Source organism: uncultured Fibrella sp. (assembly GCF_964250085.1).
Lineage (GTDB): Bacteria > Bacteroidota > Bacteroidia > Cytophagales > Spirosomataceae > Fibrella.
In genome coordinates this window covers 172,606-230,276 of the sequence record NZ_CAXUEC010000007.1, presented here as the reverse complement: position 1 = coordinate 230,276, position 57,671 = coordinate 172,606, and the positions used below count along the sequence as shown (strand labels likewise).

45 protein-coding genes (1 of these 45 running past the window's edge) are annotated in these 57,671 nt (G+C 52.4%); 27 read left to right on the top strand and 18 right to left on the bottom strand.

The features are described 5' to 3' along the window. Positions 1–73: 73 nt before the first annotated feature. The 6 genes from nfi (at position 74) to ACFE8Q_RS20990 (ending at position 4,314) form a co-directional block, all read left to right on the top strand. Entirely contained in the window at positions 74–751 is a 678-nt protein-coding gene (nfi, locus tag ACFE8Q_RS21015) for a deoxyribonuclease V (protein ID WP_375447404.1), read from the top strand. A 72-nt stretch (positions 752–823) separates the two neighbouring features. Continuing rightward, positions 824–1,273, top strand: coding sequence for a GatB/YqeY domain-containing protein (locus ACFE8Q_RS21010; protein ID WP_375447403.1), 450 nt, complete (start codon positions 824–826; stop codon positions 1,271–1,273). A 97-nt stretch (positions 1,274–1,370) separates the two neighbouring features. Next, positions 1,371–1,910 carry a CvpA family protein gene (locus tag ACFE8Q_RS21005; RefSeq protein WP_375447402.1) on the top strand — a complete coding sequence of 180 codons (540 nt, stop codon included), beginning with the start codon at positions 1,371–1,373 and terminating at the stop codon, positions 1,908–1,910. A 150-nt stretch (positions 1,911–2,060) separates the two neighbouring features. Next, complete coding sequence (locus ACFE8Q_RS21000) at positions 2,061–2,201, top strand: hypothetical protein (RefSeq protein ID WP_375447401.1); 141 nt, start codon at positions 2,061–2,063, stop codon at positions 2,199–2,201. Continuing rightward, a complete protein-coding gene (gene rlmN / locus ACFE8Q_RS20995) occupies positions 2,201–3,262 on the top strand; it encodes a 23S rRNA (adenine(2503)-C(2))-methyltransferase RlmN (protein ID WP_375447400.1) in 1,062 nt (353 codons plus the stop codon). Before ACFE8Q_RS21000 ends, rlmN begins: the two co-directional genes overlap by 1 nt. Before the next feature lie 143 nt (positions 3,263–3,405). Continuing rightward, entirely contained in the window at positions 3,406–4,314 is a 909-nt protein-coding gene (locus ACFE8Q_RS20990; RefSeq protein ID WP_375447399.1) for a manganese catalase family protein, read from the top strand. Positions 4,315–4,409: 95 nt separating this feature from the next. Here the strand turns inward: ACFE8Q_RS20990 and ACFE8Q_RS20985 are convergent, their stop codons facing one another. The 3 genes from ACFE8Q_RS20985 to ACFE8Q_RS20975 all read right to left on the bottom strand — a co-directional run bounded on the left by ACFE8Q_RS20985 (position 4,410) and on the right by ACFE8Q_RS20975 (position 6,137). After that, positions 4,410–4,652, bottom strand: a complete 243-nt coding sequence (locus ACFE8Q_RS20985; protein WP_375447398.1) for a hypothetical protein — start codon at positions 4,650–4,652, stop codon at positions 4,410–4,412. 84 nt (positions 4,653–4,736) lie between these two features. Beyond that, positions 4,737–5,249 carry a GNAT family N-acetyltransferase gene (locus ACFE8Q_RS20980; protein ID WP_375447397.1) on the bottom strand — a complete coding sequence of 171 codons (513 nt, stop codon included), beginning with the start codon at positions 5,247–5,249 and terminating at the stop codon, positions 4,737–4,739. Between the two features lie 111 nt (positions 5,250–5,360). After that, positions 5,361–6,137 carry a hypothetical protein gene (locus ACFE8Q_RS20975; protein ID WP_375447396.1) on the bottom strand — a complete coding sequence of 259 codons (777 nt, stop codon included), beginning with the start codon at positions 6,135–6,137 and terminating at the stop codon, positions 5,361–5,363. 163 nt (positions 6,138–6,300) lie between these two features. On the opposite strand from ACFE8Q_RS20975, the gene ACFE8Q_RS20970 reads away from it, so the two are divergent. Next, on the top strand, positions 6,301–7,062 hold the full coding sequence (locus tag ACFE8Q_RS20970) for an SDR family NAD(P)-dependent oxidoreductase (RefSeq protein WP_375447395.1): 762 nt from the start codon (positions 6,301–6,303) through the stop codon (positions 7,060–7,062). Between the two features lie 115 nt (positions 7,063–7,177). On the opposite strand, the gene ACFE8Q_RS20965 is transcribed toward ACFE8Q_RS20970, so the two are convergent. The 7 genes from ACFE8Q_RS20965 to ACFE8Q_RS20935 all read right to left on the bottom strand — a co-directional run bounded on the left by ACFE8Q_RS20965 (position 7,178) and on the right by ACFE8Q_RS20935 (position 15,677). Continuing rightward, positions 7,178–8,749 carry a DEAD/DEAH box helicase gene (locus tag ACFE8Q_RS20965; protein ID WP_375447394.1) on the bottom strand — a complete coding sequence of 524 codons (1,572 nt, stop codon included), beginning with the start codon at positions 8,747–8,749 and terminating at the stop codon, positions 7,178–7,180. A gap of 453 nt (positions 8,750–9,202) precedes the next feature. Further along, complete coding sequence (locus tag ACFE8Q_RS20960; protein WP_375447393.1) at positions 9,203–9,496, bottom strand: Bor family protein; 294 nt, start codon at positions 9,494–9,496, stop codon at positions 9,203–9,205. Positions 9,497–9,651: 155 nt separating this feature from the next. Beyond that, complete coding sequence (locus ACFE8Q_RS20955) at positions 9,652–13,170, bottom strand: SNF2-related protein (protein WP_375447392.1); 3,519 nt, start codon at positions 13,168–13,170, stop codon at positions 9,652–9,654. A 17-nt stretch (positions 13,171–13,187) separates the two neighbouring features. After that, on the bottom strand, positions 13,188–13,592 hold the full coding sequence (locus tag ACFE8Q_RS20950) for a putative toxin-antitoxin system toxin component, PIN family (RefSeq protein WP_375447391.1): 405 nt from the start codon (positions 13,590–13,592) through the stop codon (positions 13,188–13,190). A 2-nt stretch (positions 13,593–13,594) separates the two neighbouring features. After that, positions 13,595–13,816, bottom strand: coding sequence for a hypothetical protein (locus ACFE8Q_RS20945; RefSeq protein WP_375447390.1), 222 nt, complete (start codon positions 13,814–13,816; stop codon positions 13,595–13,597). 436 nt (positions 13,817–14,252) lie between these two features. Continuing rightward, positions 14,253–14,693, bottom strand: a complete 441-nt coding sequence (locus ACFE8Q_RS20940) for a GNAT family N-acetyltransferase (protein WP_375447389.1) — start codon at positions 14,691–14,693, stop codon at positions 14,253–14,255. A gap of 21 nt (positions 14,694–14,714) precedes the next feature. Next, positions 14,715–15,677 (bottom strand): hypothetical protein, encoded by a 963-nt coding sequence (locus ACFE8Q_RS20935; protein ID WP_375447388.1) that lies wholly within the window; start codon positions 15,675–15,677, stop codon positions 14,715–14,717. A gap of 521 nt (positions 15,678–16,198) precedes the next feature. Here ACFE8Q_RS20935 and ACFE8Q_RS20930 point away from each other — a divergent pair. Beyond that, positions 16,199–17,500 carry an anthranilate phosphoribosyltransferase gene (locus ACFE8Q_RS20930; protein ID WP_375447387.1) on the top strand — a complete coding sequence of 434 codons (1,302 nt, stop codon included), beginning with the start codon at positions 16,199–16,201 and terminating at the stop codon, positions 17,498–17,500. 59 nt (positions 17,501–17,559) lie between these two features. Here ACFE8Q_RS20930 and ACFE8Q_RS20925 read toward each other — a convergent pair whose 3' ends face one another. Continuing rightward, positions 17,560–19,617 (bottom strand): LysM peptidoglycan-binding domain-containing protein, encoded by a 2,058-nt coding sequence (locus ACFE8Q_RS20925; RefSeq protein ID WP_375447386.1) that lies wholly within the window; start codon positions 19,615–19,617, stop codon positions 17,560–17,562. Between the two features lie 401 nt (positions 19,618–20,018). Between ACFE8Q_RS20925 and ACFE8Q_RS20920 the strand changes: the two genes are divergently transcribed. Both ACFE8Q_RS20920 and ACFE8Q_RS20915 read left to right on the top strand, forming a co-directional pair. After that, positions 20,019–21,014, top strand: a complete 996-nt coding sequence (locus ACFE8Q_RS20920; protein WP_375447385.1) for a phosphotransferase — start codon at positions 20,019–20,021, stop codon at positions 21,012–21,014. A gap of 5 nt (positions 21,015–21,019) precedes the next feature. Beyond that, entirely contained in the window at positions 21,020–22,066 is a 1,047-nt protein-coding gene (locus tag ACFE8Q_RS20915) for a nucleoside hydrolase (RefSeq protein WP_375447384.1), read from the top strand. Positions 22,067–22,143: 77 nt separating this feature from the next. Here the strand turns inward: ACFE8Q_RS20915 and ACFE8Q_RS20910 are convergent, their stop codons facing one another. Both ACFE8Q_RS20910 and ACFE8Q_RS20905 read right to left on the bottom strand, forming a co-directional pair. Next, a complete protein-coding gene (locus tag ACFE8Q_RS20910; RefSeq protein WP_375447383.1) occupies positions 22,144–23,814 on the bottom strand; it encodes a hypothetical protein in 1,671 nt (556 codons plus the stop codon). Next, the gene (locus ACFE8Q_RS20905) at positions 23,811–24,587 is read right to left on the bottom strand and encodes an ABC transporter ATP-binding protein (protein WP_375447382.1); all 777 of its coding nucleotides are present in this window, start codon (positions 24,585–24,587) and stop codon (positions 23,811–23,813) included. Before ACFE8Q_RS20905 ends, ACFE8Q_RS20910 begins: the two co-directional genes overlap by 4 nt. Positions 24,588–24,677: 90 nt before the next feature. On the opposite strand from ACFE8Q_RS20905, the gene gldD reads away from it, so the two are divergent. Further along, positions 24,678–25,388, top strand: coding sequence for a gliding motility lipoprotein GldD (gene gldD, locus ACFE8Q_RS20900; protein ID WP_375447381.1), 711 nt, complete (start codon positions 24,678–24,680; stop codon positions 25,386–25,388). Positions 25,389–25,493: 105 nt separating this feature from the next. Here the strand turns inward: gldD and ACFE8Q_RS20895 are convergent, their stop codons facing one another. Then, positions 25,494–26,285, bottom strand: a complete 792-nt coding sequence (locus ACFE8Q_RS20895) for a DUF547 domain-containing protein (protein WP_375447380.1) — start codon at positions 26,283–26,285, stop codon at positions 25,494–25,496. A gap of 96 nt (positions 26,286–26,381) precedes the next feature. Between ACFE8Q_RS20895 and ACFE8Q_RS20890 the strand changes: the two genes are divergently transcribed. Together ACFE8Q_RS20890 and ACFE8Q_RS20885 are read left to right on the top strand one after the other, a co-directional pair. Beyond that, positions 26,382–27,170 (top strand): SDR family oxidoreductase, encoded by a 789-nt coding sequence (locus tag ACFE8Q_RS20890; protein ID WP_375447379.1) that lies wholly within the window; start codon positions 26,382–26,384, stop codon positions 27,168–27,170. A 107-nt stretch (positions 27,171–27,277) separates the two neighbouring features. After that, the gene (locus ACFE8Q_RS20885) at positions 27,278–30,256 is read left to right on the top strand and encodes a TonB-dependent receptor domain-containing protein (protein ID WP_375447378.1); all 2,979 of its coding nucleotides are present in this window, start codon (positions 27,278–27,280) and stop codon (positions 30,254–30,256) included. 87 nt (positions 30,257–30,343) lie between these two features. Here the strand turns inward: ACFE8Q_RS20885 and ACFE8Q_RS20880 are convergent, their stop codons facing one another. The 3 genes from ACFE8Q_RS20880 to prfA all read right to left on the bottom strand — a co-directional run bounded on the left by ACFE8Q_RS20880 (position 30,344) and on the right by prfA (position 35,047). Next, positions 30,344–32,590, bottom strand: a complete 2,247-nt coding sequence (locus ACFE8Q_RS20880; protein WP_375447377.1) for a hypothetical protein — start codon at positions 32,588–32,590, stop codon at positions 30,344–30,346. Next, complete coding sequence (locus ACFE8Q_RS20875; protein WP_375447376.1) at positions 32,580–33,767, bottom strand: AAA family ATPase; 1,188 nt, start codon at positions 33,765–33,767, stop codon at positions 32,580–32,582. Before ACFE8Q_RS20875 ends, ACFE8Q_RS20880 begins: the two co-directional genes overlap by 11 nt. A 206-nt stretch (positions 33,768–33,973) precedes the next feature. Further along, complete coding sequence (gene prfA / locus ACFE8Q_RS20870; RefSeq protein WP_375447375.1) at positions 33,974–35,047, bottom strand: peptide chain release factor 1; 1,074 nt, start codon at positions 35,045–35,047, stop codon at positions 33,974–33,976. Positions 35,048–35,148: 101 nt separating this feature from the next. Between prfA and ACFE8Q_RS20865 the strand changes: the two genes are divergently transcribed. Then, positions 35,149–35,559, top strand: coding sequence for a Dabb family protein (locus ACFE8Q_RS20865; RefSeq protein WP_375447374.1), 411 nt, complete (start codon positions 35,149–35,151; stop codon positions 35,557–35,559). Between the two features lie 69 nt (positions 35,560–35,628). Here the strand turns inward: ACFE8Q_RS20865 and ACFE8Q_RS20860 are convergent, their stop codons facing one another. Next, the gene (locus ACFE8Q_RS20860; protein ID WP_375447373.1) at positions 35,629–35,874 is read right to left on the bottom strand and encodes a hypothetical protein; all 246 of its coding nucleotides are present in this window, start codon (positions 35,872–35,874) and stop codon (positions 35,629–35,631) included. A gap of 266 nt (positions 35,875–36,140) precedes the next feature. Between ACFE8Q_RS20860 and ACFE8Q_RS20855 the strand changes: the two genes are divergently transcribed. From ACFE8Q_RS20855 to ACFE8Q_RS20795, 13 genes are all read left to right on the top strand, one after another. Continuing rightward, positions 36,141–38,441: an ATP-dependent helicase gene (locus tag ACFE8Q_RS20855; RefSeq protein WP_375447372.1), complete on the top strand. Its 2,301-nt coding sequence runs from the start codon at positions 36,141–36,143 to the stop codon at positions 38,439–38,441. A 384-nt stretch (positions 38,442–38,825) separates the two neighbouring features. Continuing rightward, positions 38,826–40,151, top strand: a complete 1,326-nt coding sequence (locus ACFE8Q_RS20850; RefSeq protein WP_375447371.1) for a sugar porter family MFS transporter — start codon at positions 38,826–38,828, stop codon at positions 40,149–40,151. Positions 40,152–40,159: 8 nt separating this feature from the next. Further along, the gene (locus tag ACFE8Q_RS20845) at positions 40,160–41,059 is read left to right on the top strand and encodes a carbohydrate kinase family protein (protein WP_375447525.1); all 900 of its coding nucleotides are present in this window, start codon (positions 40,160–40,162) and stop codon (positions 41,057–41,059) included. Between the two features lie 52 nt (positions 41,060–41,111). Continuing rightward, complete coding sequence (locus tag ACFE8Q_RS20840) at positions 41,112–44,264, top strand: SusC/RagA family TonB-linked outer membrane protein (RefSeq protein ID WP_375447370.1); 3,153 nt, start codon at positions 41,112–41,114, stop codon at positions 44,262–44,264. A gap of 13 nt (positions 44,265–44,277) precedes the next feature. Further along, positions 44,278–45,990 carry a RagB/SusD family nutrient uptake outer membrane protein gene (locus ACFE8Q_RS20835; RefSeq protein WP_375447369.1) on the top strand — a complete coding sequence of 571 codons (1,713 nt, stop codon included), beginning with the start codon at positions 44,278–44,280 and terminating at the stop codon, positions 45,988–45,990. A gap of 58 nt (positions 45,991–46,048) precedes the next feature. After that, positions 46,049–47,560, top strand: a complete 1,512-nt coding sequence (locus tag ACFE8Q_RS20830; RefSeq protein ID WP_375447368.1) for a glycoside hydrolase family 32 protein — start codon at positions 46,049–46,051, stop codon at positions 47,558–47,560. 169 nt (positions 47,561–47,729) lie between these two features. Then, positions 47,730–48,497 (top strand): cupin domain-containing protein, encoded by a 768-nt coding sequence (locus tag ACFE8Q_RS20825; RefSeq protein WP_375447367.1) that lies wholly within the window; start codon positions 47,730–47,732, stop codon positions 48,495–48,497. A gap of 15 nt (positions 48,498–48,512) precedes the next feature. Continuing rightward, the gene (locus ACFE8Q_RS20820; protein WP_375447366.1) at positions 48,513–49,130 is read left to right on the top strand and encodes an RNA polymerase sigma factor; all 618 of its coding nucleotides are present in this window, start codon (positions 48,513–48,515) and stop codon (positions 49,128–49,130) included. Between the two features lie 64 nt (positions 49,131–49,194). Continuing rightward, positions 49,195–50,280 carry a FecR domain-containing protein gene (locus ACFE8Q_RS20815; RefSeq protein WP_375447365.1) on the top strand — a complete coding sequence of 362 codons (1,086 nt, stop codon included), beginning with the start codon at positions 49,195–49,197 and terminating at the stop codon, positions 50,278–50,280. 113 nt (positions 50,281–50,393) lie between these two features. Further along, positions 50,394–53,789 (top strand): SusC/RagA family TonB-linked outer membrane protein, encoded by a 3,396-nt coding sequence (locus ACFE8Q_RS20810; RefSeq protein WP_375447364.1) that lies wholly within the window; start codon positions 50,394–50,396, stop codon positions 53,787–53,789. A 20-nt stretch (positions 53,790–53,809) separates the two neighbouring features. Further along, the gene (locus tag ACFE8Q_RS20805) at positions 53,810–55,429 is read left to right on the top strand and encodes a RagB/SusD family nutrient uptake outer membrane protein (protein ID WP_375447363.1); all 1,620 of its coding nucleotides are present in this window, start codon (positions 53,810–53,812) and stop codon (positions 55,427–55,429) included. A gap of 96 nt (positions 55,430–55,525) precedes the next feature. After that, complete coding sequence (locus ACFE8Q_RS20800) at positions 55,526–57,301, top strand: hypothetical protein (RefSeq protein ID WP_375447362.1); 1,776 nt, start codon at positions 55,526–55,528, stop codon at positions 57,299–57,301. 13 nt (positions 57,302–57,314) lie between these two features. Continuing rightward, positions 57,315–57,671 carry the beginning of a serine hydrolase gene (locus ACFE8Q_RS20795; RefSeq protein WP_375447361.1) on the top strand. Its footprint extends 930 nt past the window's final position, so 357 of the gene's 1,287 nt are visible here — the first part of the coding sequence; it begins with the start codon at positions 57,315–57,317; its stop codon lies off the right edge, out of view.

Below are 57,671 nucleotides of genomic sequence, written 5' to 3'. Positions count from 1 at the left end.
CCAGCTTCGGGAGTAAAAGTATAGTTGTTTTCTCACCTCCGAAGCTGGAGCTTCGGACGACATACTCAACACTATGAATCCTTTACACGAATGGCCGGATAGCGCGGAGGCGGCGATTGCTATTCAGCAGCAGTTGCGCGGTCAGGTACGTATCCAGCCGCTTAGTGGCCCTGCCGAAACGATTGCGGGTTGCGATATTTCGTTCAACAAGTTTGAAGAGACCGTATACGCCGGTATTGTTGTGCTGCGGCTTGATACCCTCGAAACCATTGCCGAGGCCACGGCGATCACCACTACTTCTTTTCCCTACGTACCTGGCCTGCTGTCGTTTCGCGAGATACCCGCCCTGCTCGAAGCCTGGAACAACCTGACAATCATGCCCGACGTGGTCGTATTCGATGGCCACGGCATTGCGCATCCGCGCCGGCTGGGTATTGCAGCCCACGCGGGTTTATGGCTGAACCGGCCAACGCTGGGCTGTGGCAAATCAGTGCTGGTTGGGCGCTACGAAGAACCGGCACCGGCACGCGGGTCCTGGTCGCCGATGCTGCACCGGGGCGAGGTAATTGGTGCGGCGTTACGCACGAAAAACAAGGTCAATCCCGTCTACGTATCGCCTGGTAACCTCATCGATCTGGAAACGTCGGTCGATCTGATGCTTCGTTGCGATGGCGGCTACCGTATTCCCGAACCAACGCGCCGGGCGCACAATCTGGTGAACACCGTGCGGCGGGCCTACTTAAACCTATGAAGTCTGAGACCCTATAGGTTTGTACCTTTGTGTATTCGTAAAATCATTCATTCGCTAATTCGCAATAGATATATGTCGCTCAAACAACAAATCGACGCTGACGTTAAAGAGGCCATGAAGGCCAGAGATCAGGATCGCCTCCGGGCCTTACGGGCTGTAAAGTCGATGATCTTGCTGGAAGAAACAAAAGAAGGCGCGACCGGTGGTGATCTGAAGCCCGAAGACGAGATCAAGCTGTTGTCGAAAGCAGTAAAGCAACGTAAAGATTCGGCAGATATCTATCGGCAGCAGGGCCGCGCTGATCTGCTGGCTACCGAAGAGGCCGAAATCGCCGTTATTGAAAAGTACCTGCCCAAACAACTGTCGGACGATGAATTACGGGCGCAGGTACAGGCCGTAATCGCGCAGGTGGGAGCAACTGGCCCCGGCGATATGGGTAAAGTGATGGGAGCCGCCAACAAAGCTCTCGCCGGACAAGCCGACGGCAAATCGATCGCCGCTATGGTGAAGAGTTTGCTGTAATTTTAAAGGGTGAACGAGCGGATGAGTGCGAGAGTGGCTTTGTCTGGCTGGAATTTTAGAAGCAGCAGAGCCCCTATCACTCATCACTCTTTACAACATGGCAACAATTGACATCCTTATTCTGATTCCGCTGCTTTGGGGAGCGTATAACGGGTACCGGAAAGGGTTGCTGGTCGAGATTGTGGCTATTATTGCGTTTGTGGTGGCGCTCATTGTTGGATTCAAATTCCTGCAATTCGGTATCGACCTGCTGGCTCCTTACATCAGCCGCGAACTGGCCCGGAAGTTTTTGCCGTGGCTGGGGTTCTCCATCATCTTCTTTCCGGTCGTGTTCATGATCAACCGTATGGGCTATTCCCTCCGGCGATCGCTCAAATACACCCTGCTGGGTACGTTCGATAGCCTGGCCGGTGCGGCAGTTGGTATATTCACCTGGGTTTTTGGAATTAGTGTGATTCTCTGGCTGTTCAGTTTTATGAACGTCCGAATGCCGCCTAATCAAACCCGCGATAGTTTCATGTATCCGTTGTTGCGCCCCGTTGCGCCGAAGGTCATGAACATAGCTACGGTCTGGATGCCGAAAGGCCTGGAAGCGGGCCGGAAATTCAAGAAAGAACAGCTATCGACAAGCCCATGATAACGACTGAGGAACCTGCGCAAACTCTGGCTCCGGCTGTGTTCGCCCAGTTAATCCGCGAAGCACTGAACGAGAGACCCCTTTACTACAAGGGCTACCGTGACGTGCTGGCTGGGCCAACCCATTGGCGTTGAACGGGTATTGTGAGCGTTGACTACCTCGCGCAAAGTTGTAGTCATGCAGGCGGGTGAAGACAGCATCATCACCGACTGGAGCAATGACGTTCTGGTGCTGGAAAATTGCACGTTGAACATAAAAAATCTCCTCGACGAAGAGGAAATTGTCTACTAGTGAAACAGGATATTCGAAAATATAACCCTACGCAACTGACCGACTGGTTTAAACAGAACGGTGAGCAGGCATTTCGGGCCAAGCAGGTACACGAGTGGTTGTGGAAAAAATCGGCGCGCTCATTCGGCGAAATGAGCAACCTCGCTTTGCCCTTACGCGAAAAACTCGACACGCATTTTGCCATCAATTCGCTGTCTGTTGCTACCGAGCAGCGTAGCAACGACGGCACCATCAAATCATCGTTTAAGCTATACGACGGTAATCTGGTCGAGGGTGTACTGATTCCGGCTCTGCGTACCGACGACCAGGACCGAATGACAGCCTGTGTGTCGAGTCAGGTGGGGTGTTCGCTGACCTGCAAGTTCTGCGCTACAGGCTATATGGACCGGAAACGCAACCTCGACGCCGCCGAAATCTACGATCAGGTAGTGGAGATTGACCGGCAGGCGAAAACCACGTTCAATGCGCCGCTGACCAACATTGTGTATATGGGCATGGGCGAGCCGCTGCTGAATTACAAAAACGTCATCGAATCGGTTGATCGGATCACCTCGCCCGATGGGTTGGGCATGTCGCCTAAACGATTGACGATCTCAACGGCGGGCATTGCCAAGATGATCAAACAACTGGGCGACGATCAGGTGAAAACCAATTTGGCCCTGTCGCTGCATGCGGCTAATGACGTGAAGCGCGACCAGATTATGCCGATCAACGAAAGTAATTCGCTGGATAATCTTGCCGACGCCTTGCATTACTTTTACCGGAAAACCGGCACGCGGGTTACATTTGAGTATATCGTTTTCTATAATTTCAACGATACCCTGCAAGACGCGAAGGAGCTGTACGAGTTTACGAAGCGCGTACCAGCCAAGATCAACATCATCGAATATAATCCGATTGCGGAGGCGAACTTTAAAAATACTGACCCGCAAACGCTCGACAAGTTTGCCGGTTTCCTGGATAGCCGGGGTATCACCGTCAACATTCGCCGGAGCCGGGGCAAAGACATCGATGCTGCCTGCGGGCAACTGGCCGGAAAAGAGAAGACGCAGCCTGCATAAGGTTGTTTAGTCAAGGTTCCTGATTAGGCAATGGAGCCTTTTGTGGATTTTATTAAAATAACTACTATTTCTATAGATAAAATAGAACAACTCGAATGGGGGTCAGTTAGGCAGGTAGTGGTATAAGTAAACCAACATGCGTTATGATCTTAAAAATAGACCGGTTGCCAATCGAGCTGCCAACGCCAACTAACCCGTCTGCCAATGATGCGGCAGCCATACAAGAGCTTTTGGGTGGTAAGTTCGGGGAAATGTCGACCCTGATGAACTACACCTACCAGTCGTTCAATTTTCGGGGTCGGAACAAGCTTCGGCCTTTCTACGATCTCATTTGCAGCATCGCTGGAGAAGAATACGGTCATATTGAGGTTGTTTCGTACGCTATCAATCTTTTGCTGACGGGCGTATCCAAACGTGGTATAGACCCAACCATTGCTCCGCTCGCCGACGGTGTTAATGCCCGTAATACGTACCACTTCAATAACAGTGGCCAAACAGCCTTGCCGATGGATTCGATGGGCAAGTTCTGGTCGGGTGATAACGTGTTCAGCAGCGGAAACCTGAAGCTTGACCTGCTGCACAACTTTTTCCTGGAATGTGGTGCCCGCGCCGGTAAAATGCGTACCTACGAAATGGTGTCTGACCCAACAGCCCGCGAAATGGTGGGTTACCTGCTTGTTCGTGGTGGTTTGCACGTAGTGGCCTATGCCAAGGCGCTGGAAGTATTGACGGGTGTAGAAGTAACCAAGTTACTACCGATTCCAGATCTGAGCAATGACAAGTTTCCAGAGGCTAAAAAGCATATGGAAAATAAGTTGCACCTGAAGCTCTATACATTCAGTCAGGACGATTATACGCAGGTTGGTCAAATATGGCATGGTAATCATCCAGAAGATGGGCAGCCGCTTGAAGTGATTCAGGGCGCTATTCCCGGCCATCCGGTGCCTGATCTCGACGAAGAGCCGCAACTCAACGCCCCCGGCTCTGACGAATACGAATACGACCCTCAGATGTTTGCCGATATGGCCAAGAAAATGGGCATCAAACCGTAAGGCGACAGGAACCGTCTTTACAACGAAAGCGGTCTGTTTCGTCAACAGACCGCTTTCGTTGTAAAGTGCTGTGGAAATAACAGCTTATCAATTACTTACTTGATCGAATCACGACGGGCTTCCTGCGCTGCTTCGTTGTACTCTTTATTGGCTGAGTCCAGGTCGGCCTTTTCATCGCGCATTTCGCTCGTATCACCTTCAGCGCGTGCTTCATTCAGGTCTTCCCGGGCGTCCTTTACTTCCTCCGCTTTGTCTTCTTTCTTTGAATCGCAAGCAACAAACGTTGTCGTTGCCATGAAGGCCATCGCTAAGCCGAGTACATACTGTTTGGTTTTCATAAATTGGTTTTTTGTAGAACGAACTACTCTAACCAACTGGTAGGTGGAAAGCAGGGTTGACAAACCCGAGCCAACGGCCTTGGCCTACACGAGTTCATTTAGCCGCTTCTCATAGCACAGAAACCGCAACCCCGGCCTGAAATCTAGGCCAATCTCGCCAGCGTAGACGTACCCAAGGGCCGGAAATAACTGCTGTGTTACCTGATTATGCGTGTTTGTGTCGATGCGCAAAACGGGAATTCCGCGTTGGCGGGCTACTTCATCTGCCTGGAGTAACAGTGCTTTTGCTACTCCTCTTCCGCGAAAAGCAGGATCAACCGCCAGCCGGTGCGTAACGATGGCTGGTTCATCAATATCCCAGCCAACTTCGGCATAGGTTGGCTCCTGATCGGTAGTTATGGCCGAAACGCCTGCCAATTGCCCGTCGATATCGGCGACCCAAAGTTGCTGTTTGGCAATGTCATCACCGAAAACGGTGGCGTTTGGGTACGTATCATCCCACTGGAAATTGCCCGCTGCCTGCATAAGTGGCACAACGCGCTTTACTAAAGCAAGCAGGTCAGGTACGTCGGCGGGAGTGGCTAAGCGGATAGTCATTGAGTTGAGATAGTCATTAATTATCATCAAGCAGTCATTCAGGGTCACTGATTGTAAAGAAACAACGAACGACTATAAATGACTACGTGATGATAATTAATGACCGGCTAATTAATCCAGCCCGGGCCGTTTGAAGGTACGCGCATTGGGGAACAAATCCTCTATCTGCCGATTCAACTGGCTCAACAACGACAGAATCCCCAACAGGTTGTCTGTGGTTTCGGGGTAATAAGCCATTACGGTTTGCCAAGCCGTCAATGACTGATCGACGCTCACGAGCACTAGTTTGGCTTTCCCGTCATAATACGAAAGAAGGTATGCATCATCGGTTTGTTCATCGACGGCCCGAAGCGCTGCTTTCGTCTTCACCGGAATCAACGTGCGATACCAGCGAATCTGCTCATACGCGTCTTTGAGCGTATTCAATTGCAGCATCGCTTCGTCTTCTGTGCGAATGCCCAATTCCACTGCTTGTAGTTGCTGATACCCTGCTTTCTCCAGCAGTTTTCGTTCGCTGGCCAGCCACGTACCTGTCTGCTTTAAATAGGCAGTAGCTAAAGTAGCAGCCGGGTGATCTTTTGTCTGATGACGGCGACTCAAAGCGGCTTCTTCCAGGGTCAGTTGCTCTTCCGAAGAAGGTGAAGCAGGTAGCAACGGCACTGTCTGTTTGTTCAGCGTGTCCAGGTACTGCTTCGTCATGCGCAATGCTTCGGTAAGTTGCTCAACCAATGACGCGTTTGGGTCCGGTTCGGCCAGGCCACTTTCCTGCTGAAGCTGAAAGCTGCGGCAACGACTTGTAAGGGGGCAACGCTCGCACCAGGAGTCGCAATAATTGTAGATGCCAGGGATGAAATCTGGCTGTGTTGGAAGCTCAGGATTGGCAATCATCTCGAAAATAGGTTTTGTTACGGTAGTGTTAATCTACCGTAAATATAGACAGTTGGATTGCACAGAGGTTTAGAATATATCAGCATTTTTTTGACTTAATTTTAGCACTTGTCATGCTTTACTAAGCAGCAGTACATATAAAGCGTGCATAAAACGTACCAACATGTCGTCATTCAACCAACAAGTTGTTCTTATCACCGGGGCCGGTTCAGGTATTGGGCGGGCTACTGCGCTGGCATTTGCCAAAGCTGGCGCCCAACTTATTGTATCGGACATTAACGAAACCAGCGGTCGGCAGACCGTCGAACAGATCAAAGAGGCGGGCGGTGACGCTGCGTATATAACGTGTAATGTGGCTGATTCTGAACAGCATAAAGCCACCGTTGCTTTTGCGCTGCAAACGTTTGGTCGGCTGGATGTGGCCGTCAACAATGCTGGAATTGGCGGGCGGTTTGCCCGGCTCATCGATCAATCGATGCAAGACTGGGAACAGATGATAGCCGTTAATCTCGGGAGCGTATTCTACGGTATGCAGGCTCAAATTCGCCAAATGCTGCAACAGCCGGAAGGGGGCCGAATTGTCAACGTGTCGAGTATTGCGGGTGTAAAAGGCATGCCAATGGGCGCGCCCTACAGTGCTGCCAAGCACGGCGTTATCGGCTTGACCAAAACGGCGGCACTGGAATATGTAAAAAAGAACATCCGGGTCAATGCAATTTGCCCGGTCTACACGCATTCGGCAATGGTGCAGGAATTAATGGATGCGACCCCGGAGATGGAAGAGCGGATGCGCCGTGTCATTCCGATGGGCCGTTTCGGGCAACCTGAAGAAATCGCGCAGGCGATCATGTGGTTGTGCGCCCCGGAAAACGCTTTTTGTACCGGCCAGGCCATTCAGATGGACGGCGGTATGACAGCGGGATAACAAAAACGGGTTCAAAGTTTAACGCCCAAGGTTTAACGTTGCTTCGCTGATTAGACTGATTGTGTTCTGGCGAAGCAACGTTAAACCTTGGGCATTAAACTTTGAACCCGTTTTACTAGTACCGCTTCTTCTTATCCCCGTTATTGCCTGACTCGCGGGGCTTATCGAACCGGTCGGGTGAGGTAGAAAGCGAAGCAGTCCATGGCTTCCAGCGCGCATCTTCGGCACTGCCAGCAGCACTTTGCGTATTCCGGTTGTCGCGGCGGGGGTTGCGATTATTACCCGCAGGCCGATTATCGGGCCGTGGGCTATTGGTACGGTTTCCACCAGTCGACTGACCAGCCGGACGGGCAGGTTGTTCCGAGCGTGGTGCCTCTGAACGGGGCTGACCCTGTGCCGGGCGTGCTCCATCCCTACGGCCATCGTTGCTGCGTCCTTGTGGCTGCCCGTTGCGGCCACCATTTTGACCGCCCTCCCGCGGACCACGTCCACCACGACCCTGTTTAGGCTCAGGTTTTGGCGGTTTGGCCCATTCGATAGGGTCCAGATTCTCCGATTTATACGGGTTGTCGGTAGCTACCGGAACCGTTTTGCCGATCAACTTCTGGATATCTTTCAGGTACGCCCGCTCGTCTGTTTCGCAGAACGAGATGGCGATTCCGCTTGCTCCGGCGCGGCCTGTGCGACCAATACGGTGCACGTAGCTCTCCGGAATATTCGGGAGTTCGTAGTTGAACACGTGCGACAGGCTGTCGATATCGATGCCCCGTGCGGCAATATCAGTAGCCACCAATACGCGGGTGGTGTGATCTTTAAAGTTGCTCAGTGCTCGCTGACGGGCGTTTTGCGCCTTATTGCCGTGAATCGCTTCGGTTTTTACTCCGTGCTTGTTCAGGAATTCGGCTACCTTATCGGCTCCGTGTTTGGTGCGGCTGAATACCAGCGCAGAAACAATGTTTTTGTCTTCGAGCAGGTGAAGCAACAGGCTGCGCTTGTCGTCTTTTTCCACCATGTACACCACCTGCGCTACCGTATCGGCGGTCGACGAAGCGGGCGTAACCTCCACCTTGGCGGGGTTCGTCAGAATCGTATCGGCCAGCTTCACAATTTCGTCGGGCATGGTAGCCGAGAAAAACAGCGACTGCCGTTGGGTTGGCAGTTGAACCAGCACCTTGCGAACATCATGGATAAAACCCATATCGAGCATCCGGTCGGCTTCGTCAAGCACGAAAAACTCAACATGCTTCAGGTTCACAAATCCCTGATTCATCAGGTCGAGCAGGCGGCCCGGCGTGGCGGTCAGGATGTCGATGCCATTACGAAGGGCATCCGTTTGTGATTTCTGACCAACACCACCGAAAATAACGGCATGGCGGAGGTCGAGGTGGCGGCCATAGGCGGCAAGGCTCTCATCGATCTGGATGGCAAGCTCGCGCGTTGGCGTAAGAATCAGGGCTTTGATCTTGTTCGACCACTGACCTGACTGCTTTTTTGTGTAAAGCCGTTGAAGGGTCGGAATCGAAAAGGCGGCGGTTTTTCCGGTGCCTGTCTGGGCGCATCCGAGCAGGTCACGGCCTGCATTCACTAACGGGATGGCTTGTTCCTGAATCGGGGTTGGGGTAGTGTATCCTTCTTCGGCGAGGGCCTCAAGGATAGGCGAAATGATCGCTAATTCGTTGAAATTCATTAAGTTGGGGTGATGCTGAAAAGGAGGCTGCAAAAGCCATGCCTAAACCCCACCACGGAGTGTATAACTCCTTTACTACGAAGTATGTCAGTGCTTTAGTTCCGACGGTGTTGTTTCAGCTCGCCTGGATAAAATCAGTTACCTGTTTATCCATCAATTTTAAACTCGCGAGTTACGCTATTTACCCTGAAAATTGCCGAACAATTGGGGGCTCTTATCGTCAGTTTACTGGCCGATTTCGGTAGGCAACGTACCCAAACAACAGTAAGAGCCCGAAACTACCTGTCAAGAATCCATATGCAAACCCATCAATTTGTTGGCTATCAACTGCCAGCCTACGAACGATGGCGAAACCAACATATAGGGATACTAGCAGTGAGCCGTAAAAATAGAGTCGCTTCATATTAAGAAATTATGGTGACGACAAAGAAATGTCGTCACCATATAACGCTGCTACTTCGTTACTGTAGTTGTGGTGGGTGTATAAATACCAAACGTCAACCCAGCTACCAATCCGTTTACAAATGAATGCCTCGTGAAAACTGTGTAGTTCTCAGCCCCACCAGCCATTTGTTTCGAATCGGAAACGCCCACCGGAGCCAGTCCGCCAATAACATAATGGTTCCACTTGGTAACGGCTGTATTGCCTTGGGCGCCTTTTCCAACAACGCTCGTGTAAGAATAGCAAGACGAAAGCAAAGCTGGTAAAGCAATTAGTGCTGCCAGTGAGTACACTGCTTTTTTCATTTAATTCCGAATTTAGAGTGAGTGAACTAGTTAACTTATTTTGAACTTGGCTTACATAGAATACTAAGTATAAGCCGTGGGCAAAAATGCAGCATAAAGTTCAAAACAGAAAACAATTTGTTAGCTCAAATTGGAATTAGTAGATAGTTGGCGGTTTAGCCCAAGCTCACCAGCTCTTTCAATTCGTCGTCGTTGAGGTCGCCTAGCCAGGTTTCACCGGTTTTTACGCTTAGGTCGGCCAGTTCTTTCTTAGAGCGAATCATAGCGTCGATTTTCTCCTCCAGCGTGCCCTGATTCATGAGGCGGTAGACCAGCACGTTTTTGGTCTGCCCAATACGAAAGGCCCGGTCGGTCGCCTGATTTTCTACGGCGGGGTTCCACCACAAATCGAAGTGAACCACATGGTTGGCCTGCGTGAGATTAAGGCCCGTTCCGCCCGCTTTTAACGACAGAATAAATGTATGGTCGGACCGGTTTTTCTGGAACTGCTCTACCATCTCATCCCGGTCGGCGCGGGACGTACCCCCGTGCAAAAAGAGCGGTTCCTGCCCAAATGCCTGCTGAATGAACTGTTTCAGTAGTTCGCCCATTTCGCGGTACTGCGTGAAAATCAACACTTTCTCGTGGCTGGCGTAAATCGTTTCGAGCAGATTGAGCAGCAGCGTTACCTTGCCCGACAGCGCGGGGTTCTGGTTGCCTTTTTTCAGGTACTGGTGTGGGTGGTTGCCAATCTGTTTCAGGGCCGTCATCAGTTTCAGCACCAGACCACGCCGCGCAATGCCGTCTTTCTCTTCAATAGCCCGCATACTCTCGGCCACCACACTCTGGTAAAGCGCGGCCTGCTCGGGCGTGAGGGCGCAAAACTGGTTGTTCTCGATCTTGTCGGGCAGGTCGCTGATGATGCTCTTGTCGGTCTTGACACGGCGGAGCAAAAACGGGCTGGTAACCCGCCGGAACAACTCCAGTTTGTGTTGGTCGCGTTCCTGCTGAATGGGTTTACCAAACTCTTCGTTGAACTTGCTGGCGCCGCCCAGGTAGCCCTTGTTGACAAAGTCCATAATGCTCCAGAACTCCGATAAGCGGTTTTCGACGGGCGTACCACTCAGAGCGATACGTACCTGACCCTTCAGCGTCTTCACGGCTTTGGTCTGTTCGGTATCGCTGTTCTTAATGTTTTGCGCCTCATCGATGATCAGCACTGACCAGGTTGTCTTTTTCAGCGTTTCCAGATCCGACCGAACCACGCCGTAGGTAGTCAGAATCAGATCATTGGCTGAGGCCGCTTTACCTTCCGGCATTTTGCGGTTGGGGCCGTGGTAGACGTGCGCTTTCAGATCGGGCGCGAATTTGGTGATCTCTTTCTGCCAGTTGGTCAAGAGGGTTGTTGGCAGTACGACCAGCCCTTTTTGTTTCTGAAAACGCCCTTCCTGCTTGAATTTAAGCAGCAACGCGATCACTTGAAGCGTTTTGCCAAGGCCCATATCGTCGGCCAGGAGGCTGCCCATGCCCAGGGTCGTGTTTTTCAGCAACCACTCGTAGCCGCGTTGCTGGTACGGACGTAGTTGCGCGTCAAGGCGGTCGGGGAGGGGCTGGGTTTGGGCTTCGGTAAACTGTTTTAAAATCGCCTGCACGTCGGGACTGATGCCTACCCGGTTGCCCTGATATTCTTCGGCCATCGCCGCCCGGAGTAAATCGGTGCCGCTGAGTTCGGCGGGGCGCGTAAGTTGCTTCTGCAACCGGCCCAGATCAGTGGGGTCAACCAGCACGTATTGATCCTTGATCTTCACCAAACCGGTGCGATTATTCACCAGCGATTCAAACTCTTTGTAGTCGAGCATCTGATCGCCGATAGCCACTTGCCAGTCGAATGTGAGCATATCGTCGAGCTTCATGAACGCATTACTGGCCGTGGTTCTGGCTTTCAAACGACCACCAACCTGCGGACGTACCCAGTGTTGCAGCGACCGGGGCAACAGGAGCGAAATGCCCAGTAACTGCATCCGGGGCAGCTTTTCGAGCAAAATCTTTACAAAATCGTCGGGCGTGTAACTCAGATACGACGGACTGTTCTTCTTCGTCAGTTTCGCCAGATCGGGAAAATGCCGCGAGAGCACCAGCAGATCCTGCAAAACGGCCATGCGGATGTTCTGATGCGGGCTCTCGTCCAGAATCTCAGTCAGCGAAATCGGCGTCGACAGACCTTCGCCAGCTTCGCGGTCGCGGATGAGCAGGCTGAGTTTGAAGACTTCGCCAAACTCGGCTTCCTCAATGGCCAGAATAGGCACGAAGCGTTTCTGGGTCAGGAAAAAATCGTTGAGCCAGAGCTGCATGGCCAGGGGCTTTTCGCGCTTGCCAAAACCCTCCAGTTTCAGGATTTCCTGCCCGAAAAACAGCCGGTCGGCGTCTTCCAGCGGCCAGCGTTCCCAGAGTTCAACGGTGGGTTGCTTTACGGGCTGGCGTAGCAGCAACGAACAGAGCATCAGCACGTGTTCGGCGGGCGAGGCTGGAGCGAGCAAGTCCTTCTGCCACCGAATCGTCAGCAACTCGGGCGGTAGCTGAGTAGACAGCGCGTCGGTCAGGCGGCGAATGGTTTCGTTGAGCGTGGCCGGTAACCAACGTACCCGGTACTGATTGCCGTCGGTGCCCACGCGCAGAATTTGCGGCACCACGGCACCACGCCGTAACAGGGCAGCCGTGAACTGACGCGTCAGATACAGGGCGCGTACCGAGTCGCTCATGTCGGGCCAGTCGGTCTCGGTCAGGTCGCCGAGCCAGCCCATCAGGTCGGCAATGGCAAAGTGGGGTAGGGGCCGCGCTTCGCCGTGTTCACTAAAAATATTGATCTTCCGCAGGTCGAGCAATTCATCGAGTTGAAGCTCGATGCTGTCACTTGGCTCGGGATGATTCACCACTACCTTGTCGACAACGCCTTTGCTGAAAAGCTTGTACGCCTTGCCCAAATCTTTATGAAAATTGCTTTTCGTAAAGGTCACCTCCGGTTCCAGTAGCCCCAGCAGCGAGTCAGCCAGCATGGGTATAGTGGCAAAATCCAGTTCGGTACGGGCAGCTTCGTTGGGTGCCCAGTCTTCGTCGTCGGGGAGATCGTCGGTGCACAGATCGGTGACGGTGAGCACCGTCTCCATACCCCCGGCACCAAAATTATCCGTCGACAAGTCGGCCAGCAGATCGAGCCCCTTCAGCAGAAAAACCAGAAACGGATTCTGGTCTATCTCGTTGGTGATCAGGTAAATAACGGCCGACAGATGCTTGCAGGGCATGGCATAATCGGGGCATGAACAGCCAGCCTGCAATTCGGGGAATGAACGCGGAAATAACCGAATACCCCGACGGTCGGCAAACTGAATCAGATCGGGAGGTAGCTGCCGGTTGAGCAATTGCGCCAGCAAAGCCGGATTTTGCCGGATCTCGGCCAGCAACGCATCTTTTTCCGACTTTTCGAATAGTTTAACCGTCAGCTTGGTCTTGTAGGGGCGTGGTTTGCTGCCCTGAACCTGCGCACTAATCTGGTTAGTCTCAATTTTCAGTGCCCTGACAGCCCCTTTATTGGCGTATGTTTTACCCCGTGGGAGCCGGTTTCCTTCGTCAATACTGGTTAATGCCTGAAGCCATTGCTGACCCCACCAGGTTTTACCATACGTTATTCGTTCGGCCATCTAAGTAGGTCTACTGATTAATTGATCAGAGTAAGAAATTCTTGCAGTGAAAGAACCGACACCTTAGGCATATCGATACCTTTAAGTACGGCAAAATGAGAATCGTTGGTGATGATGTAATCAGCTCCGGCAGCTACTGCAACGTCGACAAACTTATCGTCGTCGTGATCGCTTTCTATCAGTTGCCATTTAAAATAGGCTTCCTGAAATAGCGTGTTAGGTGCTACCGTTAAGATGGTTAGCACGAGATCGGCTGTCTTCTTTGAGTACTTGTCGGCCAGTTTTTCTGCATATTCTGTCAGTATTTCGTTACTAACAACCCAGACGAACCGCTCAGCTAGAAAGCCATTATAGAGTGCATAATAGGGGCTACGTGGCGGAATAGAGGCCAACAGGCAATTTGTATCAATGACGACTATCATCGTTAAGACAAGTCGTTAAGCATAGCCGTAAAATCGTCGTCAGTGTAGCCTTTTTGCTGACTAACCTGCTCTGTCTCAGTCCTTAATTGAGTTGCATAATAGTCTACCAGAACTCGTCTGAGATCAAGTAATTGATCATCAGTCATGCCTCTATCAAACAAACGGAGCAGACTGACTTGCAAAGCATTTAGTTTTCCTGCGGGAGTGACTGCAGTCGATTCCATACTTATGTGGTTATTCCTACTACAACGAAGAATGAACAAAATCTAGTTCTTTGTTACTGCCTTGGCAACAACGTCCCTGGATAGTAACGCCTGAAGCCATCGCTGACCCCACCAGGTTTTACCATACGTTATTCGTTCGGCCATTTAAGCAGGTCTACTGATTAATTGATCAGAGTAAGAAATTCTTGCAGTGGATCAAGCGTCACTTCGGGTAAATCTATACTCGTCAAAACAGCGAAATGTGTACCATTTGTCACTGAATAATCGATTATGTCTGCTAAAGCAACGTCAACGAACTTGTTCAATTCGACGTCTTGGTCGTTGTGACTATTTCCAATCGATTACCAGAAAGTCATACGTTACCGAGTACAACAAGAAACGAACAAAATCTGGTTCTATGAGATTGAGCAAACATTCCCAAACAACGTACCTGAACTCATACATCCCAACTGTAATACTTGTGTGCGTCGTCGAGGGTAAAGCCTGCGCGAGGGTATAACGCGTTGCCGATCTGGTTCGTTTTGGCCGTTTCGAGCATAAGACCGCAGGCGTCGGTTTGGTAGCAAAGCTGCTTGGCGGCTTCGATCAAACCGAGCGAATGGCCCTGCCCCCGATACCCGGCGTCTACAAACAGATCATTCAGGAGCCAGAGGCGTTTCAGGCGGGTCGATGAGAAAAGGGGGTACAGTTGCATGAAGCCCACTAACGTATCTGGAACCAGTTCGGCCACAAAAATCACCGATTCGTTACGGGCCATCCGGTCGGCCAGAAACTGGCGACCTTCTGACAACGCAGCCGGTTTTTCGTAGAAGATGCGGTAGGCGTTGAATAACTGGGCCAACGCATCGAGGTCGGCCGGTGTAGCAGGGCGGATCATTTAATCAGATCGGTAAGTCAGTCAGGACAAAGCGGCAGTTCCACCATCGATCCAGAGTGCAAGTTGGGTTGCTTCTCGCCGAATACCATACGGACCCTGCACCATAACTGGCTCACTTAATGTCAGCAGCACGTTTGGTCCGGTTAAAAGGGCCACGTTTAGCACACCATCACGCCGAACCGGTTTTTCGTCGATGCGCTCGATCTGCCCGATCTGATCGCGGCTAATAACGGCCAGCCAGCGAATCCCCAAACGCAGATGGAACGCATTGGCTGTTAGGTAGGAGGGGCGTTTAAGCGTAGCAACAACATCGGCAACCAACAGCAGCAGGCTGTACGCACCGGCCATCGTCAACCAGAACGCCACATCATGGTTCCAGCGTGCTACCAGCAAGTGCATACTTACGAGTTCGATCAGACAGACCGCTCCGAGCGCAACAGTCAGGGCAATCTGTCCTGAGTCGCGGTGAGTGGTAAGCGCAGTTGCGTCTGCGGGTACGTCTGCCCGTAACCACCAGCCACCGATGGCATAGCTGATGATCTGCCATTCGCCCAGAATGATACTCGCCGTCCGCTGACCAAAAACAACGGCAAACGACTCTAGAAGGGCCTTGTCGGCGGTGGTTGTGGGGCGGAGTTTCAGGTACGTTAGCCGAATGATCCTGATTCTGACTACCGCTATGGCAAGGGCACCGGCTTCTGCCAGGGCAAACAGAAATGGGCCATTCAGGAATGCTGGAAGGGTATTGGTCGGTAGTAAAAGCAGGCCAACCCGAACCATAAGTAACACTACTACCACCGTGCGCATGGGTGACCAGCCATTGGGACTGGCAAGAAATCCGTAAAACAGGACCGACGTGATACCACACAGATCGAACAGGACAGCCAACGAAAAAAGAGTTGGTGCCCGTGTAAAGGCGGTCGACCGAATAACCATCATTTCTGCCCCCACCAGAAGTAGAAGTGTACTAAAAAAGAAGAGCATGCGCCTAAGCGGCAGAATAGTCATTGTGAACCCGGAATCGGTTGTTTTAAATGCCCGGTTGCCTACATTTGACCTGGTTTAAGGCAGAAAATTACTTAAGCCTGTTGCCCTGTCGGACCCGCCAGTTCGCAGGGTTTTTTTGTTTCTGAACTGAAAATCCGCTGCCGTATCGACTTGTTCCAACACGAAAAATGACCCGTATGGTAACAATCGAACGGCTATTTTTTCTTGTAAAAGTTATATCGAGACGGTTCTCTGCTTTAGCTTTCAATTGTGCAATGTACTGAGTAAACAGGCTTCATAATTCGTGCTCTTAATTTTCTGAGTTCCCTGGAAATGCATTACTTTGTAGTTCTTAAAAATAGGTAGTTTGTCGGAATGGCCAAAACTTATGCGTCATAAATGGCAAAAAGTTAGTTAATAATTGGCTTTTCTGCTTAGATGCAGTTTTTTATTGTGTCTTGGACATTCTTTAGCACCCCTATCCACGTTATCTTGTTTTAATACAATTTGAGTTTATCATGACCACTACCGAATCGATTGATATAATACCAGGTGAAACGCCACTGGGGCGCGCTATCAAACTGATCGGTATTGGTAAGTACGGCAGTAAACCAATGCCTGCCGAGTTGATTGACGAATGCCGCGCCAGCCTCTTATCGGGCATGGCCCATCCATTGCAGGTAGGTGCTTTTATTGGCGCGCTACTGACAAAAGGACTCACCGAAGAAGAACGAACGCTGGAAACCTGCTTCGGACGTGACGCCTTTTCGCACCCCACCTTTCTGGTCAATAAACTATGTCCCGAACTTCCGGTCAACCTACTACCCATTGCCACCAAGCTCCTGCGTGGGCAGCACCTACAGGTGAGCGAAGCCCGGCAACTGGGCGATTACCTGTTTGGGGAATTTGCGGCTGGTCAGGACTGTGAAACGTTTCGGGGTATGGCCGCCAGCATTATGCGGGTGCGCCACGAAACCAATGATGAATATCAGGGCCTCTATCAGGCCGTGATGGACACACTGGCTCCCCGCTTTCACGACGATGAACCTGTTGGCCCAACCCGCCCGATTGTGCAACTCGCCGAACCCTTCGATGGTGCCGAACACTCGTACCTGATTACGCCTATTCTGGCGCATTTTTTTCAGGAACGTGGCTACGGTGCCTTGTCGATGGTAGGGCGCACGCCGGGGCCGAAATACACGCTCAATGCGCATGATCTGTACATGCACATGAATTGTGAGTTTGTGCTCAGTCAGACTGAATTCACGAAAGTGCCGCCCAATGTATACGGGTGGGTACTGGATCAGAAGGCCCTCTCGCCCGCGCTGCACCGCTGGGTCGACCGGCGGCGGGTGCTGCTGAAACGGCCGTTTCTATCAACGCTCGAAAAAGTGCTGAACCCCGCCCGTGCCCAGATTCTGGTGACGTCGGTCTTTCATATCACCTACCAGATGAAGATGGCCGAACTGGCCCTGATGGCTGGTTTCGACGCGGCTATTGTGTTGAAACGCGGTCTGGAAGGGTCATTGGCCCCGTCGACGGCACGGGCTACCGGCGTGCTGTGTGCGGTCCGTACGCCGGAGAACCATCTGTTTTACCAGCATTTCGACGGTGACCGGCCTGCTTTTGCCTCTTTCAAAACAGAGATTGACATAGACGTACCCGACCCGCAGGCCGCTGAAAACGCCCGGCTAGTGAAGACGTACCTGGCTCAGCAACAGACGGGTAACGATGATTTCGACAACCGGGTACGTTTTGCTTTGGCCCTGTACGGCCGCGGCCTCGATTGGATCGAAGGGCAGTTGTCAATGATCAATTAACAATGATCAACCCTTCTTCCGGGCGTCAGCTACATGCTGGCGAAAATACTATAGATTGGTTATTTCCTGATAAGCAGGCGCTGGCCGACTTCGATGGTGTAGCTGGTCAGGTTGTTCCAGCGCATCACGTTCTGTACGCTGACCTTATTGATCAGGGCAACCCGGTAGACCGTCTGACCCCGTTGTACTACGTGGTAGTATGAATTTCCGTTGACTTTCGGCGTTTCGATACGTACCTGATTGACCAGCCGTTCGGGGCGTGCCTTGGCTGGCGGTGTGGCGGGGCGGTCCACATCAACCATCGATTCGGTATTCTCCCGTGTCCGGGCAGGCGTGGCAGGCTTTACCCTCGTGGTTGGAGCCACTGGTTTTCTGGTCACGGCCGTAGACGTTGAGGTGATGGGAGCAGGTTTGGGCGCTTCGGCAGCGGTTACGGCTACAGGGTCTGTCAGGTCGGGCTGGATTGGAGCCGTAACTGGCGGTTGCGCTGGTTTTGCGCCCGACGGCTTGCCCACAATCAGGCGTTGGCCCGCTACGAGCGGCTTACGGTACGACAAATTATTCCAGGTCATCAGATCAGACAGGGGCAGGTTGTATCGCTGCGCCACGCCCGAATGAGTGTCACCTGTTTTCACGGTGTAATACAGGAATGGCGGCACCGTCTCCGCTGAGGCAGACATACTGGCGGGGCTGCTGCCCTCCACAACTCGGGTGGCGGTTGAATCGGTTGTTGAATCGGCGGCCAGGCGCGGGTTTGGCAGGGTTGGGCTATCAATAACCGATTCTTCATTTTCGCGGGTCAACTTACGTTGTGCCACCGTGGGCTCGGGCTGAGGGGGGGGCTCGGGAAGCACCTGGTACTCGGCAGGTACGTTGTTGGGTCGCTTTTCACGAAGCCACAAAATTCGTCCCGGCTGTAGGCGCTGATTGGCCTCCAGGTGGTTGTATTTCAGCAGGTACTTCATCCGAATACCGTAGGTCGTTGACACCTCACGCAGCGTTTGGCCGGCCTGCATCACGTGGAACGGGATTTTGGCCTTACGGGCTTTCGGTTCTAGGTAATAAATTTCGCCCGGTCGAACCAGATCGCGGTCGGTTAAGTCATTGATATCCAGAAACGATTTCACCGACATTTCGCCGTAATAAGCCAGGGTGATCAGGTTATCGCATGGCTGCGCCTGAATGCCTTTCAGGTCGTTAATCTCATAGAACTGGGCCGAGGCGCGGGTGAGTGGGTCTTTTGAGGTGGTGGCGGGCAACTTGCGCAATACGGGGAAACCTACATCGCGGCGCGATCCCGGTTGCGATGGCTGGCCCAACTGCACAGTCGAGTTTACCTGTCCCCGCACAGTCAGGTATTCGGTAGACGTGAGCCGAATCAGAACCGGATACACCTTATCGGTCGGAATGACCCGAACGCGCAGCCATTCATTGAATGGCACAAATCGGGGTTGTTCAATGCCCAGTTCACGCGCAATGGCGGCCAGCGATTTACCCCGTCCCTGCCGGTAATCGTATAACAGAAAAGGGTTTGCGTTGGGCCGCAGTAGGGGAATTTCGTACTCGAAAACAATTTTGCGCGCGAGTGTAACCCAAACTAGGGCCGGACTATCGGCGGTGAGTTGAACCTGATCGTTGGAAAGTGTCGCATCGACGGGGTCATTCGCGCGCTGGCCTGCAGCAAAATTGAGCAACACCCGCACCCAGTTTGGGTACGTCTTGTGCAAGGCGGCCAGTTCGGTCAGTACGGCTTCTGAAGAGGAAGCTATGTTGAGCCGTTCATCAATGCTGTTATCGACCCGCAGATCGAGCCGACTGGCTTTGCGGGCGTCTAAGCCCCAATACGCACCATTGGATGAAGGAGTAGGCAGGCAGGCGTACCGAAAATCGGCGGGGATCGAGCGTTCCTCCAGCATTGGCCCCAGTACCGATTCAACAAGTTGCAATTGTTCGATGGTATTTCTCAACGCCACCCGATCGGCATACAGGCTATTTATTTCTTCCTGAAGCCGTTGTTGATCCTGTGCGTTTAAGTAAATAGCGGCACCGCCAACATTTATTTCTGATGGAATTGTGGGTAAACGCTGAGCGAATGCCGATGCAGCTAGCAGGCACAAGCAACCAAATAGTATATGACGGGCAATAATTGACAGCACAGATTTTCCTGTTGAAACGGAGTAAGGGATAGACCGAACTAGTAGCCGATTGTCCCTTGAAAAGTAAGCAATTTTCACAATGTTACCGAATGATAACATATGTGCACTGTAAGTGACATATCCAATAGTCATGCCTCCTCTATGTATAGATAGAGGATATATTTGCCATATAGACCAAATAGGCAAGACGTTTGATTCGTAAATGGTTCAAACATCTATCCTGAGACACTGGCCGTAGGTAGTTTAATTAAGCTGTTCTTAAAAAACGACGACAACCGAATACATTTGCCCGATAAGTTGATCGGGCGTTGGCAAGCCGTTGACGGGTCTGTATTCTTGTAGTACGAATCAACTGGGCACATATGCATTTAGACGAGAAAGACCCCGAGGGGTTACAAATATACCTGGCCCGCAACGGGTGGATCGCTGACGACGAGCCGCTTATCAGCCTGGGTAAGCCCGGCGAAGGGAATATGAATTATACGCTTCGGGTGCGTACGCCAAACCGGTCGCTCATTGTAAAACAGGCGCGCGGTTATGTAGAAAAATACCCCTCTATTGCTGCGCCGACCGAACGGGCCATTATGGAAGGGCTTTTCTACCGCGAAATCGCCCAAAACCCTGAACTCCATAGGTACATGCCTGACTTGCTGGGCATCGACGAAGGAGAGAACCTGCTGGTGTTGGAAGATTTGGGCGACGCATCGGATTTCTCTACCTGCTACCAACCCGGTCAGGCGATTGCGGCCGACGAAATCAAGACCCTAATTACGTATCTGTCAGTCTTGCACAATCAGTTTCTTACTGACCGGGCCAATCCTGCCTTTGCCAACCGGGCCATGCGTGCGCTGAACCATGAGCATATCTTTATTTATCCGTTTTTGGTAGATAACGGTGTCAACCTGGATGGCGTGCAGGCAGGTTTGCAGGCGCTGGCAATGTCCTATAAAAACCCGGCACTGGCCGAGGCAGCCCGGCAATTGGGGCAACGCTACCTGGCCGACCAGCCTGGTGTGCCAGGTACGTTGCTTCACGGTGATTATTACCCCGGAAGCTGGCTGCGAACAGACTCAGGCGTGAAAGTGATCGACCCGGAGTTTTGCTTTTACGGGCCTGCCGAATTTGATCTGGGTGTGATGCTGGCACACCTGCACCTGGCCCAACAACCCGAATGGGTGCATCAGCAGGTACTGGCCGGGTACGTTCGCCACGGTGGTTTTGATGAACAGTTACTCCGTCGATTCACCGGAATCGAACTGTTGCGACGGCTTATTGGGCTGGCTCAACTGCCCCTGTCGCTTTCGCTCGACGAAAAATCTCAGTTACTACAGCTAGCCACAACACTGGTGATTGGCTGAACCCTATGAAAAACAACAAACAACGGAGCTGTCTGCTGGCTATGTCTATGCTGGGTACGTTGCTGGCACTGTCATTGACTGCACGGGCTCAGGTGACCATTGGAACCAATCAGAAGCCCGTTCAGCAGGTGACGAAAGCCGTGGCGCAACCCCGCCGAATCTGGGTGGATACCGACATCATGGTTGGCCTGCCCGACAAACGAGGTGCCCGCGAGGTAGATGATGCCATTACCCTTATGATGGCCCTGCGCCATGCCGATAAGGTGCAACTGGTTGGTATCAGTACCGTTACCTACGCCGATTATGGCTATAACGTGACGCAGAAACTGCTGAACTGGTATAATAAAACGGGTCGGAAGATTCCGGTTTATCGCGGGTCCGATACGCTGCGGGACATTGGCCGGGAAACCGACGCCAGCCGCGCCATGGCGGCGGCCTTGCGGCGGGAACGCCTGTCAATTCTGGCCATTGGCCCGATGACCAACGTGGCAACGGTACTCAGGAATCACCCGGAACTGGCCAGGCAGATCGAAGAAGTGGTGGTGTGTGCTGGCCGGACGCCCGGTTTACCCTTCCGCCCTGGCCTGGAGCAGGTAACGGTTGGCGACTATAACTTCGAGATGGACCCGGAGGCGTTTCGGGTGCTTTTCAACTCGGGCGTGAAGGTTGTCTTGTCGGGCTACGAATGCAGCGTCTACACCTTCCTGGGTCGAACCGATCTGGCGTTTCTGGCGCAGGGTTCCGAAGGAGACAGATGGCTAAGCAAAACGATTCGGCCGTGGCAACTGCTCAACAAGAACGCGTTTGGCGTCGATGGCTTCGTGCCCTGGGATACTACTCCGCTTGGCTACCTGACTCATTCTGCTTATTTCAAGTACCACGAAGCCATTCCGGTGCGCATCAACACACGGGACGATGATACGGGCGGGACCGGGAAAAAGCCTTTTCTAGAGGTGTCGTATGAGTATAAGGACACTCCCTGGCGAGCTACCTACGCGTATAAAACCCTACCCGGTTTCGAGGAAATCGTGATTGAAAGCTTGAAGAAGTAAGCAAGGCCAGAGAGTTTTGGGGTTGGGGCGAGGGAAGTAGTCACGCGAAAGCAACACTCCTTGCCCCCGGCCCTAAGCTAGTTCTCCACCTCATGCCATTGCGTGGCCCGGTATGACCTGAACAAGACAAAGACAACGCCTGACATAACGGGCAACGCAACCCAACGGCCGTAGGGAACGTAGGTGAGTCCCCAGTGCGCCGCGCCGATGAGCCCGATAATAAACATACTCAGAAAGCTGCGCGAAGTGGTGCTGTTCCGGACAATATCCTGGGCCATCGAAAAGGGCAGGTGGCGCTTGCTGATGAGGGCGGTCACCAGGAGCATCACCAGCGAATTGACGAAGGCCAGAAAGATGTCAGGCAGGCTGGCAATGCCTTTCAGATACAGTACATAGCTGGCCAGTAGTATAAAGTAAGGTATCATGAGCTTGACAACCAGTGCTTTCAGGCCACCCGCCAGGAGCAGTCCCGGCTGACTCATGGGCGACGATTCAAAAATCCAGGCGGCTTTGTAATTGTCTGATACGCCAATCTGGAGCAGGGCAGTCATGATGTAGATGCCACCAAAGTAAAGGATGAATAAAAATAAACTGCTGCCATTATCCACGCTCGACCGGTGGTTCAGGCTCATGATAACGGCATAGGCCAGGCCAAAGCCCAGCCCCGGGTAGGTACGTAGCTTGAACTTCCGGTCGCGGCCCGTAATGAACCACACAAACGTAAATCCGGCCTCTTCGAGCGGACTGCTGGTCAGCCAGGTAGCCATTCTATTTGCCAACGATGAGGTAACTGCCGGTGATTTCCCGGCGTCTGCAGGTTTATCAACGAGCCGTACCGACTCATCCTGGTCCAGGCCTGCCAGTTTGCCGCTGAAAGCGGGTGCCAGCAGACGGGTCATCACATAGATACCGGCAAAAGGAACGATCAGCGCCAGCCCGAACAGGATCAGATGTTGCGTGTCGACCTGCCGGTTAATGATCATGTCGATGCTGCCGGCGCTCCATAACGGTGGGATGGCATAGTGCCAGGGTTTCCAGACGAATGGCTGATAGCCCGACAGCGTGTCGGTGCCAATCAGGCGCGGTAACAACTGATACCCGCCGTAGAAACAGACCCCCATCCCTATCTGAACATAGTTGATTACTTCGCGTAGCCGCTCGGTGTTCACGAATTGCATGAGCAGAAGATAGATGACGTTGGTCAGGAAAACGGCCAGTATGGCCATCAGCAGACAGAGAAAAAGCGACAGGATACCCGCCACGGCCCCAAACCGATACCCAATCACGACCACGCCCAGCACACCCACCGCCAGCGCAATGGTGAACAGGTAGCTGACAATATGCACAACGCGGGCCGTGAGCATGGTTCGGCTATCGACGGGCCGGAAGAGCATGATCTGATTGTCGGATGAATCGAGCACAACTGATGAAAAATCGCTGATGAGCGACATGGTGCAGACAATAAGGACGTACCCAAAGAATAACGTGGCTGGTTTTACGATACCTATGGCCGGGGTAAAACCAAGAAGGAAAGCGAACATCAGGCCGAAGAGGGCATACAATGCCAGTGAAGCCCAGTACGAGTTGTTGGTCTCATTGGTCTTTTTCCACTGGTTAAACGCAACCGGCCGACGGTTATCAAGCTGGAGCTTGACGGTCAGGATAGCGCGCAACTGGGTATAGTTGACACCGAGCAGCCGCCACAAAAAGGCCAGCCGATCAGTGATTAGCAGCGTAGGAGGGGTCATTGGTTCAGCGTGTAGATAAACTCTTCGGCGGTGGTGTTGTGGCTGTCGGAACCGGTTAGCTGACCAAATAGCTGTTCGAGTGAACTGCCAGCTTCGCGTTGCGCCTGTAGCTCCGTAAACGATCCGTCGGCAATGATGTCGCCGGCATTGATGATGATAATCCGGTCCGAAATTTTCTCGACCACGTCCATAATGTGCGAACTGTAGAAGACCGTTTTACCCGAGTCGGCCAGTTGGCGGATAATTTGTTTCACCAGCACCACGGCGTTGGCGTCGAGGCCGGATAGCGGTTCGTCGAGAAAAACCAGATCGGGGTTATGCAGCAGGCCGGAGATGAGCAACACTTTTTGGCGCATTCCTTTCGAGAAGGTGGTCATGCGGTCGTTGGCCTGGTGTTCAAGGCTGAACAGCCGAAGGAGTTCGAGGGCTTTTTTCTCAACGGTTGCGGGGTCCAGTTCGTAAAGCTGACCCACGAAAGTGAGGTATTCCATGGGCGTCAGCAGGTCATATAGGGCGGCGTTCTCGGGTACGTACCCAATGCGCCGTTTTATGTCAATTGCCTGTGTGCGCAGGTCCAGCCCCAACACCGATACCTCGCCCTGAAAATTGGGTAGCAGGCCAATCAGCGTTTTGATGGTTGTCGATTTACCCGCGCCGTTTGGCCCAATGTAGCCCACCACCTGCCCCGGGGCAACGCTAAGATTGATTCCTTTCAAAATCTGCGTCTGCCCATAGTATTGGGTCAGGTTATGGGTGTCGATGACGGATGTCATAGCGATAAAGTCGTTTTTGATCAGTACGGAAAGATACGGCAGCGTGCGCAGGTACGTTGCCTTTATTCTGACAATTGGTTACCGCAGGCGATGATAGGCTATTCCCTGATTGCTGATGGATGTACCTCGCTGATTGTGACGAAAGAATGCTACTATTCTTCGCTCGATAACAACGAACTACCCCTTGTGTACGTTAGTCAGAACATGATACCACGCCGCCTCTGCGCCAGTCTTTTCGTGCTGGCTACGTTCACGCTTGCCGCCTGTAACTCATCGGATCAGCCCAACTACGTACCTAAGCCCAAGGGTTACCCGCGTATCGACCTTCCTGCGCCGAAATACGTGGCCAGTCCGGCGGGGCATCCGTATACATTTGAGGTCAATAGTATTACCCGCGTGTTGCCCGATACGTTCAAACGGGCCGAACCGCACTGGATTTACGTGTATTACCCGACGCTGAAAGCGACCGTTCAGATCACCTACAAGCCTGTGCTCAATGATGTGGAGCGGTTGCGTGGTTTGCTGGCGGATGCGTATAAACTGACGGCCAAACATAACGTAAAAGCATCGTTGATCGAGCAGCAGCAGGTACGTCTAAAAAACGGTCTGACCGCCAGTCTGATCACGCTCGAAGGGGAAGTGCCCAGCCAGTTTCAGTTTGTGACCACCGACAGTACGCGACATTTCCTGCGGGGGGCGCTCTACTTCGATACCGCCACCGCCAACGATTCGCTGGCCCCCGTTATTAAGTACGTTCGCGCTGATATGATGCAGATGCTGAATACATTGACGTGGAAGTAATAAGCTTAAGTTGACACACAGAGGAACAGAGAACACAGAGTTGCATTTTAAAATGACTCCGTATTCTCTATGCCTCTGTGTGTCAACTTAGACTGTGCTTGAGGCTTACTGTTCGTTCAGGGCCCAATCGTAGGTCTGGTACGAAATTTTAGTGTCATCGGTGATCTTGGTCTTCGAAAACTGATTGACCACATCTTTCACCGATTGCTGTTTCATTTTCTGAAAATCGCCGCCGTACCAATCCAGAATCTTAGACAGGCTGGCCTGTTTCGGTGTGACTGAATTCTTCGCCGGGTTATTCAGGAAATCGACGCCCTGATCTTCAAGTTGGGCATTAAGGCGCTTGCCGTCGAACGCTTCGTTGCGCAGGCGGGGGCACGACTTGGCGGCGCACACCAGCGCAAAGTGAATGCGTGGCTCCGAGAATTTCTTGCGAATAATGCCGTGCTCAATGTTATTCAGGTCATATGTCTCGCCGCCGATCTTGATAAATTTCACATCCCAGGGCGTATTGACAAACGGAATCTTGATTTTCGAGCCAATATCCTTAATGCTTTTCACAGGGTAATTGTCCATGATAAGCTGGATAGTAAAGGCATTATAGGCGTTGATCCAGTAGGCGAGTTGGTCGTCTTTGCTCCAGCTATCAGACGGGGCATTCTTGCCGAGCATGTCGGTGTAAGCCTTCAGGTCGGCTTTATCTTTTATAAAGCCTTTATAATCGACCATACCCGATGCATTGACATGCTCTTTCAGCAATTTATCAAAGGCAGCATGGCTGGGGGCAGCGGCAACGGTTAGCGTGGGGGCTTTTACAGCGTTATGATGGGCCAGATAACTACCCGACAGGCTGATGGCCAGGCAAAGGCAAACGCTGAATAAAAACAGAAGCTTCATAGTATGTGATGGTTTTGATAGATATACGCTGATCGGTGGATAAAGGTTTGCCGGTACGTTGTGTGGCAACGCATCAGGTACGTTATCTTACCCCGCATGAATCTTGACCTGACTCAGAAAACTGCCCTTGTTTGTGGTAGCTCGCAAGGCATTGGCCGCGCCACTGCCGTTGAACTGGCCCTGCTTGGTGCCAACATAGTACTTATGGCCCGCAACGCCGACACGTTACAAACAGTGAAAGCAACGCTTGATACCAGTAAAGGGCAACAGCACCATATCGCCGTTGCCGACTTCAGCCAGGCGGGTAACGTTAAGGCGGCCCTGACTCAGTTATTAACCACGCACCCAGTTATCCACATACTTATCAACAATACTGGTGGTCCGGCGGGTGGCCCGTTGATCGAGGCAACCGACGAGGCGTTTGTACAGACGTTTCATAATCACCTGCTCAACAATCAGGCGCTGGTTCAGGCATTGGCACCCGGTATGCGGCAGGCGGGCTACGGTCGCATCGTCAATATTATCAGCACATCGGTGAAGCAGCCGATTGTGGGGCTGGGTGTGTCGAACACCATTCGTGGGGCGGTGGCACAGTGGGCCAAAACGCTGTCGCTGGAAGTAGGGCCGTGGGGCATCACCGTAAACAATGTATTGCCAGGCTACACCCGCACCGCCCGCCTCGACGCCGTGTTGGGTATGCGGGCGCAATCATCAGGTAAGACCGTCGACGAAGTAGCTGACCAGATGGAGCGTGAAATTCCAATTGGCCGGTTCGCCACCGCCGAAGAAGTGGCTGCCGCTGCTGCGTTTCTCTGCACACCCGCCGCGGCCTCAATTTCTGGTATTAACGTACCTGTAGACGGCGGCAAAACGGGTGGCTTATAGGCGGTTATTATTTGGTATAATGGATTAAAGTCAAAATTTTCAAATGAAATATTAAACATTTACCATATATTAATTTAATTTGTGGGACAACTACAAGTAAGTTACCCATGAGAAATTTGTACAGAAAACATCAATTTGTTCTTTCATTTGCCTGTTTTGCCCTGACAGTCAGCACTGTATTTGCCCAGGCTATACGCGGTAAAGTAGTCGATGCCGGCTCGGGCAACGGCATTCCGGGCGCAACGGTGGTCGTTGCAAAAAGCCAAACAGGTACCAGCGCGGATGGTGATGGTAACTATACGCTTAAGCTGGCTCCGGGGAATTATCAGCTCGTTGTCAGCTTCGTTGGCTACACGAGTGTAACGGTTCCGGTTACAGTGCCCGCTAGTGGCGAGGTAACGCTGTCGACCAAATTACAGGAAAGCCAGTCGAGCCTCAGCGAACTGGTTGTTATTGGTTCGCGGGCGGCTACCGCCCGGACCAATATCCAGAGCGCAGTGCCGGTAGACGTGATCACGACCAAAGAAATGAAGAGCTTTGCACAGGTCGACGTGAGCCAGATCCTGAACTTTGTGGCGCCCTCGTTCAACTCGAACCGCCAAACCGTTACCGATGGCACCGACCACATTGATCCGGCCTCATTGCGGGGGCTTGGCCCAGACCAAACGCTGGTGCTGGTGAACGGCAAGCGGCGGCATAATACGGCACTGATCAACATCAACGGCTCGGTAGGTCGGGGTTCGGTGGGTACCGACATGAACGTGATTCCGGTGGCAGCAGTAGAGCGCGTGGAAGTACTACGCGACGGTGCGGCGGCTCAATACGGGTCTGATGCCATTGCGGGGGTGATCAACGTGGTGCTGAAAAAGAACTACGAAGGGCTGAGTGCTTCGCTGATGACCGGCGGCAGCTACTCGACCATGAATTACAAAGCACCCTTGCTCGGCGGTGGCACCATCGACAAAAGCCAGAGCCTGCGCGACGGCAAAACGTTCCAGTTCGATATCACAAAAGGCTTCCGGCTGGGCCATCGTGGCTCAATGACAATCTCGGGCCAGATCGTTGACCGGGAACGGACCAACCGCTCGGCCGAAGACAACACGCCAACGATCTATCTGGGTGCGTCGGGTGGCTTTCCGGCCACTACGCTGGTGCCCGTTGCCAACCGGCCTGCCTTGTTGGCTGCCGACCAGACATTGATTGACCAACGCCGCTATAATCGTCAGAACATGGTAGTGGGCAACTCATCGGCGCGCAACTATGGCGTATTTCTAAACGGATCGGTACCCATAAATACAAAGTCGGAAGTGTACTTCTCGGCGGGTGTCACGCACCGGTCGGGTACTGGTTACGGCAACAACCGGATTCCCGTGTCGCGCAACCAGCAACCACTGGCTGCCGACGGCACGCTGTTGTATCCAGACGGGTTCCTGCCCGCTATTGAAGCAACGCTGGATGATCAGTCGCTGACGCTGGGGTACAAAACCAAGTTGGGCCAGTGGAATGCTGACCTGAGCAACGTGTATGGCCGTAACAGTATCCGGTTCGATGTATTGAATTCAGGTAACGCTACCTTGCCAAGCAGCAACAACCAGCAGACCGAGTTCTATGCAGGTACGTTGAAGTTCAACCAGAATACGACCAACCTCGACCTGTCGCGTCTCTACACAAACGTGAAAGGCCTTACCTCGGTCAACCTGGCGTTTGGGGCTGAGTATCGCCGTGACGAATATCAGATTGTAGCGGGTGAATTGACCTCGTATTCGGGTGCCTCAAAAACACTTCCGCTGGCCCCGCTGACCGTTGGTGGCCCATCGTCGGGCACAACCGCTGCCGCACCCGGAGCGCAGGTGTTTCCCGGTTACCAGCCTGAGAACGAGCTGGATAAATCGAGAAGTAACGTTAGCCTTTATGCCGATGTAGAATCGGAGATAACCCGCAAATGGCTGGTCGATCTGGCTGGGCGTTTCGAGAATTACTCTGATTTTGGGTCGAAGGTGACGGGTAAACTGGCCACGCGTTATCAGTTTGCCGAATTCTTCAGCCTGCGGGGTGCCATCAGTACCGGTTTCCGGGCACCAAGCCTGCAACAGCGCTATTTCAACAACACCAGTACGCAGTTTATCAATGGTTTACCCAACAACACGCTGACGGTGAACAACGACAGCGATATTGCCCGCAAGGTGATTGGCGTCGACGCCTTGAAGCCCGAAACATCGGTAAACTACACATTGGGCGCGACCAGCCGCATTGGGCGCAACTTCACGATCACAGTCGATGCGTACCTGATCGACATCAAGGACCGGATTTTATACTCTGGTCAGTTTAGCCGTACCCTGCTGGGCTTTTCAGCAACGGATTATCCGGGCGTAAACGGGGTTCGCTTCTTCGCCAATGCGGCCAATACGCAAACGAAGGGCCTTGATATCGTAGCTACAGAACGGCTTAACCTGGGTAAAGGTCGGTTAACCTTATCGGGCGCGGTAAACTTCAACCGCACTACAGTGACGGCCATCAATCCGTCGGCCTTCATAAACAGCACTGACAATAACGAAAAACGGGGTGGAAACCCCGACAACTGGCCCCGCACGATCTTCTTCGACCGGTCGCAGGTGGCGTTGCTGGAAACGGGTCTGCCTCGCAGCAAGTTTAACCTGAGTGCGGCCTACACCGTCAATAGATTCGATATCTCCCTCCGGACAGTGCGTTTCGGCGAGGTACGTAACCTGACTACGGCCGATCCGTATGCGATCAACACAACTGTAACGCCAAATACATACTGGAACACGCAGTTTGCCCGCGATGCATCGGGCAACGCCCTGCTCGATCAGACGTTTAGCCCAATCTGGATTTCAGACATCACAGTGGGCTATAAACTAACCAAAATCCTGAATCTACAGGTCGGTGCCAACAACGTGTTCGACGTATACCCCGATCAGATTTACATTGATCCCCGCAACGCTGTCGGCTCACTTGATTACAACTCGGGCCGTGACCTCTCGAACCGGGGCCGCTTCCTGTTCCCATCGAATCAGGGTGGTTTCAACGGCCGTTTCCTCTTCGCCCGCTTATCAGCGACGTTATGACTTGGGTTTGACGTTTAGGGTTTGATGTTTGACGTCCAACGGGCTTCGCTTACTCACAGATCGTGAATGAGTGAAGCCCGTTGATTTTTACGCGTAATCAATCGTCATTTGGTCAACTTCTTTCAAAATATCCTGCACAGTTTCAGCCAATTCCGGCCCCATTCGTAAATACTCTGTGGGGTATTCGTCTTGCAGGAAATACATCGTGGCATAATACAACGGCTTAAACCGATCTTTCAACTGCCACTCTTCCTGCTGGAAATACTTGTAGGTAGTGTGGTATTGTTTTTTAGCAAGAAGGAGTTTTAGGTAAAACTCAAAGTGCATCTCTAGAACTGCTTTCTGTATATTAGATGCGTGATTTTTTTTGTGTAATTCAGGGGCTTTACTGTGGTTGGTTATTTCGGAAAACAGTTCTCCTACACCTGGATAAAATAGTTTCTCTGGATCTGGATATACTCCGTTCCAGAGGAGAATAGAGTTTTCGCATAAATACTCTTCTAGTGAAGGACTACTTTTAAATGCGAAAGCAAAATTCATAAGTTTTGTGCATAGAAGTTGTCTATTTTTTTGTTTAGTTAAAAAGTAATAAGTAAAAACTTTATAGTAAAACAAGCTTATTGATTTTTTGAAGGTATCTTCGGAATTAGAGTAGTTTTTTATCAATTTATCTTTCGTTTCATTAATTTGAATCGCCGTAACAACACACATGAATTTATTTGTATCAAAGTCATCCCTATCAATGATTGTATCTATATCGACTGATGATACATAATCTCTGAATTTATAATCAAAAATATTCAGAGCTTTATCGAGTTTTACATCCACCAAATACAAAGTAAATGTATCTACAAGTCTCTCTAAGCTCATGCTATTCAGGCTGGTTATATAGCTCAAGGCTTGATCATAATCATTGTTTATTATGCATTTCTCAATCACATCTAACTTAGAAGGTTGTAAACTAAGTAAAAGAGAAGAATCTTTTTCAGTCAAATATATCCTTGCATTATTTTTTAAATTATGCTCTACGTCTTCATTGTGCAATAATGCAGAGTAGGCGGTAGTTAAATATAATGCTGCTTCAGGGGTAATCTCTCTTGACTTTATTGACTTTAATAGATTTTCGATTTTTTCCTGCAACCACTCTTCATCACCATCAAACATTAATTCAAAAAAACGTATCAACCATAGTACACGCTCATCTGTCTTGCGACCGAAGCGCATCAAGTACCAAATATTAAAGAAACGTTCTTCGAGACGGTAGAGGTGATTTTTAGTATTGGTTTCTACTTTTTCAACAATGCCATTGTTGATCAACTGTTTTAATTGAGCTGATACAACTTTGCTTTCGAGGCGCACGGCTTGGGCTAGCTCTTTAGTATTGGCTGCATCCCAGGCGTTGGCCAGCGCAGCTACGATTTTTTGCTGTTGCGTGGGCAGGTCATCAATGCGGTGTTTGTAGAGGGGCGTAACCCTGTCGATGAGTGCGTTTAAGTCGCGGAAGACGGAACCTGTATTGTTTTCCACCATGATTTCGAACAGCAGCACCATTGTGCGGATAACGCCACCCGTGAGGCGGCGTAGGGCTTCGATGCGGCCGGGCCGTTTTTCTACCAGTTCGCGAGCGGCATCGGTGCCGTAGGCTTCGCCGAGTTTCAGGAATAGCTCCTTGGTTTCTTCCTGATTCAGGCCACCTAGCTGAATGACTCTGAAAAAGTCGAAATAGGGTTTGCTGTAGTCGTGGGTTTGCTCAATGAGTGTGGGGGTGGCCCCAATCAGGCGAAGCTCAGGCGCGGTGAGCAGTACCTCGCGCAGACGTTTGTTTTCCAGTTCATCGAACTTACGGAACAGGTCGCCAATGTTGTCTATGAGCAGCAAAAGCTTTTTGTTATGTTGCCGTAACGTACCCAGCAACGTACCCAGTGCCGCACGTTCGTAATCATCGCCGCCGTATTGGGCTTTAATCTGGTCTTCTAGGCCTGCAAAAGTCGGGTCAGCTTCTTCAAGGTAGCGGGCGGTACGTTCCCAGAAGTCAGCCAGTGATGAAATGCCGTACTCTTCCTCGTTGAACACAATCGGGATGAGCCGTTCGGCGAGTTCAGGCGTGTTCTGCACTTCATAGGCCAGCCGCAACAGGAACGTGGTTTTGCCCATACCCCGCACGCCCTGCACCAGATAGTGCTGTTCGGGTTTGGTCATGGGTGCCTCACGAATGTCTCTGAACAGCCGGTCGAAGCTGGCTTTGCGGGCCGTGAACCCCGCAATCAGCGCTTCCTTGCTCTGGTTATGCGGGTTATAGATTGTAGCAACGAGCGGACGTGAGTTAGCCGACATATTTTTTCCACCAGGTTTTCAGAATCGATGAGTTAAAACGGTACGCCGAGCCATCGGCGGTTTCGTGCAGGTAGCCATCGTAGAGCAGCGATTCCAGCGTGGCTTTGTACTGGTCGGCAAATGCGTGTTTTACCGCTAAATCGTGTACAATGGCTTTGTCGAGCGTAGGTACGTTGGCGGCGCGGTTCAGAAGTTCGTGAACAAACTGGTATTCTGGGCCTAATTCGAGGCGTTTTTTCAGTCGGTCGTAATACTGCTCGAAGTAGATCTTGTTGCGTTGGTGAAACACCTGATCGAAGGCTTTGTCGGCTTTCCTCTGATCAATTGGGCTGCCCGCGCTCTCGTGCACGTCGATCACCTCCAATGCTAATAACTGCACGTGGAAGGGCATGAGCCAGTCAATTTTTCGAAGAATATAGCGTACTGTTTCATCATCAATCGTTACGTCTTCCTGATCAACCAACTGCCGGAAAAGGTGGCAGGCTTCGTCTTCGGTCAGAGCAGGTACGTCGATGATGTTGAGTTGATTAATCAGGTCGGTAGCTTCCAGCTTTTTCACCAGCGGTTGCAGTCCGATTGACCCCGTCAGGAGAAACTGTACATGGCCGGTCAGCTTACGGTTATGCATCAGCTCGCGAAACGACTGTAGAAACCGCTTGGCTTCCTGCTTGCCGTGCTTAATCAGAATGTTGTCGAGGGTTTCGGTGAACTCATCGACCAAGATAATCAGCTTGCCGCCTTCCAGATCCAGCTCTTCAAGCAGCGTGGTAAAATCAGTTTGGATGCTGGTTTGCGTCCCCTTGTCGAGCGATAGCTCACCCACCATTGGTACGTTCACTTTGAGGCTGATGCGTTGCAGAAGGTCAGTAAAGCCGTTTTTGATCGTTTTACCAGTGCGCCCCAACCGACCAAACGCATCACTACCAATTACCTGCTTGGCCAACTCCTTATAGAAGCCATCTAGGCTATCGACCGACTGCGTTATAGCGTATACATAGTGCTCTCCCGGCTCCGGATTGTCGCTCAGATGATGCATGATAGACGTTTTACCTACCCGACGGGGAGCCGACAAATACACCTGATTGCCATTCCGAATCGCTCGCCGTATGCGTTTGATCACCTGTGGCCTGTCGAAGAAATCAGACCCTGATACGGCTTGCCCAATGATATTTCTCATTTTGACAATAGAATTTTTGTCAAATGTTATGACAAAAATTCTATTGTCAAAATGTTTAACAAAAATTCTATTGTCAAGTACTGCTAGCGTCTCAGACGATTGAAATCAGAAAGGGCTTCGCTTATCCACGGTCTGTGAGTAAGCGAAGCCCTTGGCGTACAAACCTATAAGGTTTTGGAAACCTTATAGGTTTAAAGAATTCATTCCTACGCGCTCGTGCCTTCTTTCAGCCGTTCGGCGTTTTCGGCGATGCGGAGTTGCTCGATGAACTGACCGATGTCGCCTTCCATCACGGCGGGGAGGTTATAGACCGTCAGGCCGATGCGGTGATCGGTGACGCGACTTTGGGGGTAGTTGTAGGTACGTATCTTATCCGACCGATCGCCGCTGCCGACCATCGTTTTACGTTGCGACGCGATGGCATCGTTGTGGGCCTGTAGCTTGATTTCGTACAGGCGTGAGCGAAGTACCGTCAGGGCCTTGTCGAAGTTTTTCAATTGCGAGCGTTCGTCCTGGCACTGTACCACAAGGCCCGTCGGAATGTGCGTTAGACGCACGGCCGAGTAGGTTGTGTTTACCGACTGACCACCCGCACCCGACGAGCAGAACGTATCTTTCCGAATATCATTCATATTGATTTCGACGTCCACTTCTTCGGCTTCGGGCAGTACGGCCACGCTGGCTGCCGAGGTATGAATCCGGCCCTGGGTTTCAGTGGCGGGTACGCGCTGCACCCGATGCACGCCCGACTCGAACTTCATCTTGCCGTACACGTCTTCCCCTTCAATTTCGGTGATAATCTCTTTGTAGCCGCCCGACGAGCCCTCAGTGAAGTCGACGAGGGTCATTTTCCAGCCCATTTTCTCGCAGAAACGCTGATACATACGGAAGATATCGCCCGCAAAAATGGCTGCTTCGTCGCCGCCGGTACCGCCACGTACTTCCAGAATGATGTTCCGGCTGTCGTTGGGGTCTTTCGGAATCAGCATTTCTTTTAGCTGCTCTTCCAGCTCATCGCGGCGGGGAATGAGTTCGTCAAGTTCACCTTTGGCCATGTCGCGGAACTCTTCGTCTTTCTCCGTGGCAATGACCTCGCGGGCATTCACAATTTCGGCAAGTGTCTGCTGATAAGCGCGATATTGCTGCACGATCTTATCAAGCTCTTTATATTCCTTGCTCAGCTTCATGAAGCGCTTGGGGTCCGCAGACACCTCAGGCTGCACAATCTGTTGTGCCACTTCGTTAAAGCGTTCGCTGATCGATTCAAGTTGTTCAAGCATACCGCAAAGGTACGAAAAACGGCGCGAAGGGAGGAAGGGTTGTACGTTGTGAGAGTAAACGGAGTAAGGTTTGTTATTTTACCGGTGAATCAGAATCAACCATGAGCCAATCATCACGCAGAACATTCATTAAGGCTAGCCTGAAAGGTGGTGTTGCCGCCGGTATTACAGCGAGTTTACCCATGAGCGCATCCAAAGAAACATTTGTTCACCACGTTCTTTTCTACCTGAAGAACCCCGGTAACGCCGCCGACAAGGCCAAACTACTGGAGGGACTGAACATGTTGGCCAAAGTGCCAACCATCAAAATGGTGCATATCGGTGAGCCCGCCGCTACAAACCGTGCCGTGATCGAACGGAGCTACACGTACTCGTGGCTATGCCTGTTCGACAGCGCCGCCGACGAGGAAGTGTACCAGAAGCACCCGATCCACGACGATTTTCGGAACAACTACGCGACCCTCTGGGAGAAAGTCGTGATCTACGACGCGATTGGCCCGAAGCGGAAGTAAAGGACGCGTCAGCAACATGCAGTCTCAATAAAAATGGCCTCTGTATCAATGCAGAGGCCATTTTTGCGTTTAGCTATAAGGGGTTCGGTCATTATCTACTTTCCCGTCTGCATTGCGGTTGGGGTGTGTCATGGGTACGTCCTCGGCGGGCTCATCGCCGTTCATATACGTATCTTCCATGTCGTTGGCGGCTAGCTCCGGCGCGTCTATTTCGGCACCGACACCACTATTTCCTTCTGCCGACTGGTCGCCCAGACCGGCGGGGCTGATGGCCTGTTTCGCCCGGATTATATCCTCTTTATCCTGATCTTCCATAATGATGTTAGTTGTCTAGTTATTAACTAGGCTAAACCCCGCTCGTGACACTTTGTTAGCCCGCCCCCAAATTTTTACGTAAATTTGATTGTTATATATTGACGTGAATGCGTAGCATTCTCACAATTAGTGTACAAAAATTGTATTGCTTCAGCGTAGACCCCCAACTCCCTGAGGGGGTCTACGCTGAAGCAATACAAAACAATGTAGTTGAAGTAGCCATGTCTGATTATTGACAGGCAGACAGAGCAATCCATCGTCTTTTCATGATTGATTATATAGCCGGTCTGAACGACCCGCAACGCGAAGCCGTAACCCACGGCGATGGTCCGATGATGATCATTGCCGGAGCTGGTTCGGGCAAAACGCGCGTGCTCACCTATCGTATTGCCCACCTGATCGACAAGGGGGTTGATCCGTTCCGTATTCTGTCGCTGACTTTTACCAATAAGGCCGCGGGTGAAATGCGTCACCGGATCGAGAAAGTGATTGGCAACGAGGCGCGTAATATCTGGATGGGTACGTTCCACTCCGTGTTTGCCAAGATCCTGCGCATCGAAGCCAAAGCCCTGGGCTACACCAGCAACTTCTCCATCTACGATACCGACGACTCGAAATCACTGCTCAGGAGCATCATCCGGGAACGGGGCCTCGACGATAAGCAATACCGCGCCAACGCCGTGTTCAATCGGATTTCGAGTGCGAAAAACCGCCTTGTTGGGGCCGACGAGTATTTGAACAACGCCATCATTCAGGCTGATGATGCTTCGGCAAAGATGCCGGAAGTGGGAGCGATCTATAAAGTCTATAGCACCCGTTGTTTCCAGGCCAACGCCATGGATTTCGATGATCTGCTGTTCAATACCAACATCCTGTTCCGCGATCATCTGGACATTCTGCACAAGTACCAGCATAAGTTTCAGCACGTACTGGTCGATGAGTTTCAGGATACCAACGTGTCGCAGTATCTCATCACGCGGAAGCTGGCGGCGGTGCATCAGAATATCTGCGTGGTGGGCGACGATGCGCAGAGTATCTACGCGTTCCGGGGGGCCAACATCGAAAACATCCTGAATTTCCAAAAAGATTATGGCAAAGACACGGTGAAAATCGTGAAGCTGGAGCAGAACTACCGCAGCACCAACACCATCGTGCAGGCGGCCAATTCGGTGATTGCCCGCAACCGGAATCAGCTCGAAAAGCGCGTTTTCACCGACAATGAAACCGGCCCGCTGATCGAGGTCATCAAAGCATCGTCGGATAATGAAGAAGGCCGACTGGTGGCAACGAACATCTTCGAAGCCAAGATGCGCGACGGCTTGCGGAACAACGATTTCGCCATTCTGTACCGCACCAACGCCCAGTCGCGGGCGTTTGAGGAAGCCCTGCGTAAGCTGAGCATCAAGTACCGGATCATTGGTGGCCTGTCGTTCTACCAGCGGAAAGAGATCAAGGACCTGATCGCCTACCTGCGCTTCACGGTCAACCAGGCCGACGAAGAGGCGTTCAAGCGGATTATTAACCTGCCCAAACGCGGTATTGGTGATACCACGCTGGCTAAGATTTCGGTGCTGGCCTCGGAGAAGAACGTACCTATCTGGGAGATCGTCAGTAACATCACGTACCACATCACCGGTCGGGCGTCGATTGCCATCGAAGGTTTCGCCGAGTTGATCAAAAGCTACATGTTGCTGATCGACAAGAAGGATGCGTACGAAGTAGCGGCGCACGTGGCCAAGACGTCGGGTATTCTGAAGGAGTTGTACGAAGACAAAACCGTGGAAGGGCTGGCCCGCTACGAGAACGTACAGGAATTGCTGAACGCCATCAAAGAGTACGTTGATAGTCCCGATAACGAGGAAAAGAACCTGAGCGCGTTCCTGCAAACGGTATCGCTGCTGACGACCGCCGACGAAAAAGAAGAAGACGGCGACAACGATCGGGTAACCATGATGACGATCCACGCCGCCAAAGGGCTGGAATTCAAGAATGTACACATCGTTGGACTGGAAGAAGACCTGTTTCCCAGCCAGATGATGCTCGAAAGCCGGGCCGATCTGGAAGAAGAACGCCGCCTGTTCTACGTCGCCATCACCCGCGCCGAGAAACGCCTGACGTTCTCCTTCGCCGAATCGCGCTACCACTACGGCCGACTGAAAATCTGTGAACCCAGCCGGTTCCTGCTGGAAGTGGATCAGGGTTTTCTGACGATGAGCAAGACCGTGACGCCGCCCAAACCCCGGTTTAAAGGCGACGATACCTACGCCAGCCGCAGCAAAGATGATATGCCCTCGGCTGGTTCGATGAACTTCGTGCGGTCGCTGGCTCAGAAAACGGCGCAGCGTCAGGTGCCGCAGCCCACCGTCACCCACACGCCCTCGGCTAATTTTGTACCCAGCAACACCACCGAACTGGCCGAAGGCATGGAAGTAGAGCACTCAAAATTTGGCTTCGGCGTCGTGAAGTCGATCGACGTAAACGGCACTGAACGCAAAGCCGTGATCCAGTTTAAAGTGGCCGGCGAAAAAACGCTGCTGTTAAGCTTCGCCAAGCTGCGTATTGTGTAGGTACGTTGTCAATTTGCCCCATCGGGGTATTGGCGAGTCTAAAACGTGGTTCCTGGCTGGGTACGTTGCTATACGAATTGAATTTGGGCGGAAAACGCCATTTACTATTCCAGGAAAGGCACGTAGCGCGAAGCCATGCCCGATGCTCGCGAAGCCACGCATGTCAACTACAAGCCAACTGGAAAGGTGTAACAAAATCAGAAAACGGCGTTTCAAAACTGAAAAAACGCGTCGTAATCAAGTAGAATAAACAACTCATTATCAGTGATTTGCTTATTCAGGTAAACATCGAAACAAATTGAACGATTACCGAAAGTGCATCTTATGTAGCTGATCTAAGTTTGACTCGAAATCAATGTCCGAAAGGGACGCTTCGAGTTAGCCATGAGCCAGAAACAACGCATTTTCTTTTGGTCGATTACGGCCGCCTTAGGAGGGTTCCTCTTCGGCTTCGACACGGCCGTTATCTCTGGGGTCGAGCAGTCACTGCAGGCCATATGGCACCTGAATGTATGGGAACATGGCCTGACTGTTTCCATCGCGCTGATCGGCACAGTGATCGGGTCGGTAACCGGTGGTATTCCGGCCGAACAGTTGGGACGGAAGAAAACTCTGATCTGCATTGCCATCCTTTACCTGCTGGCCTCACTGGGAACGGCCCTGGCGCCAACCTGGTCTATCTTTCTCATCTTCCGGTTTCTGGGTGGCCTGGGCGTTGGTGCCTCGTCGGTGGCTGCGCCCATGTACATTACCGAAATTTCGCCCGCCAGGTCACGCGGCAAGCTGGTGGGTATGTTCCAGTTCAATGTGGTGCTGGGTATTCTGGTTGCCTATCTCTCTAACTTTCTGCTGTCGGACGTTGGTGCCGAACCGTGGCGCTGGATGCTTGGCATACAGGCTCTACCGTCGATCATCTTCCTGGTTACGGTGCTTAAAATCCCGGAAAGTCCCCGCTGGCTGCTCCTGAAAAAAGTACAGGTAGAGGCCGCCCGCGCCGTACTCGACATGATCGATCCGGAAACGGCCCAGGAAACGTTGCTGGCCATTCAACAGAGCAGCACACCGTCATCGGCATCGGCCCGGCTCTTTTCGGGAAACTACAAAACCCCCGTTATGCTGGCGGTGCTGTTCGCCGTCTTCAATCAGGTATCGGGTATCAACGCAATCATTTACTACGCGCCCCGCATTTTTGAAATGACTGGTCTGGGCAAAAGCTCGTCGTTACTGTCGTCGGCAGGTATCGGGCTGATCAACCTCATCTTCACGTTGATTTCGATGAACCTGATCGACCGGTACGGCCGACGTACCCTGATGAAAATTGGCTCGGTTGGATTGATTATTACCCTGGGGCTGGTGGCACGGGCATTCTACGTCGAAGACTTCAGCGGCATGACCGTACCTTTCTTGCTGTTCGGCTACATCGCCTTCTTTGGTTTCTCGCAGGGGGCCGTTATCTGGGTTTTTATCTCTGAAATATTCCCCAATGAAGTACGCGCCAGCGGGCAGGCATTGGGCAGTTTCACCCACTGGATCATGGCCGCCATCATCACCTTCACCTTCCCCTACCTGTCTGAAAAGGTCGGCGGCGGCAACACCTTCCTGTTCTTCGCCGTGATGATGGTGCTGCAACTGGTATTCGTGTTGCGCATCATGCCTGAAACGAAAGGCACCAGTCTGGAAAAAATTGAACGAACCGTTTTTTCCCATTAATCCACCTGATAGCCATGACACCAACCATCATCTGTTTCGGCGAAATTCTGTGGGATGTACTTCCTACCAGCAAGCAACCCGGTGGCGCGCCCATGAACGTGGCCGCCGACCTGCGCAACTTCGGCCTGAACGCCCAACTCATCAGCCGCGTCGGTAGCGACGACCTGGGACGTGAACTGCTGGATTTTCTAACGCAGAAAAACATTCCAACAGAACTGGTCCAGACGGGACAGTCACACCTGACGGGCGTAGCTAAAGCCAATTTGTCTGACAGCAACGAGGTCACCTACAAGATCGTGCAGCCCGTTGCCTGGGATTATATCCAGCTGGAGCCGGGTATGATCGAGGCGGTGCAGCAAAGCGATTTGTTCGTGTATGGGAGTCTGGCGGCCCGTAGCCCCCAAACCCATGAAACCCTGCGGGAACTGCTGGCCGTAGCCCCCCGCAAGGTATTCGACGTAAACCTCCGCGCACCCCACTACGATCAGACCACCGTTGACGAACTCCTGCATCAGGCCGACATCGCCAAGCTGAACGAGCACGAACTACTCGAATTGTCGGGCTGGTATGGGCATGAAACCGACATGCACCGGGCCATGCAGCAACTGCGCGATCGGTACAGCCTGGACGTGTTGTGCGTAACACTGGGCGGCGACGGGGCCATACTGCTCGATGCCACTGGCTTTGTACAACAAGCGGGCTTTTCAGTAGAGGTAGAAGATACCATTGGTAGTGGTGACGCCTTTCTGGCCGCATTCCTCTACAAAACGTTGCAGGGTTCACCAGCTCAGAACGCCCTTGAGTTCGCCTGCGCTACGGGTGCCTATGTAGCTACCCAACGCGGCGCAACGCCCTCATTTACAGAAACAACCATTACCAGTCAATATAGTACCCAACCCACAACCTGACCCGTTGTGTACCACCAATTCAGTACCATTCTTACCATATCCGTATAAATCAATGAAGAATCATCTATTAACTCTCACCCTGTTGCTGCTGACGGTCTCGCTGGCCATAGCTCAGCGCACTGTTACGGGCAGCGTTGTCGACGCCAAGACAAACGAAGCACTTATTGGAGCCACCATCGTAATTCCCGGCACCACGAACGGTACCGTTGTAGATGTCAACGGAAAGTTTTCGATCGCCGTACCAGCCAGTGCCACGTCTATTCAGGTGTCGTTTATTGGCTATCTGGTACAGGAAGTGCCCGTTGTAAACCAGAGCACCGTTCGAGTGGCGCTGGTTGCCGGTGGTCAGCTATCCGAGGTGGTGGTGGTAGGATATACAACCTCGAAGAAGGAAGACCTGACCGGCTCTATCGCCGTAGTTGATCTGGCACCCGTTAAGAATATCAGCTCGGGTAACGTGATGCAGGCACTTCAGGGACGGGTTCCGGGGCTATATATCGAAAAGACAGGCTCACCAAACGGCACCAATTCGCGCATCCTGATTCGGGGAGCCAATACGCTCGGCAATACAGACCCACTCTACATCATCGATGGTGTTCCGACCAAACGGCCCGAAGTATTCCAGGGGCTGAACCCCAGTTCGATTGAGTCGGTGCAGGTGTTGAAAGATGCGTCGGCTTCGTCGATCTACGGGTCGCGGGCATCCAATGGGGTCATCATTGTCACGACCAAAAACGGGGCAAACGCGAACGGAAAACTCAGCATCGACTTTAACAGCAGCGTTTCGGCCCAGTCTGAAAAATACGCCCGGTTCAAGATGCTCAACGCCGTCGATCGCGGACGGGCACTCTGGCAGGCTTCGGTCAATGATGGCGTGAACCCCGAAGATGGTTATGGCGCGCTGTACTCGTTCGACTGGAATAAGAATTTCGCCAACCCTGTTCTGAACGGCGTTACGGTGAAGCCATTGGTGGGCGGCGTGGCCAACATGCCCGCTGGCGATACCGACTGGCAGGATGTGATGTACAAGACAGGTATCGTTACCAACAACGAACTGACTATTGCGGGTGGCACGAAAAACTCGTCGTTGCAGGTAAACCTGGGCTACTTCAAGAACACGGGCATGCTGAAGTTCACGGGCTACGACAAGCTAAGTGGCCGGATCAACGCCCTGACCAACACCTTTGAGGGCCGATTGAAAATAGGCGCGAATATGCAGTTTGCTACGTCGAACGAAACGCTGTCCTCTACTGATATTGGCGGCGCACTCACACCGGGTTTGGCAATTACCCTGGCGCCTACGATTCCCGTTTATGCAAAAGACGGCACCTACGGCGGAGCCATTGGCTCTGGCTATTCAGACCGGAATAACCCGCTGCATATGCAGGATATCAACCAGTATGACAATGCCAACCGGGTAACCCTGTTTGGAAACATATTCGCGGAGATCGAGCCGGTTAAAAACCTGTTTATCCGGTCGAGCCTGGGCGTTGACAACTCACAGTTTTACGCCAAAAACATCGAACAGGCATTCGATGAAGGTTCATTTGGCCGGACAAGCAACAGCCTGACGATTGACCAGAACCGGTTTCTGAGCTTAACCTGGTCGAACACGGCCCGGTATAACCTCAACCTGGGCGAGAACCACTTTAAGTTTTTAGCCGGTGTTGAAGCCGTTAAAACGGATATTACCTACCAGACTGACCGGAAAGAAGGGTTTGCCGTTCAAACGCCCGACTACTTCACACTAAACTCAGGAACAGGTAATGCCACGGTTACCGGTGCTGGCACGGGCAACCGCCTGCTATCGCAGTTTGCCCGGATTGACTACGGGTTTTCAGACAGATACCTGGTTGCGCTAACCGTACGCCGCGACGGTTCATCGCGGTTCGGTACGGATAACCAATACGGCATTTTTCCGGCGGCATCGGTAGGCTGGCGGCTCGACCGCGAAAGCTTCTTTAAAGACATAAAGGCAATCAACACCCTGAAGCTACGCGTCGGTGTGGGCCGGGTTGGTAACCAGGAAATCGGCGATCTGGCGCGTTTTGGCCTGTACGATACCCGCTACGGTGCCCGGCAGTCGCAATACCCGAATGGACATAATGGCTTTTTCGATCAGTTCTATAACATCGGGACCGCCTATGACCTCAACGGGGCCAACACCGGGAACCTTCCCTCTGGTTTTGTCTCTATCCAGGGAGCCAATCCAAACCTTAAGTGGGAAACTACCGATGAGGCAAACATAGGGCTCGACTTTGGTTTTCTGGACGGCACCTTCCAGGGCTCATTCGATTACTTTACCCGTAAAACGAGCGATATTCTGATCACGCCACCCGTTGCTTCGGCCGTGGGCGAAGGGCAATTGAGGGCGGTTAATGGTGCCGCCAAATCGAACCAGGGCTTCGAGTTTTCGCTGGGGTATTACCCTAAAGCCCAGGGCAATTTCACGTACAACATCATGACGGGCATCAGCCGGTTCAGGGATAAAATCACCGAACTACCCGAAGAAGTACGGGCCGCCTACGCAGGCAATGCGGTTAGTACGATTCTTGGCCACTCCCAGTTTGACCTGTTTGGCTACAAAACCGCCGGGCTTTTTCAGAGCAAAGCAGAAGTAGACGCCGCACCCAAACAGGTGGGGGCCGGTCCCGGTCGTATCAGGTACGTTGACACGAATAACGATGGCGTGATCAACGATGATGACCGGGTATTCTTCGGCACAACCCTCCCTGCTTTTGAATACAACCTGCGTATTGAAGCGTTTTACAAAGGGTTCGACCTGTCTATTTTCGGCTCTGGTGTAGCTGGCCGGTCTGGCTTTGACGCCTACACGTTCTACAACAATTTTATCAGGGGCCGCGACAACGTTGGGCCGGGTGTGTTCAACGCCTGGACGCCCACTAATAGCAGCTCCAAAATTCCTACCCTGTCGCTGTCAGATGTTAACGGCGAAACCCGCACCTCCGATTATTTCTTTACCAGCACCTCGTATTTCAAGCTACGGAACATACAGTTGGGCTACACCCTGAATACTGACTTGATCAAAAAGGTGAACCTGCAACGGCTTCGCGTCTACGTTATGGCCGAGAACCTGTTCCTGATCAAATCAGGCAATTTCCAGGGCCCTGATCCAGAGCGCGTTGACATTAACGCAATTCCAATTCCCCGCACCTTCACCGCAGGCATAAACGTTTCCTTCTAAGCCTCAGATCGACATGAACAATAAACTAACCTCCTCATTACTAGTAGCCATAGGGCTACTCATTACCTCTTCCTGCAAAGATTACCTCGACTATCAGCCACAGGGATTGCTGTCATCAGAGAACATAAAATCGGCATCCGGGGCCGATGCCCTTGTCACGGCGGCTTACGCCGGTGTTGGCAATGACGACATGGTTGGCCCCATGACCAGCATGTGGGTGTACGGAAGCGTTCGGTCCGACGATGCCTATAAAGGCGGGGGCGGCGTAGGCGATGTAGCAGAAGTCGATTTCTACGAACATTATAACCTCACCCGGCCGGATATGGGCTTGATGCACCCGTTCACCTGGGAGAATTTTTACAAAGCCATTTCACGGGCAAACGCCGCGTTGAAAAGCCTGAATGCGCTCACTGAAGCTGAGTTTCCGTTGAAGAAAGTACGTCAGGCTGAGGTACGTTTCCTGAGAGCCCACTCGCATTTCATGTTGAAGATGCTGTTCAAAAATATCCCGTTCATTACCGAGGATATGTCGAGCGAGGCTATCCTGGCTGAGTCGAACGTGAAGTACAAGAACGATGAACTATGGAATAAAATCGCTGAGGACTTCCAGTTTGCTGTTGACAATCTGCCCAACAAACAAACGCAGCTAGGACGGGCCAACAAGCTGGCGGCGGCGGCCTATCTGGCCAAGCTTCGTCTGTTCCAGGCCTATGAACAGAACGAGACGCACCAGGTGACGACAATCAATAAAACGCGGTTGCAGGAGGTGGTGAACCTGACCCAACAGGTGATCAGTTCAGGTCAGTATAGCCTACAGCCCGATTTTGCGGAGAACTTCATTGCCGAAACCGAGAACGGACCTGAGTCTATTTTTGCCATTCAGTACTCGATCAATGATGGTACAGCAGTTGGTCGGCTGAGCTACGTTACCGGCTTAAACTACCCACACGGCGCACCGCAATACGGCTGCTGCGGGTTCCATGCCCCCAGCCAGAACCTGGCCAACGCTTACAAAACAAACGAAAACGGTTTGCCGCTGATGGACACGTTCAACGACAAGAATGTGGACTTCAACACTGATACCGTTGACCCCCGTGTGGACCACACAATTGGCATTGATGGCCACCCTTACAAATACGATCCGACGAAGCCGTTCAGCAATAGCTGGGTACGTGATCCGGGTGTGTATGGGTTCTTCCACACGATGAAAGAACAACAGTTGGCCACCAGTTCATCGTACCATAAAGAAGGGCCATTCATTGGCTCATCGAAGAACATTGACGTGATTCGTTACGATGATGTGCTGCTGATGCAGGCCGAGGCCAACATTGAATTAGGTCAACTGGAGCCAGCCCGGACCGTGATTAACCAGATTCGCCGTAGAGCGGCTGCCAGCACGGGCCGACTGAAGAAGACCGACGGTACATTCGCCTCAAAGTACAACGTGAAAGAGTACGCTGCCACCGGCTGGACGCAGGACTACGCCCGGAAGGCCCTGCAATGGGAACGTCGGCTGGAATTCGCGACCGAAAGCCCTCGCTTCTTCGACCTTGTACGGTGGGGCATTGCCGAAAAAACGCTGAATGCCTATATCGATAAGGAAAAAGTACGTCGGCCTTTCCTGGCTACGGCCAAGTTCACGGCGGGGCGGGATGAGTACCTACCTATTCCACAACGGGAGATCAGCTTCACCAAAGGGCTTTACAAGCAGAATCCGGGCTTCTAATTTAAATCAACCCGCTGATGCCTTGTTGGAAGGCATCAGCGGGTTTTTATCATCTGTTATGCGAAACCTACTCACCACCATTGTCTTACTCGCTGTCCTTAGCCACCTGGCTATAGGGCAAGTCAAAACAGGCTCAGAGCCGCACCGGCCACAGTTTCACTTTACGCCCAAAGCCCACTGGATGAACGACCCGAACGGAATGGTGTACCTCAACGGGACGTACCATCTGTTCTTTCAATACTACCCCGACGCTACCGTTTGGGGCCCGATGCACTGGGGGCACGCCACCAGCAAAGACATGGTAAGCTGGCAGGAGCAGCCCATTGCGCTGTATCCCGATAGCCTGGGCTGGATTTTCTCGGGTAGCGCGGTGCTCGACGTAAACAATACCAGTGGGTTCGGGACGAATGGAAAAGCACCGCTAGTGGCCATTTTCACGCATCACAACCAGAAACTGGAAAAGGCTAAATCAGACAAATTTCAGTACCAAAGCCTCGCCTATAGCCTCGACGAAGGCAAAACGTGGACCAAATATGCCGGAAACCCCGTGCTACCCAATCCCGGTATTGTCGACTTCCGCGACCCTAAGGTGCGCTGGTACGAGCCGCAGAAAAAGTGGATCATGACGCTGGCTACTAAAGACCGCGTCACGTTTTACTCGTCGCCAAACCTGAAAAACTGGACCAAAGAAAGCGAATTCGGGGCCGACCTGGGCGCTCATGGCGGTGTGTGGGAATGCCCTGATCTGTTGGCGATGAACCATAACGGCAAAAAAGCCTGGGTGCTTCTGGTGAGCATGAATCCCGGTGGGCCAAACGGCGGCTCGGCAACGCAGTACTTCGTGGGTGATTTCGACGGGAAAACCTTCAAACCCTATTCCACCACCACAAAATGGATGGACTACGGCACCGACAACTATGCGGGCGTAACGTTCTCGAACACCGGCACCCGCACCATTCTGATGGGCTGGATGAGCAACTGGCAATACGCCCGCGAGGTACCTACCGATCCCTGGCGCAGTGCCACCACCGTGCCGCGCGAGTTGGCTTTGAAAGAGGTAGGCAAAGAACTGTATCTAACGTCGATGCCAGTAAAAGAGCTAGACAAACTGAACGGCAAATCAACCACGCTGACCAACGTACCTGTGCGGGAGCAGGTTGATTTAACCGCCAAAACCGGCAAGACAACTCTGTTTAAACTCACGCTGTTGGCCCCCGCAACCAGCGATTTCAGCCTTGTGCTGGCCAATGAACAAGGCGATGAACTGGTGATTGGCTACGAGAAAAGTACGAATTCATACTACATCGACCGGTCGAAATCGGGCAAAACGGATTTTGAGAAAGGCTTCGGCAAACGGCACACCGCCCCGCGCTTATCGACAGCCAATAATCTGTCGCTGACCTTACTGGCCGATGTAGCCTCTGTGGAACTGTTTGCCGACGGCGGACTTACCGTGATGACGGATATCGTTTTTCCAGAGCAACCCCTGAACAAGCTATTCATCAAATCAGAAACGGGCATCTCGATTCCCCGGCTGACCTTTACCAGGCTGTCGGCGGCAGGGCAGTAGGGCGTTATTGACATAGCCCGATCATTAGATTCATAGACTATGACGGCTTTGAGGTACGTACCTGTGAATTTTTCGCTGGCGTTGGATGTGGCTTCGCGCTCTAGGCCTAGAGCGCGAAGCCACATCCAACGCCAGCGAAAGTCAATGTATTCCCAACCCTTGACTGCTTATGGCTCGTTTCCTCATTGTTCTCCTCTTTGTGCTCGCAGCTATGACCCAATCAGTGGCGCAGCCGATCGCGTCTGCTGTGTATGCCTGGAAAGAGGCGCCCGTTGTGAAGAAACCGGGAACCGAACAGCGGAAATTACTCGAAGGCAGCGCGACGGATTTCAAGCATATTGAAGTGCATACCACCACCCTGGCGGCGCATCAGGCCCCACACCCGGCCCATAAACACGACGATGAAGAGCTGATTATCATTCGCGAGGGTGAACTGACAGTGACCATTGCCGGGAAAACCAAAACGCTGGGACCAAACAGCATTGCCCTGATGATGCCCGGCGATGAACATGGTTTCGAAAATAAAGGTAACGTACCGGCCACCTATTACGTAATGCGCTACGAGTCGAAGGCCCCGGTTGATCTGGCGCGGGGGCAAAAAGCAGGCGGTTCGTTCTGGGTTGACTGGAACGAAGTGCCGTTTCAGTCCCACGACAAAGGCGGTATCCGACGTATGTTCGACCGGGCTACGGCCATGACAAAACGGTTTGAAATGCACGTGACGACGCTGAACAACGGGTTGGCCAGCCACCCGCCCCACACGCACCGGGCCGCCGAAATGCTGATCATGGTGAACAACGAGGCCGAATCGAGCGTCGATGGCAGGCTCATTCCCAATTCGACGGGTGATCTAACGTACCTGGAATCGAACGTACCCCACAACATTACCAACAACGGCCGGAAACCCTGCACGTACTTTGCCTTTCAGTTCGAGTAAGTTTCTCCATTACCTATGGCATCACGTACGACTCCATACACGGCTAATACCGACATTCAACTTTGGCAGCAGTTGAAAAACGGGAGTGAACTGGCCTTTGGTAAACTGCTGACGAGCTACTTCAACCCATTGCAGAACTACGGCTATAAATTCGTGCAGGACGAAGATTTCGTGAAAGACTGCGTACAGGAAGTATTCATCGAAATCTGGAACCGTCGCGACCGCATCAGCACGCCCGACAGCGTGCGGGCGTACCTACTGAGCTGCGTTCGGAAGCGAGTGATCCGCGAAGGGTACCGGCAACGTATTCTGAAAGACGATGACTCGGTGAATCTGGAAAACGAAGGAGGCTTCGTGGAATTTTCGCCCGAGTGGTCGATGATCGAGCAGGAAAGTCTGGCTGAAACGACCCACCGTATTGCCGACGCCCTGAACAAACTGCCCAAACGGCAGCGCGAGGTTATCTACCTGCGTTTCTACCAGAACCTGGAACGCGACGAAATTGCGGCTATTATGGATGTTAACCCGCAGTCGGTATCGAATTTGTTGCAGGTGGCCTTTAAAAGTTTTCGCGAAAACTGGGTCGGCCTGATCCTGCTGACGGCAATGGTAGGTATGTCTTTTTCTAAATAATGCCTAAAAACAAGTATCCAGGCATCTTTTCTGCCATCTATTACCAACCTGACGCAGACGTATCATGAATCCCGATTACCAGAAATTTAGCGTTGAAGACTTCACACAGGACGAGCTTTTCCGGCAATGGGTCATTCATCGGGATCCGCAAAGCGACGTTTTCTGGTCGGCCTGGATGGATGCTCATCCCGATGTGGCCGGGAAAGTACAACTGGCCCGGTCTTTTCTGTACGCGCTGGAAGAAAAAAATACGGCTTTGCCCGACGACGAACTTATTCAGTTGTCGACCGCCATTGTTCAGCAGCACAAGCAGCAGGTACGTTCATTTTGGGTAGGGCGAACACTTGCTATTGCCGCCTCGATCCTGCTCGTGGTCGGATTGGGGTACGTATTCCTCACGTATCGGGCAGATACGGACGCCCAGGATCGGCTTGCCGAAATCAGTCCGGTGCTGGTGGCCAATTTCAACGAGGTAGAGAACTCACAACCGCAGCCCCAGAGCCTGACGCTTCAGGATGGGAGCGTGGTTACGCTTTACCCAAACAGCCGGTTGCGCTACCCCAAACAGTTTGCGGCCAGTCTACGCGAAGTGTATCTGAGCGGTAAGGCGTTCTTTAGTATCACCAAAAATCCGAAACGTCCGTTCTGGGTTCACGCCGATCGGATTTCTACGCAGGTGCTGGGTACGTCGTTTCTGGTCACTACCGAAGGGAAAAACGCAACCGTAGAGGTACGTTCGGGGCGGGTTTCGGTCTACACGCGGAAAGACATTCGGCAGGCGCGCCAGTTACAGAAGAATGAATCGGTCGGGGTGGTGTTAACGGCCAATCAGCAAGTGGCCTTTATTGAGCAGGAAGACCGGCTGGTAAAATCGGTGGTGCAGCAGCCTATCGTGCTTCATGCCGTCGAAGTGAACGAGTATGTTTTTGATGAAGCACCTATTGCTCAAGTATTTAAGCAACTTGAAAACACCTATGGCCTTACGGTCATGTATGACCCTATTACAGTTAAAAACTGTTTCATCACGGCGAACCTCTCCGGTGAATCGCTGTTTGAAAAGCTAAATCTGGTCTGCCGAATTTCGCGCTCAACCTACGAAATCGTCGACGGTCAGATCATTATTCATAGTCTTGGATGTGATAATAGATGAGTATATTTGAGTGTAGCTGGTAGATATTGAAAAGAATTTATAAAAATAATTACACGTCATACAGTATCTGTCTGGCTGCTTTGCTATCCGTGAGTAACTAACAAGTTAACCTCATGGATAAACTCTATAGTAAATTCCCGTCTCTGATCCGACTCATGAAACTATCGGTTTCTCAACTGCTGATCGCTAGTTTGTTTGTGAGCACCACGCTGGCTCACGTGGCAAACGGGCAGGAAGTGCTCGATCAGCAGGTGCTGATTAAAGCCAGCAACACCAGCCTGAAAAGCGCACTGGCTCAGTTGGAACGTAGCACGAGTGTGCGGTTCATTTACAATCCGAAAGAGATTCAGGCCGATCAGCGCGTGGCCTTGACGTCGCGTTCAGGTACGTTAAAGGCCCTGTTGAGCGAACTGCTCACTCCGCTTCGTATCGGTTATGAATTGTCAGGCAAACAGATTGCGTTGTTTAAAAACCCGGCTACGAGCAGCGCAACAGGAGACGGCTCTGGCGGTAACCAGTCATCCGTGAATCAGTTGGAGGCCAAAACGGTAGCCGACCGGTCGATCGCAGGCCGCGTGACCGACGGGGCCAATGGCAGCGGCCTTCCCGGCGTTAGCGTAGTGCTGAAAGGAACCCGCCTCGGCACCATCACCGACGGCGACGGCAAATACCGCCTCACCATTCCTGAACAGTACGACAACGCCAGTACTACGCTGGTGTTATCGTTTATCGGCTACACCACGCAGGAAATCGTAGTTGGCAGCCGCACCACGATCGACATCGCCCTGGGCGTCGATAACAAGCAATTGAACGAAGTGGTGGTGGTGGGTTACGGTACGCAGTCGCGGAAAAACCTGACCAGCGCCGTGAGCACCATTAAGCCGGAAGAACTAAACCGGGGAGCCATCAGCGATGTAGGCCAGTTGTTGCAGGGTAAAGTGCCCGGCCTGAACATTTCGGCCAACGGTGACCCCAACGCGCCCGCCGCCGTGATTCTGCGCGGTGCTTCAACGATCAACAGCTCGCAAGGCCCTTTCTACGTCATTGACGGCGTGCCGGGTGCCGATATTTCGATCATTGCCCCCGACGATATCGCTTCAATCGATGTACTGAAAGATGCCGCTGCGACTGCCATCTACGGAAACCGGGCCGCCAACGGCGTGATCATGGTGACCACCAAACGCGGCAAGAAAGGGCTGGCCCAGATTACCTACAGTGGGTACGTTGGCATGGAAAAAGTATCCAGCAAACTGAATATGATGGATGCCACACAGCTTCGGGCGTTTCTAACGGCAAACGGACAATCCTTTTCTCCTAAAGATGATCTGGGTGCCAATACCAACTGGCAGGACGCCGTTCAGCGCAGCACCGCCATTTCACAGAACCACAATATCTCGATCAGCGGTGGCACCGACCACAGCACCTACAGCGCCAGCATCAACTACCTCGACAAGCAGGGTATTTTGCAGGGTAGCTCGCTCAACCGGGTTATTGCCCGCCTGGCCGTTGAACAGATGGCTTTTAACGACAAGGTGAAGTTTGGGCTGAACATTACCAACTCCAACAGCAATGCCAACAACACACCACTGCGGAACAACGTGTTGTTGCAAATGGTGAATCACCTGCCCGTGTCGCCGGTGACGAATCCAGACGGTTCGTACTTCGAGAATTTTCAGAATACGGGCTACTTCAATCCGGCGGCGATGATCAACTACGCCAAAGACAACACGAAGTACAATAACCTGGTGGGGTCGCTGTTTACGCAGGTGCAATTACCGTTCGGCCTTTCGTATGACATCAACCTGTCGTACCAGAACAACACCTCGCTACATGGTGAATCGTACGCCAGCTATTACACGCAGTACAACAGCGCCAACTTCTACAATAACCCCGACCCGCCGCTCGTCCACAGCCTGCTGAACTTCGGTACCAACGGGTCGGCGTTGCGCAACACCTACCAGACCACGCGCAAGGTGCTGGAAACGTTTCTGACCTGGAACAAAGAGATTGGCGACCACTCGATCAACGCCGTAGTGGGCTATTCGTGGCAGGGCAATATCTCGGGCGACGGTTTCCAGACGTCGAGCACAAACTTCCCCGTCGACAATATCGGCTACAACAATTTCGCGCTGAGTAACCCCTATGCTATTTCATCCTACCGGATCAATTTTGGGGCCGATGGTATCTACCAGGAAACGCGCCTGATCTCTGACTTCGCCCGCCTGAACTACAATTACAAGAACAAATACCTGGTGCAGGGCTCGATCCGGCGCGATGGCAGTTCGGTATTTGGTGGTAACAACCAGTGGGGTTATTTCCCGGCAGCGGGCGTAGCCTGGCGCATCGACCAGGAGAAGTTTATGCAGAACCAGAACCTGTTCAGCGACCTGAAATTCAGGGCCAGCTACGGGGTGACGGGCAACTCGTCGGGTTTCAATGCCTACACAGCGCAGTTTATTTCGGGTAGCCTGGGTACGTACTACTACAACGGCGTACAGACCGCCGCCTACGGACCAACGCAGGCGGCTAACCCGAACCTGCAATGGGAGAAAACGGCCACGACCAACTTCGGTCTCGATTTCACCATTCTGAAAGGCAAAGTAAGCGGCACCCTGGAGTGGTATAACAAAGAAACCACCGGCATGATCTATTCCTACCGGGTCAACCCGGTGCTGGTGCCTGCCGGTAGCATTATTGCCAACGGCGGTAGCATGAGCAACAAAGGCGTTGAACTCAGCCTGAACGCCACGCCAGTGCAAACCGGTAAATTTAGCTGGACAACCGGCCTCAACCTGGCGCATAACGAGAATAAGATCAACAGCCTGACTAACCCGCTTTTCGTTGGTGGCGACTCGGTACGAATCACCCAGCCTGAAGGCGGCGGACAAACGGGCAGTACCCTCCAGATTCTGAAAGCGGGTCGGCCGGTAGGGCAATTCTTCACCCTCGAGTATGCCGGGAAGAACGACAAAGGCGTTTCGCAGTACATCGACCGCAACGGAAACCTGACTACCACGCCCGCTATCGGGGCCGATTACAAATACCTGGGGAGTCCGCAGCCTAAGCTGCTGATAGGCTGGACAAACACCCTGCGCTACGGCAACCTGGACCTCAATGTGTTTTTCCGGGGTGTATTCGGCAACAAAATATTCAACGCCACCCGCGCCGATCTCTTCCGGCCGAGCACAGCCCAGTTTACCAACATACTCGTGGATGTGGCCGACGAAAAAGCGACGGATGTCAACTCATTCAAATACTCAAGCCGCTTTATCGAGGATGGAAGCTACGTACGCCTCGATAACGCCACGCTGGGCTATACGCTCAAAAACCTGAGCCAGTACATCCGTACCGTTCGGGTATATGCCTCGGTAAACAACGCGTTTGTCATTACCAGCTACAAAGGCATTGACCCCGAAGTGAATCAGGGCGGGCTTGCGCCGGGTGTTGACTCGAACAACTTCTACCCCAAAACCCGGACATTCCTTCTGGGTGTAAACGTGTCATTCTAACCTATTAGCCAGGAAAACCAATGAAAAAGCATCTCTCCTTCGGCACGTTACTGGTATTGCTAACTTACCTGTTTTCGGCCTGCCACGATGTTAATGTGCCCATTACAACCTCATTAACACCCGACATTTTTCCCCAGAATACATCGCAGTTCATTCAGGCATCCGGTCCGCCTTACGCGGCCTTGCGGGGCAATTTCTCGCTCGATTACTGGTTTATGCAGTCGCTGAGCAGCGACGAGGCCATTTTGCCCGCCCGGGGTGGCAACTGGTTCGATAACCAGAATTACCGCATGCTGCACTACCACAACTGGAACAAAGACCACGGCTGGACAAACAGCACCTGGAACTGGCTATCGCTGGTAGTTGGCACCACCAACCAGGCCATGTCTATTCTGAATACGACAATTCCTGCTTCTACACCTGGTAAGCCCATGAACCTGGCCGAGTTGAAGATGGTACGGGCGATGGCCTATTTCATGATGATGGACCTGTATGGCAACGTACCCATCGACACGACCTACGGTGATTTCACCCCGCACCCGAACGTACCCAGGGCTCAACTATTCAAGTTCATCGAATCGGAAGTAAAAGCGGCGTTACCAAACCTGAGCCGGGCATCAGGGCAGGCGATTTACGGCCGTGCCAACAAATTCACGGGTTTCGCATTGCTGGCCAAAATGTACCTGAATTCGGAATATTATACCGGCACCCAGCGCTATAGCGACGCCGTTATCGCCTGCGACAGCGTGATCAACTCGGGCCTGTATTCCATCGAATCCCGGTCGACGTATCTGCAAATGTTCTACCCGAACAATGGCCCACAGATGAAGGAATTCATCTTCGCCATTCCGTATGACCCCGCCGCGGGCGCGTTGCCGGGAACGAACAGCAACATGTACCACGCCCGCTACGATGTACCCCGCTCGCACACGAAGCGATTCAACCTGCCGTTTACACCCAGCGCCCCCGAAAGCACGCTCCCCGAATATTACGTCAATTTCAAAGACCCCAACGATATTCGGAATGCACAGTGGCTCACCGGCCCGCAGTTTCTGGCCGACGGCGTGACGCCCATCACCGTAACCACCACCAAAAAAGGATATGACCAGACCTACGCCGGTTCGGACGGCGGAGCGGCGTATACCTACCAGGTGAATCTGACGCCCGACATTACCCTGCGTCAGGATGTGGCCACATACGACTGCGGCAACGACGAGATTGCCTGGAATATGGGCTACCGAAACGTCAAATTCTTCCCCGATGCCTCCTCAACATCGCGGAACCAAAATAACGACGTACCTGTGTTCCGCTACTCGGATATCATTCTGATGAAAGCCGAAGCGATTCTGCGTGGAGGCGCCGCTACGCAGGGCCAAACGGCGTTGTCGCTGGTGAATCTGCTCCGGTCAAACCGAACTACGTCGCCCGCGTTGACGAGCGTGACCCTGGACGACATCTACGCCGAACGCTGCCGCGAGTTTGCCTGGGAAACCTGGCACCGCAACGACATGATCCGGTTCGGCAAGTTTGAAGGAAAGTGGGGGTTCAAAACAGATGCCGACGTCAATAAGCGCATATTCCCCATTCCAACGGGTGCCTTTACCGTGAACCCAGCCCTGACCCAGAATCCAGGTTACTGAGGTGATAACTTCCGCGTAATTGCTGACGCCTGTCCCTTCGACAGGCGTCAGTACTAGTTGCCCAACAAAAACCCACTTCCCCTGCTCAACACACGCATGCCCACCCTATCAAGAGCGCTTTTTCTAAAACAGTGCATTGCATATGGTACGCTCGCTGGCCTGGCACCCTACGCCACGCTGGCCGCCCCGGCACCCGCCGCAGACGAATTCTATAAACGAATTGTGGCCGCCAACAATAAGGAAACGGCTAACGTGCTCAAAGCCCTGACGCCGGAGGTCACCAGCGTTCGGCGGCGGTTGGGGTTCGATATGGCGAATCTGGCCGCTGCCTACTGCGAACCAACGTCGGGTTATTACCAGAAAAGTGAACTGATCCCTTATCTGGAAAAGATCGTCCGGGCGCTGATAAAAGCGCAGCATGAAGACGGCACCCTCGATCTGGGCAATCTGGCCTCACCGCCCGACACCGCTTTTATCATGGAACCGCTCTGCGCCGGTGCTACCATCCTGAACGTAAACGACAGTGCCGCCCTCACCGACGTAAAAAAACTGCTGAAACAGTTCATCGTAAAGGCGGGTGAAGCCCTGCAAACGGGTGGTATCCATACGCCCAATCATCGATGGGTCGTATCGGGCGCACTGGCCAAGATCAACGCCCTTTACCCCAACGCCGGGTACGTTAAGCGGATAGACGAGTGGCTATCGGAAGGTGTTTATTGCGATCGGGAAGGAAATTATCTCGAACGAAGCATGATCTATTCGGAAGTGATCGACCGGTCGCTGATCACGATGGCCAGCCTGCTGAAACGGCCAAAGCTGCTGGAGCCCGTCCGGAGGAACCTGAACCTCGTTTATTACCACACCGAACCAAACGGCGATCTTGTGTCGAACGATTCGCGGCGGCAGGATCAGTACCAGACCATCAGCCTACTGAATCACCATTATTTTCAGGATTATACATTCATGGCCATTCATGACAACAATCCTGAATTCGCGGCTATGGCGGAGTTTATTAAGTCGATGCCGGGTTTTGATGAACTGATTGGCAAAGACCTGCTGGCGTATTACCTCGAAGAACCCCTTTTTAAACAGGTGGTACCCAGCCCGAAAAACCCACCAGTAACGTATGAGCGTTTTTTCAAGGAAACGAGTCTGGTCCGCATCCGCCGGAACGACACGACAACGACGCTGTTTGGCGGCACTGATTTTCCGCTGATTATCGCCTCGGGTCGAGCCAACAGTCCCAACTTTTTCGCTTTCCGAAAGGGACAGGCCATCCTGAATTACTTACGTCTGTCGACCGACTTTTTCAGTACGGGCTACTTCCACAGCGAAGGCATTGCGAAGGTGGGCAACACGTATGTGCTGACACGCACCATCGAAGCACCGTACTACCAGCCCCTGCCAGCGCCGTACAGAAAGGCCGACGGCAATTATAAGCACAGCCCAAGCACCGATGGCCGGTTCTGGAACAAGATGGATTTCGAGCATAGACCCAAGAGCAATATCAACAAACTGGCCGTCACAGTTAGCGTTGAGGAAGCCAACGGCGCGAATACCCTGGCTATCAATGTAACCGGCATTACAGGCGTACACGTGGTGCTCGAGTTCTGCTTCAGGGAAGGCGGGCGCTTAACCGGCGTGAAAAAAGTGGACGATGGCACCGACAATTACGCGCTGGAAAACGGCACTGCTGAATACACATTCGGCGGTGACTCGATCAAATTCGGGCCGGGCGTTTTCAGCCACGCAAAGCTCACAGGCCTGGAAGGCGAACTGTACGCTACCCACTTCGGCACCCTCCGAACCAACGGCATACACGTGTACATGACCGGCCTTACGCCGTTTCAGCACACGATTACGATTGAGTAACCTATATTTGGCCATGCGCCAGTCATCGATTTTCTTCCTGTTTTATTTTTTCACGCTCCCAATCTACGGTCAGGCCCGCACAGATACGTACCTGGCTAACCTGTTGAACACAAATACCAGCCCCATTTTTCGGCAGGTGATGCAACAGCCCGAGAAGTACCGGTTGCAGATCATCTACACGCAGATAAACCGCGACAAGGCCAACCGACCCTCATTTACCAATTACTATTTCCGGGTCGACAGCACCGACTACTTCAACCCCGCTTCGACGGTGAAATTGCCGCTGGCGTTACTGTCGTTGGAAAAATTGAACTTGCTGAACAAGCCGCAGGTGACCAAATTCACCGCCATGCAGTTCGACAGTGCCTTC

Excerpts from the sequence above, each read along its gene's own strand:
- ACFE8Q_RS20990 (WP_375447399.1), top strand. The coding sequence starts at position 3,406 with ATGATCTTAAAAATAGACCGGTTGCCAATCGAGCTGCCAACGCCAACT.
- ACFE8Q_RS20950 (WP_375447391.1), bottom strand. The coding sequence starts at position 13,592 with ATGATAGTCGTCATTGATACAAATTGCCTGTTGGCCTCTATTCCGCCA.
- ACFE8Q_RS20895 (WP_375447380.1), bottom strand. The coding sequence starts at position 26,285 with ATGAAGCTTCTGTTTTTATTCAGCGTTTGCCTTTGCCTGGCCATCAGC.
- ACFE8Q_RS20970 (WP_375447395.1), top strand. The coding sequence starts at position 6,301 with ATGTCGTCATTCAACCAACAAGTTGTTCTTATCACCGGGGCCGGTTCA.
- ACFE8Q_RS20890 (WP_375447379.1), top strand. The coding sequence starts at position 26,382 with ATGAATCTTGACCTGACTCAGAAAACTGCCCTTGTTTGTGGTAGCTCG.
- ACFE8Q_RS20830 (WP_375447368.1), top strand. The coding sequence starts at position 46,049 with ATGCGAAACCTACTCACCACCATTGTCTTACTCGCTGTCCTTAGCCAC.
- ACFE8Q_RS20860 (WP_375447373.1), bottom strand. The coding sequence starts at position 35,874 with ATGGAAGATCAGGATAAAGAGGATATAATCCGGGCGAAACAGGCCATC.
- ACFE8Q_RS20810 (WP_375447364.1), top strand. The coding sequence starts at position 50,394 with ATGGATAAACTCTATAGTAAATTCCCGTCTCTGATCCGACTCATGAAA.
- ACFE8Q_RS20985 (WP_375447398.1), bottom strand. The coding sequence starts at position 4,652 with ATGAAAACCAAACAGTATGTACTCGGCTTAGCGATGGCCTTCATGGCA.
- ACFE8Q_RS20905 (WP_375447382.1), bottom strand. The coding sequence starts at position 24,587 with ATGACATCCGTCATCGACACCCATAACCTGACCCAATACTATGGGCAG.
- ACFE8Q_RS20825 (WP_375447367.1), top strand. The coding sequence starts at position 47,730 with ATGGCTCGTTTCCTCATTGTTCTCCTCTTTGTGCTCGCAGCTATGACC.
- ACFE8Q_RS21005 (WP_375447402.1), top strand. The coding sequence starts at position 1,371 with ATGGCAACAATTGACATCCTTATTCTGATTCCGCTGCTTTGGGGAGCG.
- ACFE8Q_RS20975 (WP_375447396.1), bottom strand. The coding sequence starts at position 6,137 with ATGATTGCCAATCCTGAGCTTCCAACACAGCCAGATTTCATCCCTGGC.
- ACFE8Q_RS20945 (WP_375447390.1), bottom strand. The coding sequence starts at position 13,816 with ATGGAATCGACTGCAGTCACTCCCGCAGGAAAACTAAATGCTTTGCAA.
- gldD (WP_375447381.1), top strand. The coding sequence starts at position 24,678 with ATGATAGGCTATTCCCTGATTGCTGATGGATGTACCTCGCTGATTGTG.
- ACFE8Q_RS20875 (WP_375447376.1), bottom strand. The coding sequence starts at position 33,767 with ATGAGAAATATCATTGGGCAAGCCGTATCAGGGTCTGATTTCTTCGAC.
- ACFE8Q_RS20940 (WP_375447389.1), bottom strand. The coding sequence starts at position 14,693 with ATGATCCGCCCTGCTACACCGGCCGACCTCGATGCGTTGGCCCAGTTA.
- ACFE8Q_RS20920 (WP_375447385.1), top strand. The coding sequence starts at position 20,019 with ATGCATTTAGACGAGAAAGACCCCGAGGGGTTACAAATATACCTGGCC.
- prfA (WP_375447375.1), bottom strand. The coding sequence starts at position 35,047 with ATGCTTGAACAACTTGAATCGATCAGCGAACGCTTTAACGAAGTGGCA.
- ACFE8Q_RS20805 (WP_375447363.1), top strand. The coding sequence starts at position 53,810 with ATGAAAAAGCATCTCTCCTTCGGCACGTTACTGGTATTGCTAACTTAC.
- ACFE8Q_RS20935 (WP_375447388.1), bottom strand. The coding sequence starts at position 15,677 with ATGCTCTTCTTTTTTAGTACACTTCTACTTCTGGTGGGGGCAGAAATG.
- nfi (WP_375447404.1), top strand. The coding sequence starts at position 74 with ATGAATCCTTTACACGAATGGCCGGATAGCGCGGAGGCGGCGATTGCT.
- ACFE8Q_RS20980 (WP_375447397.1), bottom strand. The coding sequence starts at position 5,249 with ATGACTATCCGCTTAGCCACTCCCGCCGACGTACCTGACCTGCTTGCT.
- ACFE8Q_RS20885 (WP_375447378.1), top strand. The coding sequence starts at position 27,278 with ATGAGAAATTTGTACAGAAAACATCAATTTGTTCTTTCATTTGCCTGT.
- ACFE8Q_RS20855 (WP_375447372.1), top strand. The coding sequence starts at position 36,141 with ATGATTGATTATATAGCCGGTCTGAACGACCCGCAACGCGAAGCCGTA.
- ACFE8Q_RS20960 (WP_375447393.1), bottom strand. The coding sequence starts at position 9,496 with ATGAAAAAAGCAGTGTACTCACTGGCAGCACTAATTGCTTTACCAGCT.
- ACFE8Q_RS20800 (WP_375447362.1), top strand. The coding sequence starts at position 55,526 with ATGCCCACCCTATCAAGAGCGCTTTTTCTAAAACAGTGCATTGCATAT.
- ACFE8Q_RS20930 (WP_375447387.1), top strand. The coding sequence starts at position 16,199 with ATGACCACTACCGAATCGATTGATATAATACCAGGTGAAACGCCACTG.
- ACFE8Q_RS20850 (WP_375447371.1), top strand. The coding sequence starts at position 38,826 with ATGAGCCAGAAACAACGCATTTTCTTTTGGTCGATTACGGCCGCCTTA.
- ACFE8Q_RS20955 (WP_375447392.1), bottom strand. The coding sequence starts at position 13,170 with ATGGCCGAACGAATAACGTATGGTAAAACCTGGTGGGGTCAGCAATGG.
- ACFE8Q_RS20965 (WP_375447394.1), bottom strand. The coding sequence starts at position 8,749 with ATGAATTTCAACGAATTAGCGATCATTTCGCCTATCCTTGAGGCCCTC.
- ACFE8Q_RS20865 (WP_375447374.1), top strand. The coding sequence starts at position 35,149 with ATGAGCCAATCATCACGCAGAACATTCATTAAGGCTAGCCTGAAAGGT.
- ACFE8Q_RS20815 (WP_375447365.1), top strand. The coding sequence starts at position 49,195 with ATGAATCCCGATTACCAGAAATTTAGCGTTGAAGACTTCACACAGGAC.
- ACFE8Q_RS20880 (WP_375447377.1), bottom strand. The coding sequence starts at position 32,590 with ATGTCGGCTAACTCACGTCCGCTCGTTGCTACAATCTATAACCCGCAT.
- ACFE8Q_RS20840 (WP_375447370.1), top strand. The coding sequence starts at position 41,112 with ATGAAGAATCATCTATTAACTCTCACCCTGTTGCTGCTGACGGTCTCG.
- ACFE8Q_RS21010 (WP_375447403.1), top strand. The coding sequence starts at position 824 with ATGTCGCTCAAACAACAAATCGACGCTGACGTTAAAGAGGCCATGAAG.
- ACFE8Q_RS20820 (WP_375447366.1), top strand. The coding sequence starts at position 48,513 with ATGGCATCACGTACGACTCCATACACGGCTAATACCGACATTCAACTT.
- ACFE8Q_RS20915 (WP_375447384.1), top strand. The coding sequence starts at position 21,020 with ATGAAAAACAACAAACAACGGAGCTGTCTGCTGGCTATGTCTATGCTG.
- ACFE8Q_RS20910 (WP_375447383.1), bottom strand. The coding sequence starts at position 23,814 with ATGACCCCTCCTACGCTGCTAATCACTGATCGGCTGGCCTTTTTGTGG.
- ACFE8Q_RS20835 (WP_375447369.1), top strand. The coding sequence starts at position 44,278 with ATGAACAATAAACTAACCTCCTCATTACTAGTAGCCATAGGGCTACTC.